The organism is Microbacterium sp. LRZ72 (assembly GCF_033792225.1).
GTDB lineage: Bacteria > Actinomycetota > Actinomycetes > Actinomycetales > Microbacteriaceae > Microbacterium.
Genome location: NZ_JANGEX010000003.1, coordinates 169,171 through 224,768, shown reverse-complemented (window position 1 = coordinate 224,768; position 55,598 = coordinate 169,171). Strand labels below are relative to the sequence as shown.

At 70.8% G+C, this 55,598-nt stretch carries 54 protein-coding genes and 1 pseudogene (2 of these 55 only partly in view); 25 read left to right on the top strand and 30 right to left on the bottom strand.

Annotated features, from left to right (window positions below):
* Positions 1-859: the 5' portion of an aminomethyl transferase family protein gene (locus M4I32_RS05885; RefSeq protein WP_319033540.1), read on the bottom strand. It extends 500 nt beyond the left edge of the window; only the first 859 of its 1,359 coding nucleotides appear in the window; it begins with the start codon at positions 857-859; its stop codon lies off the left edge, out of view.
* Positions 860-967: 108 nt separating this feature from the next.
* On the opposite strand from M4I32_RS05885, the gene M4I32_RS05880 reads away from it, so the two are divergent.
* The gene (locus M4I32_RS05880; RefSeq protein WP_319033539.1) at positions 968-1,519 is read left to right on the top strand and encodes a MarR family winged helix-turn-helix transcriptional regulator; all 552 of its coding nucleotides are present in this window, start codon (positions 968-970) and stop codon (positions 1,517-1,519) included.
* Between the two features lie 7 nt (positions 1,520-1,526).
* Complete coding sequence (locus M4I32_RS05875) at positions 1,527-2,453, top strand: phosphoribosylaminoimidazolesuccinocarboxamide synthase (RefSeq protein WP_319033538.1); 927 nt, start codon at positions 1,527-1,529, stop codon at positions 2,451-2,453.
* Between the two features lie 12 nt (positions 2,454-2,465).
* Here M4I32_RS05875 and M4I32_RS05870 read toward each other — a convergent pair whose 3' ends face one another.
* From M4I32_RS05870 to M4I32_RS05850, 5 genes are all read right to left on the bottom strand, one after another.
* Entirely contained in the window at positions 2,466-3,482 is a 1,017-nt protein-coding gene (locus M4I32_RS05870; RefSeq protein ID WP_319033537.1) for a LacI family DNA-binding transcriptional regulator, read from the bottom strand.
* 15 nt (positions 3,483-3,497) lie between these two features.
* Positions 3,498-4,961 (bottom strand): glycoside hydrolase family 1 protein, encoded by a 1,464-nt coding sequence (locus tag M4I32_RS05865; RefSeq protein WP_319033536.1) that lies wholly within the window; start codon positions 4,959-4,961, stop codon positions 3,498-3,500.
* Between the two features lie 71 nt (positions 4,962-5,032).
* Positions 5,033-5,950 carry a carbohydrate ABC transporter permease gene (locus M4I32_RS05860; RefSeq protein ID WP_319033535.1) on the bottom strand — a complete coding sequence of 306 codons (918 nt, stop codon included), beginning with the start codon at positions 5,948-5,950 and terminating at the stop codon, positions 5,033-5,035.
* Complete coding sequence (locus M4I32_RS05855) at positions 5,947-6,984, bottom strand: sugar ABC transporter permease (RefSeq protein WP_319033534.1); 1,038 nt, start codon at positions 6,982-6,984, stop codon at positions 5,947-5,949. The genes M4I32_RS05860 and M4I32_RS05855 overlap by 4 nt, the downstream gene beginning before the upstream one ends.
* Before the next feature lie 82 nt (positions 6,985-7,066).
* Entirely contained in the window at positions 7,067-8,344 is a 1,278-nt protein-coding gene (locus M4I32_RS05850; RefSeq protein WP_319033533.1) for an ABC transporter substrate-binding protein, read from the bottom strand.
* A gap of 174 nt (positions 8,345-8,518) precedes the next feature.
* Here M4I32_RS05850 and purS point away from each other — a divergent pair, with 174 nt between their 5' ends.
* Positions 8,519-8,767, top strand: a complete 249-nt coding sequence (purS, locus tag M4I32_RS05845) for a phosphoribosylformylglycinamidine synthase subunit PurS (RefSeq protein ID WP_319033532.1) — start codon at positions 8,519-8,521, stop codon at positions 8,765-8,767.
* Entirely contained in the window at positions 8,764-9,468 is a 705-nt protein-coding gene (gene purQ, locus M4I32_RS05840; RefSeq protein WP_319033531.1) for a phosphoribosylformylglycinamidine synthase subunit PurQ, read from the top strand. Before purS ends, purQ begins: the two co-directional genes overlap by 4 nt.
* 4 nt (positions 9,469-9,472) lie before the next feature.
* On the opposite strand, the pseudogene M4I32_RS05835 reads toward purQ, so the two are convergent.
* Positions 9,473-9,721, bottom strand: a pseudogene (locus M4I32_RS05835) (DUF1761 domain-containing protein); the annotation flags it as partial.
* A gap of 67 nt (positions 9,722-9,788) precedes the next feature.
* Here M4I32_RS05835 and M4I32_RS05830 point away from each other — a divergent pair.
* Positions 9,789-10,715 carry a 2-hydroxyacid dehydrogenase gene (locus tag M4I32_RS05830; RefSeq protein WP_319033530.1) on the top strand — a complete coding sequence of 309 codons (927 nt, stop codon included), beginning with the start codon at positions 9,789-9,791 and terminating at the stop codon, positions 10,713-10,715.
* 114 nt (positions 10,716-10,829) lie between these two features.
* On the opposite strand, the gene M4I32_RS05825 is transcribed toward M4I32_RS05830, so the two are convergent.
* Positions 10,830-11,423: an NTP transferase domain-containing protein gene (locus tag M4I32_RS05825; RefSeq protein WP_319033529.1), complete on the bottom strand. Its 594-nt coding sequence runs from the start codon at positions 11,421-11,423 to the stop codon at positions 10,830-10,832.
* 50 nt (positions 11,424-11,473) lie between these two features.
* Here M4I32_RS05825 and M4I32_RS05820 point away from each other — a divergent pair, with 50 nt between their 5' ends.
* The 4 genes from M4I32_RS05820 (at position 11,474) to M4I32_RS05805 (ending at position 17,198) form a co-directional block, all read left to right on the top strand.
* Positions 11,474-12,562, top strand: a complete 1,089-nt coding sequence (locus M4I32_RS05820; protein ID WP_319033528.1) for an XdhC family protein — start codon at positions 11,474-11,476, stop codon at positions 12,560-12,562.
* Between the two features lie 95 nt (positions 12,563-12,657).
* Entirely contained in the window at positions 12,658-13,452 is a 795-nt protein-coding gene (locus M4I32_RS05815; RefSeq protein WP_319033527.1) for a nucleoside phosphorylase, read from the top strand.
* Between the two features lie 117 nt (positions 13,453-13,569).
* Positions 13,570-14,433 (top strand): FAD binding domain-containing protein, encoded by an 864-nt coding sequence (locus M4I32_RS05810; protein WP_319033526.1) that lies wholly within the window; start codon positions 13,570-13,572, stop codon positions 14,431-14,433.
* Positions 14,430-17,198 carry a molybdopterin-dependent oxidoreductase gene (locus M4I32_RS05805; protein WP_319033525.1) on the top strand — a complete coding sequence of 923 codons (2,769 nt, stop codon included), beginning with the start codon at positions 14,430-14,432 and terminating at the stop codon, positions 17,196-17,198. The genes M4I32_RS05810 and M4I32_RS05805 overlap by 4 nt, the downstream gene beginning before the upstream one ends.
* Positions 17,199-17,310: 112 nt before the next feature.
* On the opposite strand, the gene M4I32_RS05800 is transcribed toward M4I32_RS05805, so the two are convergent.
* The 11 genes from M4I32_RS05800 to allB all read right to left on the bottom strand — a co-directional run bounded on the left by M4I32_RS05800 (position 17,311) and on the right by allB (position 30,273).
* Positions 17,311-17,919, bottom strand: coding sequence for an XRE family transcriptional regulator (locus M4I32_RS05800; RefSeq protein ID WP_319033524.1), 609 nt, complete (start codon positions 17,917-17,919; stop codon positions 17,311-17,313).
* Between the two features lie 45 nt (positions 17,920-17,964).
* Positions 17,965-18,849: an ABC transporter permease gene (locus tag M4I32_RS05795; RefSeq protein WP_319033523.1), complete on the bottom strand. Its 885-nt coding sequence runs from the start codon at positions 18,847-18,849 to the stop codon at positions 17,965-17,967.
* A 1-nt stretch (position 18,850) separates the two neighbouring features.
* Positions 18,851-19,681, bottom strand: a complete 831-nt coding sequence (locus M4I32_RS05790) for an ABC transporter permease (RefSeq protein WP_319033522.1) — start codon at positions 19,679-19,681, stop codon at positions 18,851-18,853.
* On the bottom strand, positions 19,671-20,495 hold the full coding sequence (locus M4I32_RS05785; RefSeq protein WP_319033521.1) for an ABC transporter ATP-binding protein: 825 nt from the start codon (positions 20,493-20,495) through the stop codon (positions 19,671-19,673). The genes M4I32_RS05790 and M4I32_RS05785 overlap by 11 nt, the downstream gene beginning before the upstream one ends.
* Positions 20,496-20,523: 28 nt before the next feature.
* The gene (locus M4I32_RS05780; protein WP_319033520.1) at positions 20,524-21,597 is read right to left on the bottom strand and encodes an ABC transporter substrate-binding protein; all 1,074 of its coding nucleotides are present in this window, start codon (positions 21,595-21,597) and stop codon (positions 20,524-20,526) included.
* Between the two features lie 223 nt (positions 21,598-21,820).
* Positions 21,821-23,194, bottom strand: a complete 1,374-nt coding sequence (locus tag M4I32_RS05775; protein WP_319033519.1) for an amidohydrolase family protein — start codon at positions 23,192-23,194, stop codon at positions 21,821-21,823.
* A 234-nt stretch (positions 23,195-23,428) separates the two neighbouring features.
* On the bottom strand, positions 23,429-24,736 hold the full coding sequence (locus M4I32_RS05770) for an allantoate amidohydrolase (RefSeq protein ID WP_319033518.1): 1,308 nt from the start codon (positions 24,734-24,736) through the stop codon (positions 23,429-23,431).
* Complete coding sequence (locus M4I32_RS05765; RefSeq protein WP_319033517.1) at positions 24,733-25,959, bottom strand: alanine--glyoxylate aminotransferase family protein; 1,227 nt, start codon at positions 25,957-25,959, stop codon at positions 24,733-24,735. The genes M4I32_RS05770 and M4I32_RS05765 overlap by 4 nt, the downstream gene beginning before the upstream one ends.
* A complete protein-coding gene (locus M4I32_RS05760; RefSeq protein WP_319033516.1) occupies positions 25,956-27,656 on the bottom strand; it encodes an AtzH-like domain-containing protein in 1,701 nt (566 codons plus the stop codon). Before M4I32_RS05760 ends, M4I32_RS05765 begins: the two co-directional genes overlap by 4 nt.
* Positions 27,653-28,843 (bottom strand): acetamidase/formamidase family protein, encoded by a 1,191-nt coding sequence (locus M4I32_RS05755; RefSeq protein WP_319033515.1) that lies wholly within the window; start codon positions 28,841-28,843, stop codon positions 27,653-27,655. Before M4I32_RS05755 ends, M4I32_RS05760 begins: the two co-directional genes overlap by 4 nt.
* Positions 28,840-30,273 (bottom strand): allantoinase AllB, encoded by a 1,434-nt coding sequence (allB, locus tag M4I32_RS05750; protein ID WP_319033514.1) that lies wholly within the window; start codon positions 30,271-30,273, stop codon positions 28,840-28,842. The genes M4I32_RS05755 and allB overlap by 4 nt, the downstream gene beginning before the upstream one ends.
* Between allB and uraD the strand changes: the two genes are divergently transcribed.
* The 3 genes from uraD to pucL are packed head-to-tail and all read left to right on the top strand — an operon-like array spanning position 30,272 to position 32,134.
* Positions 30,272-30,868, top strand: coding sequence for a 2-oxo-4-hydroxy-4-carboxy-5-ureidoimidazoline decarboxylase (gene uraD, locus M4I32_RS05745; RefSeq protein ID WP_319033513.1), 597 nt, complete (start codon positions 30,272-30,274; stop codon positions 30,866-30,868). The two genes, allB and uraD, sit on opposite strands and share 2 nt — an antisense overlap.
* Positions 30,869-30,872: 4 nt before the next feature.
* Positions 30,873-31,211: a hydroxyisourate hydrolase gene (uraH, locus tag M4I32_RS05740; RefSeq protein WP_319033512.1), complete on the top strand. Its 339-nt coding sequence runs from the start codon at positions 30,873-30,875 to the stop codon at positions 31,209-31,211.
* Positions 31,212-31,216: 5 nt separating this feature from the next.
* Entirely contained in the window at positions 31,217-32,134 is a 918-nt protein-coding gene (gene pucL / locus M4I32_RS05735; protein ID WP_319033511.1) for a factor-independent urate hydroxylase, read from the top strand.
* A gap of 117 nt (positions 32,135-32,251) precedes the next feature.
* On the opposite strand, the gene M4I32_RS05730 is transcribed toward pucL, so the two are convergent.
* Positions 32,252-32,791, bottom strand: coding sequence for an adenine phosphoribosyltransferase (locus M4I32_RS05730; protein ID WP_319033510.1), 540 nt, complete (start codon positions 32,789-32,791; stop codon positions 32,252-32,254).
* Positions 32,792-32,977: 186 nt separating this feature from the next.
* Here M4I32_RS05730 and M4I32_RS05725 point away from each other — a divergent pair, with 186 nt between their 5' ends.
* The 4 genes from M4I32_RS05725 (at position 32,978) to sufU (ending at position 37,699) form a co-directional block, all read left to right on the top strand.
* Complete coding sequence (locus tag M4I32_RS05725; RefSeq protein ID WP_319033509.1) at positions 32,978-34,666, top strand: glycoside hydrolase family 13 protein; 1,689 nt, start codon at positions 32,978-32,980, stop codon at positions 34,664-34,666.
* A 68-nt stretch (positions 34,667-34,734) separates the two neighbouring features.
* The gene (locus M4I32_RS05720) at positions 34,735-35,988 is read left to right on the top strand and encodes an amidohydrolase (RefSeq protein ID WP_319033508.1); all 1,254 of its coding nucleotides are present in this window, start codon (positions 34,735-34,737) and stop codon (positions 35,986-35,988) included.
* The gene (locus M4I32_RS05715; RefSeq protein ID WP_319033507.1) at positions 35,985-37,259 is read left to right on the top strand and encodes a SufS family cysteine desulfurase; all 1,275 of its coding nucleotides are present in this window, start codon (positions 35,985-35,987) and stop codon (positions 37,257-37,259) included. Before M4I32_RS05720 ends, M4I32_RS05715 begins: the two co-directional genes overlap by 4 nt.
* Entirely contained in the window at positions 37,259-37,699 is a 441-nt protein-coding gene (gene sufU / locus M4I32_RS05710; protein WP_319033506.1) for a Fe-S cluster assembly sulfur transfer protein SufU, read from the top strand. The genes M4I32_RS05715 and sufU overlap by 1 nt, the downstream gene beginning before the upstream one ends.
* 22 nt (positions 37,700-37,721) lie before the next feature.
* Here the strand turns inward: sufU and M4I32_RS05705 are convergent, their stop codons facing one another.
* The gene (locus tag M4I32_RS05705) at positions 37,722-38,699 is read right to left on the bottom strand and encodes an SRPBCC family protein (RefSeq protein WP_319033505.1); all 978 of its coding nucleotides are present in this window, start codon (positions 38,697-38,699) and stop codon (positions 37,722-37,724) included.
* A gap of 1 nt (position 38,700) precedes the next feature.
* Positions 38,701-39,063, bottom strand: a complete 363-nt coding sequence (locus tag M4I32_RS05700; RefSeq protein ID WP_319033504.1) for a metalloregulator ArsR/SmtB family transcription factor — start codon at positions 39,061-39,063, stop codon at positions 38,701-38,703.
* 311 nt (positions 39,064-39,374) lie between these two features.
* Here M4I32_RS05700 and purL point away from each other — a divergent pair, with 311 nt between their 5' ends.
* The 4 genes from purL (at position 39,375) to M4I32_RS05680 (ending at position 43,436) form a co-directional block, all read left to right on the top strand.
* Positions 39,375-41,786: a phosphoribosylformylglycinamidine synthase subunit PurL gene (gene purL / locus M4I32_RS05695; protein WP_319033503.1), complete on the top strand. Its 2,412-nt coding sequence runs from the start codon at positions 39,375-39,377 to the stop codon at positions 41,784-41,786.
* Complete coding sequence (locus M4I32_RS05690) at positions 41,779-41,910, top strand: hypothetical protein (RefSeq protein WP_319033502.1); 132 nt, start codon at positions 41,779-41,781, stop codon at positions 41,908-41,910. The genes purL and M4I32_RS05690 overlap by 8 nt, the downstream gene beginning before the upstream one ends.
* Before the next feature lie 42 nt (positions 41,911-41,952).
* Positions 41,953-42,927 carry a TolC family protein gene (locus M4I32_RS05685; RefSeq protein ID WP_319033501.1) on the top strand — a complete coding sequence of 325 codons (975 nt, stop codon included), beginning with the start codon at positions 41,953-41,955 and terminating at the stop codon, positions 42,925-42,927.
* A 77-nt stretch (positions 42,928-43,004) separates the two neighbouring features.
* Positions 43,005-43,436, top strand: coding sequence for a hypothetical protein (locus M4I32_RS05680; protein WP_319033500.1), 432 nt, complete (start codon positions 43,005-43,007; stop codon positions 43,434-43,436).
* Positions 43,437-43,562: 126 nt separating this feature from the next.
* On the opposite strand, the gene M4I32_RS05675 is transcribed toward M4I32_RS05680, so the two are convergent.
* The 5 genes from M4I32_RS05675 to M4I32_RS05655 form a co-directional block, all read right to left on the bottom strand.
* Positions 43,563-44,858 (bottom strand): HNH endonuclease signature motif containing protein, encoded by a 1,296-nt coding sequence (locus M4I32_RS05675; RefSeq protein WP_319033499.1) that lies wholly within the window; start codon positions 44,856-44,858, stop codon positions 43,563-43,565.
* Positions 44,859-44,922: 64 nt separating this feature from the next.
* Positions 44,923-45,087 carry a hypothetical protein gene (locus M4I32_RS05670; protein WP_319033498.1) on the bottom strand — a complete coding sequence of 55 codons (165 nt, stop codon included), beginning with the start codon at positions 45,085-45,087 and terminating at the stop codon, positions 44,923-44,925.
* Positions 45,088-45,192: 105 nt separating this feature from the next.
* A complete protein-coding gene (locus tag M4I32_RS05665; RefSeq protein ID WP_319033497.1) occupies positions 45,193-46,110 on the bottom strand; it encodes a glycine betaine ABC transporter substrate-binding protein in 918 nt (305 codons plus the stop codon).
* Positions 46,111-46,191: 81 nt separating this feature from the next.
* Positions 46,192-47,115, bottom strand: coding sequence for a proline/glycine betaine ABC transporter permease (locus tag M4I32_RS05660; RefSeq protein WP_319033496.1), 924 nt, complete (start codon positions 47,113-47,115; stop codon positions 46,192-46,194).
* On the bottom strand, positions 47,115-48,461 hold the full coding sequence (locus M4I32_RS05655; protein WP_413466789.1) for a quaternary amine ABC transporter ATP-binding protein: 1,347 nt from the start codon (positions 48,459-48,461) through the stop codon (positions 47,115-47,117). The genes M4I32_RS05660 and M4I32_RS05655 overlap by 1 nt, the downstream gene beginning before the upstream one ends.
* Before the next feature lie 320 nt (positions 48,462-48,781).
* On the opposite strand from M4I32_RS05655, the gene M4I32_RS05650 reads away from it, so the two are divergent.
* Genes M4I32_RS05650 through M4I32_RS05640 form a run of 3 tightly spaced genes read left to right on the top strand, consistent with a single transcriptional unit; the run spans position 48,782 to position 50,753 of the window.
* Positions 48,782-49,153, top strand: coding sequence for a GntR family transcriptional regulator (locus M4I32_RS05650; RefSeq protein ID WP_319033494.1), 372 nt, complete (start codon positions 48,782-48,784; stop codon positions 49,151-49,153).
* A complete protein-coding gene (locus M4I32_RS05645) occupies positions 49,153-50,070 on the top strand; it encodes an ABC transporter ATP-binding protein (protein WP_319033493.1) in 918 nt (305 codons plus the stop codon). Before M4I32_RS05650 ends, M4I32_RS05645 begins: the two co-directional genes overlap by 1 nt.
* Positions 50,067-50,753 (top strand): hypothetical protein, encoded by a 687-nt coding sequence (locus M4I32_RS05640; protein ID WP_319033492.1) that lies wholly within the window; start codon positions 50,067-50,069, stop codon positions 50,751-50,753. The genes M4I32_RS05645 and M4I32_RS05640 overlap by 4 nt, the downstream gene beginning before the upstream one ends.
* A 7-nt stretch (positions 50,754-50,760) precedes the next feature.
* Here M4I32_RS05640 and M4I32_RS05635 read toward each other — a convergent pair whose 3' ends face one another.
* Positions 50,761-51,081, bottom strand: coding sequence for a chorismate mutase (locus tag M4I32_RS05635; protein WP_319033491.1), 321 nt, complete (start codon positions 51,079-51,081; stop codon positions 50,761-50,763).
* Positions 51,082-51,176: 95 nt separating this feature from the next.
* Between M4I32_RS05635 and M4I32_RS05630 the strand changes: the two genes are divergently transcribed.
* Positions 51,177-52,319, top strand: a complete 1,143-nt coding sequence (locus M4I32_RS05630) for an AI-2E family transporter (RefSeq protein WP_319033490.1) — start codon at positions 51,177-51,179, stop codon at positions 52,317-52,319.
* A gap of 130 nt (positions 52,320-52,449) precedes the next feature.
* On the opposite strand, the gene M4I32_RS05625 is transcribed toward M4I32_RS05630, so the two are convergent.
* The gene (locus tag M4I32_RS05625) at positions 52,450-53,655 is read right to left on the bottom strand and encodes a lactonase family protein (protein WP_319033489.1); all 1,206 of its coding nucleotides are present in this window, start codon (positions 53,653-53,655) and stop codon (positions 52,450-52,452) included.
* 1 nt (position 53,656) lies between these two features.
* Positions 53,657-54,943: an adenylosuccinate synthase gene (locus M4I32_RS05620; RefSeq protein ID WP_319033488.1), complete on the bottom strand. Its 1,287-nt coding sequence runs from the start codon at positions 54,941-54,943 to the stop codon at positions 53,657-53,659.
* Between the two features lie 73 nt (positions 54,944-55,016).
* Here M4I32_RS05620 and M4I32_RS05615 point away from each other — a divergent pair, with 73 nt between their 5' ends.
* A protein-coding gene (locus M4I32_RS05615) for a Pr6Pr family membrane protein (protein ID WP_319033487.1) crosses the window boundary here: on the top strand, positions 55,017-55,598 show its 5' portion. The gene runs 213 nt beyond the window's last position; the window shows 582 of its 795 coding nt (coding positions 1-582); its start codon is at positions 55,017-55,019; its stop codon lies beyond the right edge, outside the window.

Below are 55,598 nucleotides of genomic sequence, written 5' to 3'. Positions count from 1 at the left end.
CCGAGACGAAGCTGCCGCCGAACGCGAGGTGCCCCTCGAACGCGCGGGCGTCGAGCCACTCGCGATACGGCTTCATCTCGTCCTGGCTGTAGATGGCGGGCAGCGTGTTCGCGATCCAGCCGGACTCGGCGGCGACGGAGGCGTAGGCGCGGCCCCCGACCTGCGTGATGCCGTGTTCGGCGCCAGCTTCGAGCAGGGTCGCGCGAACGCCCTCGAGGTCCTCGTAGGGACCGAAGAACTCCAGGCCCGGGAAGCCGGACATGCGGTGGTTCAGCGCCGTGACCTCGTACTCGCCGACGTTGAACGTGCCCATGTGGAAGAACGTGATCTCGGGCAGCGGGCCGCCGTTGACCTTCTCGAAGATCTCGCCGGCGGTGGGGCCCTGCAGCTGCAGGCGGTAGAACTCGCGCTGCTTGTCGCTCTGAACCGAGCGCTCGTCGCGAGAGTACTCGACGTCGTAGTAACCGGTCGCGGCGTGGTACTGCACCCAGTTCAGTGCCGGCGGGCGCCCGACGATGCGCACGTGGTTCTCGGCGAGGCAGAACAGGATCGCGTCGCCGATCATGTTGCCGTCGTGTCCGACCGCGATGAGCTGCTTCGCCTTCATCGGCCCGAAACCCTTGAAGCTGTTGGCTCCGAGGTCCTGGAGAAGCTTGTACGTGTCGGGGCCCTTCACGGTCAGGTCGACCATGTGGAGCGAGAGGTCCATGAGAGCCGCGCTCTTGCGCCACGACTCCTGCTCGTCGCGCCAGTTGGTGAACTCCGGCTTGACCGGGAACTGGTATGCACCGGAGCCGCCGCTCCGCAGCATGGCCAGAGGGCCGCCCTTGCGGGTGATCTCTTCTTCGAGAGACGCCATGTGTCGTTCCTTTCGTCGAGGCCCGCGTCGGTGCGGCGCCAATGTGACAGGCTCCGATAAGTGTTACAGGTGTCTACAACATATGTCTACTCCTGATATATTCGGCGTATGCAGCCGACGGAGCGGGACGAGAGGGGCGGACCACCCCCGGAGGAGTGGGAGCACGCACTCCCCTTCGTGCTCTGGCGCGCGCAGCACGCCGTGCACCGACGGGTCCAGGACGCCCTGGACCCCATGGACCTCACCGTCACCCAGATCGCCCTCGCCGTTCACCTCGAAGAGCTGGGCCATCTCTCGGCGTCAGACCTGGCGCGGCGGTTCCGCCTCGCACCCCAGAGCGTCACCACCGCGCTTCGCCAGCTGGAGGATCGCGGCTGGCTCGCGCGCCGGCCCCACCCCGTGCACCGCAAGGTCATCTGGTACGAGCTGACCGATGAGGGCCGGGCGCGCGTGGCCGAGGGCCGCGCCCGCATGGCCGAGGTCTCCCGCGCCCTGACGGCCCTCGTCGGGCCCGTCACCGTGAACGGCCTGATCGGCGGCCTGCAGGAACTGATCGACAACGTGGAACCCGAGGGGCCGGTCGAGCCGATGTGGTCCGTGCCCACCTCCTCCCGCACGACGACCGCACCGACCGGCACCGCGCCGGGGCCTCCGCGATAATGGTCGGGTGAGCTCCTCCCCTGATCTGGCCGGCTGGCGGCACGTCTACTCCGGCAAGGTGCGCGACCTGTACGTGCCCGACGACGCCGGTGCCGCGCCCGAGCGGATGCTGGTGGTCGCCTCCGATCGCGTGAGCGCATTCGATCACGTGCTCTCCCCCGGCATCCCGGGCAAGGGCGAGCTTCTGACCACGCTGAGCCTGTGGTGGTTCGACCAGCTCGCCGGCGGCGACGGCGGCCCCGGCATCCCGAACCACCTCGTCGCGGCTGCCCGCCCGGACACAGCTTCCGGAGAGCCCCACACGCTCGTCCCGGATGCGGTCGCCGGACGCGCCATGGTCGTCCGCTCGCTCGAGATGGCACCGGTCGAGTGCGTCGTGCGCGGGTACCTGACCGGGTCCGGCTGGGCGGAGTACCGGGCGCAGGGCACGGTCTGCGGCATCCGGCTGCCCGAGGGCCTCGCCAACGGAGACCGGCTGCCCGAGCCGATCTACACGCCCGCCCACAAAGCGCCGCTGGGCGAGCACGACGAGAACGTCACCTTCGAGCGCACGGTCGAACTGGTCGGCGCCGAGCTCGCCACGAGCCTGCGGGACGTGTCGCTGGAGATCTACCGGCGGGCTGCGGCGCTCGCCGAATCGCGGGGCCTCATCCTGGCCGACACCAAGTTCGAATTCGGCGTCGATGACGCCGGCGTGCTGCGCCTGGCCGACGAGGTGCTCACCAGCGACTCCTCGCGGTATTGGGATGCGCACGCCTGGCGAACGGGCGGCGACCCCGAGGCGCGGATGGCGAGCTTCGACAAGCAGATCGTGCGCGACTGGCTGGCGGCCAACTGGGACCGCACGGGTGATCCCCCGGCGCTGCCGCACGACGTGATCGACCGCACGACGGCCCGCTACCGCGAGCTGCTCACCCGCCTGACCGGCGGCTGACGCTCACCGCCCTCAGGTCGTCTCGCGCACCACGAGCTCGGTCGGCAGGATGTGGGCGCGCGCGGCGGGCGGGTCGCCGGCGAGCACCCGCAGCAGCAGAGACGCCATCGCCTCGCCCATCTGCTCCAGGGGCTGGCGCACCGTCGACAGCTGCGGCTCGCGATCGGTCGCGACCGGCGAGTCGTCGTAGCCGATCACCGCGACATCGTGGGGCACACGGAGGCCGGCGGCGGTGAGAACGCGCATCGCGCTGCGCGCCATCATGTCGCTCGCGACGAAGACCGCGTCGATGCCGGGGTCGCGCTCGAGCACGCGCCGCATCGCGATCTCGGCCGTCTCGGTCTTGAACCCGCCGTCCTCGCTCGGCCCCTCGGGCAGCCCCGCCGCGGCGAGCGCCTGCCGCCAGCCCTCGAGCCGGTCCACGCCCGCCGGCATCGACAACGGACCGGTGATCAGCGCGATGCGCCGCCGCCCGCGGTCGATCAGGTGCTGGGTGGCCACGCGCGCGCCCGCCACGTTGTCGACATCGACGAAATGGTGGCTGTCGCTCCACTGGGCGGGACGGCCGCCGAAGACGAGGGGCACGGCGGCGCCGATGCGATCGATGAACCGGTCCTCGGCATGGTGCGAGGCGACGAGCGCACCGTCGATCGCGCCGCCGCTGGCGAAGGCTGCGGTCTTGTCGCCCGGGTCGTCCGAGGCGAGGATGAGGTTCAGCACGTAGTCGCTCGCGGCCACGCGGCGGCTGATCCCCGTGACGATGCCCGCGAAGTAGGGATCGCCGAAGAACTGCGACGGGTCCTCGGGCACCACGAGCGCGATGGCGTGCGTCTGCCGGCTGGCGAGCGAGCGGGCGGCGCGATTGGGCACGTACGCCAACTCGTCGATCGCGCGCTGCACGGCGGCGAGCGCGTCGGCGCTGACGGCGCTCGAGCCGTTGACGACCCGCGAGACGGTCGACCGCGAGACGCCGGCGCTCGCCGCCACCTGTTCGATCGTCGCCGGGGGGCGCGGCGTCTCAAGGGTCATGGCTACTCGCTCAGGTCAGCGGGATGCTGCGGGCACATCGATCGCCCGCGCGGCGATGATGCGACCATACTCCAGCCCGCTGTCCTTCACGATCCGCTGCTGTGTCTCGTAGTCGACCCGCACGATGCCGAACCGCTTGGCGTAGCCCCACGCCCACTCGAAGTTGTCCATCAGCGACCAGTAGAAGTAGCCGCGCACGTCGACCCCCGCCTCGATCGCGTCGAGGACCGCGGCCAGATGGGCGCGGACGAACTCCCGCCGCTCGTCGTCGTGCACACGCGCCTGCGCGCCGACCCCCGTCACGACGTCGTCGTAGGCGGCACCGTTCTCGGTGACGTACAGCGTCGTGCCGGCCGGTCCCGCGTACTCGCGCCAGACCCGTTCGAGCAGGCGGGTGAGGCCGGTGGGCTGCACCTCCCAGTTCATGACGGTGCGCGCCAACCCGCGCTCGTGCCAGAAGATGCCCTCGTGCGAGGGGAAGGGCGAGCGCCCCGGCCGGTCGGTGGGCGCATCGCCGGGCTGCGGAGGGTGGGCGGGAGCGGAACCGCCCACGTACTCCCCGTGGTAGTAGTTCACGCCGAGGGAGTCGATCGGCGCCGCGATGACGTCGAGGTCGCCGGGCTCGATCGCGGCCTCGAGCGCCGCGACCGCGGAGGCGTCGATGGCCCGGATGTCGTCGACGATGTCATCGGGGTACGCGCCGCGGAAGACGGGGTCGAGGAACCAGCGGTTGAACTGGCCGTCGACGCGGCGAGCCGCGTCGACGTCGCGCGCCTCGGAGGGGTCGACGGCGTCGGCGACCGTCAGGTTGAGGGTGATGCCGAGCTCGAGGCCGGCATCCCGCGCCCGCAGCTCGCGCACGACCTGTCCGTGTGCGAGCAGCAGGTGGTGGGCGGCGAGCAGCCCGTCGGTGACGCTGTAGCGCCCGGGGGCGTGCAACCCGGCCGTGTAGCTCAGGAACGACGAGCACCACGGCTCGTTCAGGGTGGTCCACACCTGCACGCGGTCGCCGAGCGCGTCGTGCACCGACATCGCGTACTCGGTGAAGGCTTCTGCGGTGTCCCGCGCGGTCCAGCCGCCCCGGTCCTCGAGCGCCTGGGGCATGTCCCAGTGGTACAGCGTGAGCCACGGCTGGATGCCGGCATCCGTCAGTTCGTCGACGAGCCGCCGATAGAAGTCCAGGCCACGCTGGTTGACGGGCCCGCCGTCGGGCCGCACACGGGACCATGAGGTCGAGAACCGGTACGTCTGCAGTCCGAGCCTCTTCATCAGGGCCACGTCGTCGCGGTAGCGGTGGTAGTGGTCGCAGGCCACGTCGCCGTTGTCGCCGTTGATCACGGCGCCCGGCACACGGGAGAAGGTGTCCCAGATGGATGCCGTGCGCCCGTCCTCGAAGGCGGCGCCCTCGATCTGGAACGCGGCGGTGGCCGCCCCGAAGAGGAAGTCGGGCGGAAAGCTGCGGGGGGCGCTCGCGGCCATGCGAACGGTCCTTCCTTCTCGGTGATCGACGCGCTCGTCGATCGGGTGCGGAGAGCCGGCGATCGGTGCGCTCACCCCTTCACCGCACCTTGCATGATTCCACTGACCAGCTGCTTTCCGGCGAAGACGAAGAGGATCAGCAGCGGCACGGTCGACAGCAGCACGCCCGCGAGCACGATCGAGTAGTCGACGAAGTAGTTGGACTGCAGCAGCGACAGCGCCACCGGCAGTGTCGGGTCCTGCCTGTCGAGCACGATGAAGGGCCAGAAGAAGTTGTTCCAGGCCGTGACGAACGTGAACAGACCGAGCATGGCGGCCGCCGGGCGGGCGGCGACCAGCCCCACTGTCAGGAACGTCCGGAACATCGAGGCCCCGTCCACCCGCGCGGCCTCGATGAGCTCGTCCGGAACGGATTGGGTCAGGTACTGCGTCATCCAGAACACCCCGAACGCCGTTGTCAGCGAGGGCACGATGATCGCGCCGATGGTGCCCGTCCAGCCGAGATCGCTGAAGAGAATGTACAGCGGCACGACGCCCAGCTGCATCGGCACCGCCATCGTCGCGATGACGAAGATCAGCAGCGGCCGGCTGCCGCGGAAGCGCAGCTTGGCGAACGCCCAGCCGGCGATCGTCGAGAAGGTGACGACGGATGCCGCGATCAGAGCGGAACTGTAGATCGAGTTCCAGAGCGCTTTCCAGAAGTTCACCGCCGGATCGTTCACGACCTGGGCGGCGTTGTCGAAGAAGTTGCCCCCGGGGATCCACGACATGGCGGGGTCGCGGATCGTGGTCGCGTCACCGGATCCGATCAGGAACGACCAATAGAAGGGGAAGACGGAGGCGATGAGCACGACACCCAGGGCGATGTAGGTCCAGATGCCGGGCCGGCGACCGCGGATGCGGATCGTTCGGGCGCCGCGGCGCCGGGCCCGTGCGTTCGGGATGTTCTCTTCGGCCACGGCCAGTGGCGGGGTTCCGAGCGAGGTCATGCGGACTCCTTCCGGCGGCGGCGCGCGGCCCGTGCGGCGGTGCGGGAGATCGCACCGCGACGGCCGTCGTCGCGCACGAGCCGACGGGTGACGAGCAGGTTGATCAGACCGATCACGAGGATGATGAGGAAGAGGATCCACGCCAGGGCGGCGGCGCGGCCGAAGTTCCACTGCCCCCAGCCGATGTCGTAGAGGTAGAGCGTGATCGTCAGCCACTGCTGCGCCGCTCCCCCGCGGCCGAACTGGTCGTACATGCGGGGTTCGTCGAAGATCTGGAGGCCGCCGATGGTCGCGGTGATGATCACGAAGATCAGCGTCGGCTTGAGCGAGGGCAGCGTGATCGAGGTGAACTGGCGGAACGCCCCGGCGCCGTCGACGGTCGCCGCCTCGTAGTACTCGCGGTTCACGGCCTGCATCGCCGCGAGCAGGATGAGCGTGTTGTACCCGGTCCACCGGAAGTTGACCATCGTCGCGATGGCGATGTGGCTCCAGAACGGATCGGTGTGCCACGGGATGGGTCCGATTCCCACGTTCCCGAGAAGCGTGTTGACGAGACCGAAGCGGTCGGCGAAGAGGTTCGAGAAGATCAGCGCCACGGCGACCGGAGCCACGACGTAGGGCAGCAGCACGCCCATGCGCCAGAAGGTCTTGGCGCGGATGTTGCGGTCGAGCAGCGCCGCGATCGCGACGGCCGCCACGAGCTGCGGCACCGACGACAGCAGGAAGATGCTGAAGGTATTGCGCAGCGCCGTCCAGAAGTGGGGCTGCTGCAGGATCCAGATGTACTGGTCGAACCCGACGAAGGTCCCCTCGCCGCGCACCAGGTCCCACTCCTGGAACGAGATGACGGCGGTGAACGCGATCGGGAACAGTCCCGTGATCGCGAACAGCAGGAAGAACGGCGAGATGTACAGGTAGGGCGAGAGCTTGAGGTCCCACTTGCTCAGCCGCTGACTGAACGAGAGCACCCGCGGCGAACGCGGCGGGGGCGGGGCCTGCTCGGGGGCGCGCGGCGGGGCGGCGATGGCGGTCACGGCGGGGTCCTTGTCGACGAGGGCGAGTCGGGGCGGGCCCGGGGGCGGATGCTGCGGCATCCGCCCCCGGGGACCGTCGGTCTCAGAAGGCCGATACCTCGGTCACCCAGGTGTCCCAGGACTCCTCGGGCGATTCGAGACCGTCGAACGTGCGCGTGACGGCGTTCTGCAGGGCGTCGTGGAACTGGAAGTACTTCGGTCCCTTGTAAGGCGAGACGGTCACGGCCTCGGCGCGCTCGACGCCGATCTCGCCGGTCGGCGCGTCGTTGAAGTACGGGTTCGTGAAGCCGGTCAGCTCGGGGTCCTCATAGGCCTCGACCTGGCTGGGGAACGTGCCGGCGTTCGCGAACGCCTTGACCTGCTGCTCGGGCGCCGTCAGCCATGCCGCCAGCTCTTGCGCGGCCTCGACGTTGGCCCCGTTCGCGGGCACCGTGAGGTACGAACCTCCCCAGTTGCCGCCGCCACCGGGGAACACGTCCGCGATGTCCCAGCCCTCGACGTCGGGGGCCTCTCCCGAGATGATGCCGTGCATCCACCCGGGGCAGAGCATCGCCGCGAACTCGCCGTTGGCCATCGAGGCGTACCAGTCATCGCTCCACTGGCCCGGGAAGGCGGCGATCGGGATCGCCTTCTCGACGACGGTGTCGTATGCCTCGCGGATCTCGGGGTTCTCGGTGGCGATGATCGCGCCGTCGGGCTCCTCGTACGTGTACTCGATCTGGTTCACGATGCCCTGCAGCACGGAGTTGGCCGAGTCGATGAAGGGCTTGCCGGTCTCATCGACGTACTGCGCGCCCACGTCGAAGAACGTGTCCCAGTCCCCGGTGAACAGCTCGGCCACGGCCTCGCGGTCGCTCGGCAGCCCGGCGGCCTCGAACAGGTCCGAGCGGTAGCAGATGGCCTGCGGACCGATGTCGGTGCCGTACGCGACGAGATTGCCCTCGGCATCCGTCGCGGCCGCCTCCTTCCAGTCGAGCCAGCGGCCCTCGAGGTCGTCCTGCACCGGAGCGAGCAGGTCGGAGTACTGCATCATCTCGGCGAACCAGTCGATCTCGACGGCTTCGATGTCGGCGAGGCCGGTCTTGCCGAGCTTCTGGAAGTAGTTGGCGCGGGCGTCGTTCGAGGTCGCCGCGCGATTGTGGACGATCTCGACGCCGGGGTTGGCGTCCATGTACTCCTGGAGGAGCTCGTCGGTGTAGCCGAAATCGTTGAAGGTGGCGACGGTGAGGGTCGTGGTGCCGTCGTCGTCACCGGCGTCGGCACCATCCGATCCCCCGCCGGCGCATCCGGCGAGGACGAGGGCCGCGGACGTCGCGGTGGCTCCCGCGAGCATGAGGCGCCGCTGTGCGCGTGTGATCACTGTTCACTCCTTTGTGTGATGGAGGCCGCACGCTCCGGGCAACTGCGCGTGGGAGCGCTCTCACGACCTGATGCAGGACTTTATGGGAGCGCTCTCACAGTGTCAAGGCTTTTCGCTCAGTCAGTCCGGATAGACTTTGCGCGATCCCCCGCCCGCGACATCCGGAGCCTCGCCATGCCCACCATCGTCGTCGACGTCATGCCCAAGGCCGAGCTGCTCGATCCGCAGGGAAAAGCCGTGACCGGGGCACTGGCGCGACTGGGTGTCGAGCAGTTCAGCGCGGTGCGGATCGGCAAGCGGTTCGAGCTCACGGTCGAGGGCCAGGTCACCGACGAGGTGCTGGCGTCGGCGCGCCAGGTGGCCGCCGACATCCTGTCGAACGGGGTCATCGAAGACGTCGTCGACATCGAGGTGGTCGAATGAGCGTCCGCGTCGGCGTCATCACGTTCCCCGGGTCGCTCGACGACGTCGACGCGCGCCGGGCCGTGCGGTTGGCGGGGGCCGAGCCCGTCGCCCTCTGGCACGGCGATCACGATCTGCAGGGGGTCGACGCGATCGTTCTGCCGGGGGGCTTCAGTTACGGCGACTACCTGCGCGCCGGCGCGATCGCCGCGCACGCGCCCATCATGTCCGAGGTCGCCGACGCCGCCGGCAAGGGGATGCCGGTGCTCGGCATCTGCAACGGATTCCAGATGCTCGTCGAAGCCCACCTGCTGCCGGGGGGCCTGATTCGCAACGAGCACCAGCACTTCATCCGCCGCGATCAGCGGCTGCGTGTCGAGAACGCCGACACCGCGTGGACGAACGGCTTCGACAGCGGCGCGGAGATCCTGATCCCGCTCAAGAACGGCGACGGCGGCTACATCGCCGACGATGCCACCCTCGACCGCATCGAGGGCGAGGGACTCGTGGCGTTCCGCTACCTGGACGTCAATCCGAACGGCTCGCTGCGCGACATCGCGGGACTGACCAACGAGCGCGGCAACGTCGTCGGCCTCATGCCGCATCCCGAGCACGCCGTCGAACCCGGCTTCGGTCCCGACACCCGCGCGGCGATGCGCTCGGGTGAGGATGGCCGCGTCTTCTTCGAGAGCGTCGTGTCGGCACTCGTCGCCGCGGCCTGACCCCTCAGACCGTTCCCGCGGGCGGCCACACCCCGATGATGACCCCCATCACCACGAGGGTGATGAGCTCGTGGGCGATGTTCAGAACGGTCAACGACGTCGGCCTGCCCTCGAACGCGTCGTGCGTGATGAAGCGCGCCGCCGTGAAGCCGGCCCACAGCAGCACCGCGGTCACGAGGGCGGCGACGAGGTAGGACCCGCCGTAGAAGTGCCACGCGATGGTGGCGGCGCCGGCCAGTACCCATGCGGTGACGGATCGTAGCGCGGCCCCAGCTGCCGGCAGGGGACGTCGGAGTCCGGGCGGCGGTAACGTCGAAGGCGTGTCCCCCGGATCCCTCGTCGTCTCCGTGCCCTCCGCCGATCTCGCCGACGACCTCGCGCCGCTGCGCGAGGGAGTGGATGTCGTCGTCTGGGACATGACGGGGCCCGCTCCTCGCCCCCGTCTGGACCTCGTGGTGCCGCCCTACATGAGTCAGGGCCAGACCCTGCCGCGTCTCGCCGACGTGCAGACGCGGCTGGTGCAAGGCCAGTCCATCGGGTACGAGGGCATCGCCGAGCTGCTCCCGCCCGGGCACGTCTTCGCGAACGCGACGAGCGTGCATGAGACGTCGACCGCCGAGCTGGCACTGGCGCTCGTGCTCGCCAGTCAGCGCCGCATCCCCGACCTCGTGCGTGCGCAGCAGGGCGAGCACTGGACGAGCGCTTTCACCGAGAGCCTCGCCGACCGCCGCGTGCTGCTGCTCGGCTACGGCGGCGTGGGCAAGGCCGTCGCCGCGCGCCTCGCGCCCTTCGAGGTCGTTCTGGTCCCGGTCGCCCGCAGCGCTCGAGACGAGGACGGCGTACAGGTGCACGCGATCGACGAGCTGCCGGAGCTGCTGCGGGACGCCGACATCCTGATCCTGACGCTGCCCGGGGGTGACGAGACCCGCCGCATCATCGACGACGCCGCGCTGTCTGCCCTGCCCGACGGCGCCCTCGTCGTCAACGTCGGGCGAGGGGCGCTGATCGACACCGACGCGCTCGTGGACCACGCCGGGCGCGGCCGCATCCGCGCCGCTCTGGATGTGACCGACCCCGAACCGCTGCCCCCCGGGCACCCGCTCTGGACGATGCCGCAGGTGCTGATCTCGCCGCACATCGGCGGTGCGTCGACCGCCATGCGACCACGACTGGCGCGTCTGATCCGGTCGCAGATCTCGCGGCTGCAGCGAGGCGAAGCGCCTGTCAACGTCGTGGTCCGCACCTGACACACCCGGGCGTTGCGCGCCTCGCACGTTGAGCGAGCGCAGCCCGGGCGTTGAGCGAGCGCAGCGAGCCGAAACGCCGGCCCTGCCCCAGCGCCGCCCTCACCGTCCCGTCGCTCAGCGACCCGGGCGACGGACGTCGATATCGTCCCCCGCCCACAGGTCGCCGCACTCGATCTGCCGCGCGCCGTGCGCCGAGAGGTAGTCACGCGCCCCGCGATCGCCCTCGAGCACGCGCACCAGCGCATCGACGTGGCTGCGCCCGACGATCACAGGGTGACCCGGGCGCCCGCGGTACACCGCCTGGGCCAGGGCCGTCTCACCCGCGTCACGCACCGCCTCCCGCACCCGCGTCACCGCGGCCGCGGGAGCGTCAGGTGTGTCGACGGGGGTGATGACCAGCAGATCGGCCCCGGTGCGCGCGAAGGCAGACAGGCCGGCCCGCAGCGACGCGGCGAGCCCGGACCGCCAGCGCGGCACGCGCACGACGCGAACGCCGTCGGAGACCGGCAGCAGCCGGGCCGCGGCATCCGCCTCGGCGCCCAGCGCCACGAGCACCGGATCGGCGCCCGCCGCGCCGAGCATCTCGACCGCGTGCGAGAGCCAGGGCCTGCCGGCGTCGTCGCGCGCGAGGGCCTTCGGGCCACCGAAGCGGGTGCCGGCGCCCGCCGCGAGCACCAGCCCGCAGCACGAGGGTGCGGACTCGGACATGATGCGCTCAGCGTAGCGCGGGCGAAACACGGCGCGGCTACCGTGTTGTCATGCTCGAGCTGGCCCACGATCTGCTGCCGCGACTGGCGCGTGGAGAGCGCGCCGTGGTGGTGACCGTGACCGGCGTGCATCGGAGCGCCCCGCGCGGGCCGGGGGCGTCGATGGTGCTGTGGGCGGGCGGAGACATCGTCGGGTCCATCTCGGGGGGCTGCGTCGAATCGGACGCGATCGCGCTCGCCGGCGCGGTGCTGGCCGAGGGCCGCGCACGCGTGGCCTCGTTCGGCTTCGGCGACGACGTGGGACGGGCCGCGGGACTCGCCTGCGGAGGCACTGTCGACGTGATCGCGTACGAGGTGCGCGGCGATGATCCGGCGACCGTCGACGCCCTCACCGAGGCAGCCGCAGACCGGCGCGTGGCGGTGGCGCTCGAGCTGTCCGCGCCCGCGCCCGGACGCGTCCACTCTCTCGACGGCGCACGCGCCGGCGTCGGCGCTGCCGCCGCATCAGCGATCGACGCCCTCGCCGTGCTCGGCGAGACGCGCCGGGTGGATGCCGATGGTCGATCGCTCCTCGTGCTCACCCATGCTCCCCGCGCCCGCCTGATCCTGCTCGGCGCCAGCGAGCACGCGGCCGTGCTGTGCCGAGTGGGTGCGGCGGCGGGGTTCGCGGTGACCGTGTGCGATCCGTGGCCTCTGCTGCTGACCCCCGAGCGCTTCCCCGCCGCCGCGTCGCTCGTCGTCGCCGAGCCCGCCGCGTACCTCGCCGCGCAGGCCGGCGATCCCGACGCGACCGACGCGCGGACAGCCGTATGCGTCCTGACGCACGATGAGCGGCTCGACATTCCCGCCATCCATGCCGCTCTCGGCATGAACGTCGGATTCGTCGGTGCTCTCGGGGCGCGCCGCACGGTGGAGCACCGGGCACGGCTGCTCCTCGAGCGGGGCGTGCAGCCGCAGGACCTCGCCAGACTGCATTCCCCCCTGGGCCTGGATCTGGGCGGAGCCTCGCCCGAGCACACGGCCGTCTCGGCACTCGCCGAGATCATCGCGGCGCGCCACGGCGCGAGCGCGCGGCCTCTGCGCGAGACCCGCGGACCCCTGCATCCGAGCGTGTTACGCTCACCGCACTGCGTGTCCTAACACCATGACCTCCCGGCGATCCGCCGAGAGCGAGCCGGGCGGCTCAGGGCGGGGACGACGAGACCCGACGTCACCGAACCGCCCAGGAGAAGGCCATGTCCGCACACGCGTCCGAGAATTCCACCCCCGCCGTGGTCGACAAGTCCCAGACCGGACTGACCGACCGCCAGTACCACATCGGCATCGCCCCGGGTGAGGTCTCGTCCGTGGCCCTGCTGCCCGGCGACCCGTTCCGCGTGCCGTACGTCGCCGAGTTCCTCACCGACGTGCGAGACGTCGCCCACAACCGCGAGCACCGCACGATGACCGGCTGGTACAAGGGGCGCCAGATCACGGCCACCTCGACGGGCATGGGGTGCCCCTCCACGGCCATCGCCGTCGAGGAACTCGCCCGCGTGGGCGTCACATCGTTCATCCGCGTGGGCAGTTCCGCCGGCTTGCAGCCCGGCATCGCCCCCGGTGATCTGCTCGTGAGCGAGGGCAGCTTCCGCAACGACGGCACGACCGACGCCTACCTGCCCAAGGGCTTTCCCGCGGTGCCCGATCTCGAACTGACGACCGCCCTGGCCCGCAACTCGTCGCGCATCGCCGCGGCCGCCGGCATCCGCTCGCACGCGGGCATCAGCGTCAGCGACGACGCGTTCTACGCCGAGACCCCGGAATGGATCGCCCAGCTGAACCGCATGGGGATCCTCAACGTCGAGATGGAGGCCTCGGCGCTCTACATCGTCGCGCGGCTGCGGGGCCTGCGGGCGGGCATGATCTGCGCCTGCTCGAGCAACCTCGTCGACGGGGCATCGCTCTACGACGAGAAGAACTCCGCGCTGAAGGACGGGTGGATGCGCAGCATCGAAGCGGCCCTCGACACCGCGGTCGAACTCGAGCTCTGACCGCAGGGCGCCGACAATGGCGGCCCCTGAAACACTCGCGAAACGGGTGCCTGCTTGGATGTCGAGAGGCACCCTGACCGGCGCCCACGGGCGCAGGATGAGACCGGGAGGAGGCGCATGGATCTGAACACCGTCACCAGCTATCGGCGCGCCCGCACCCGCGCCGACCTGGCGCTCGCGCCGGGCGAGATCATCCTGGGCGGCGGCACGTGGATCTATGGCGAGCCGCAGCCCGAGACAACCGGCCTCGTCGACGTCACGACGATGGGCTGGCCCGACCTCGAGATCACCCACGCGGGCCTGCGCGTCTCGGCCACCTGCACGATCGCGACCCTCGTGGCCTTCTCCGAGGGGCGGCACGACGTCGTCGCCCCGCCGGTCTGGCGCGCGCTGGAGGTGATCCCGGATGCCGCGAACGCGCTGCTCGCATCGTTCAAGATCTGGAACGCCGCGACCGTCGGGGGCAACATCTGCCGCTCGTACGCCGCAGGATCGATGGTCGCGCTCGCCGCCGGACTCGACGGCATCGCCGTGATCTGGACCCCCGACGGCGGCGAGCGCCGCACCGCCGTCGCCGAGCTGGTCACGGGCAACGGCACGAACGACCTCGCACCCGGCGAGGTGCTCCGCGCGGTCGAGCTGCCCGCCCGCGCCCTGCGTGCCCGGATGGTGCTGCGCAAGATCGCGCTGGCCGAGCTCGGCCGCTCGGGCGCGGTCGTGACCGCGAGGCGGGACGAGGACGGCGCCGTGGTCGTCGGCATCACCGCGGCGACGAGCCGACCCGTGCTGCTGCGCTACCCGGCGCTTCCCTCCTCCGCGTCGCTGGCCGACGACGTCGCGAGCACACCGGGCTATTACACAGACCCGCTCGGTCCCGCCGACTGGCGGCGCGCGGTGACCGGCGTACTCGCGGAACGGGTGCGTGCGGACCTCGCGGCGGACGAGGTCGCGGCGGATGAGGGGGCAGAGGGACCCGCATGAGATTCGACGTCAACGACACACCGCTCGAGGCCGACCCGCGACCAGGGCAGTGCCTGCGCACGCTGCTGCACGAGAACGGCCACACCGAGGTCAAGAAGGGCTGCGACTCCGGCGACTGCGGCGCATGCGCCGTGCTCGTGGACGGGGTACCGGTGCACTCCTGCATCACGCCCGCACCACGTGCCGAAGGCCGCGCGGTGACCACCGCCGCCGGACTGGCACCGGGCGAGCGGCTGCACCCGGTGCAGGAGGCCCTGGCCGCGGGCTTCGGCTTCCAGTGCGGGTTCTGCACGCCGGGCATGGGCGTCACGGCATCGACCCTCACCGAGGCAGACCTGCCCGACCTCGACCGCCGCATGAAGGGCAGCCTCTGCCGGTGCACGGGGTATCGGCCCATCCGCGAGGCGATCCTCGGCTCGGTGCGCACCACCGGCGCCGCATCCGCCCCCGCCGACGTCTCGATGCCTGCCGCTGAGGCGTCCGCACCCGCCTGCGGCGTCGGCGCGTCGGTCGTGCCCGAACCCGCCCGGCGCATCGTGCAGGGACTCGAGCCGTACACGTTCGACACCCCGCAGACCGGCACGCTCGTACTGCGGGTCGTCACCTCGCCCCATGCGCACGCCCGCATCCGGGCGATCGAGACGTCCGCGGCCCGGGACGTTCCCGGGGTGGTCGCGGTACTGACCCACGAGGACGCCCCCGCCACGCGTTACTCGTCGGCGCGCCACGAGCACCGCGCCGATGATCCGGACGACCTGCGCATGCTCGACGACGTCGTGCGCCACATCGGTCAGCGCGTCGTCGCGGTCGTCGCCGAGACGGCCGCCGCCGCGGAGGAGGCGTGCCGACGGGTGGCCATCGATTACGAGGTGCTGCCGGCGGTCTTCGACGCCGAGAGCGCGCGCACGGCCGGAGCTCCCCTGCTGCACGCGGATCGCACGCCGGAGGAGGGCGTCGCCGACGCCGCGCGCAACGTCGTGGCCGAGCTGCACGCCGGCCACGGCGGCGACATCGACGCCGCACTCGCGGGCAGCGCGGCGACGGTGTCGGGTCAGTGGCAGACCTCGCGGGTGTCGCACGCCCAGCTCGAGACCCACGGATCCCTCGGCTGGCTCGACGACGAGGGGCGCCTGGTCATCCGCACGAGCACCCAGGTGCCGTTCCTCGCCCGCAACGAGCTCTGCCACATCTTCGGTCTGCCCCGCGATCGCGTGCGCGTGTTCACGGCGCGCGTCGGCGGCGGCTTCGGCGGCAAGCAGGAGATCTTCACCGAGGATCTCGTCGCCCTCGCGGTGCTGAAGACCGGACGCCCCGTCTCCTACGAATTCTCGCGCGCCGACCAGTTCTGGCGGGCGTCGCTGCGCCACCCCATGCGGGTGCGGGTCACCCTGGGCGCCGACGCCGGGGGGCGCCTGACCGCCCTGTCGCTCGATGTGCTCACCGACACGGGCGCGTACGGCAACCATGCGCCCGGCGTGATGTTCCACTCCTGCTCGGAATCGGTGGCCATCTACCGGTGCCCCACCGTGCGGGTCGACGCCGAGGCGGTCTACACCAACAACGTGCCCTCCGGCGCCTTCCGCGGCTATGGCCTGGGCCAGGTCATGTTCGGCATCGAGTCGGCGATGGACATGCTCGCCGAGAAGCTGGGCATCGACCCCTTCGAGCTGCGCCGCATCAACGCCGTGCAGGAGGGCGACCCGCTGCGCGCCGCCGACGGTCACGTCGAGGACGACGTGGTCTGGGGCAGCTACGGGCTCGATCAGTGCCTGGACCTGGCTCAGGGCGCGCTGCGCCGCGGCAACGGCCGCGCGGCGCCAGCGGGATGGCTCGTCGGCGAAGGCATGGCGGCATCCATGATCTCGACGATGGCTCCGCGTGGGCACGTCTCGCACACGAGCGCCTCGGTCGACGCCCAAGGCCGGTACACGCTGCGCACGGGCACGGCCGAGTTCGGCAACGGCACGACCACGGTGCAGCGCCAGATCGCGGCATCCGTCTTCGCCGTCGCCCCCGACCGGCTGGCACTGCGTCATGCCGATACGGATGCCGTCGCGCACGACACCGGCGCGTTCGCCTCGGCCGGCACGACCGTGGCCGGCAAGGCGCTGTACGCGGCGTGCTTGGCACTGCGCGAGCGGATGATCGTCATCGCCGCGCGTCTCGGGAACGTGGATGCCGCGGCGTGCCGCCTCACCGCGGACGGCGTTCACGCCGGCGTGCGCGTGGTGGGCTTCGCCGAGATCCTCGCCGCCGCCCCGCCCGAGCAGCGCGACGGCGACGCGCTGACTGCCGCGGGCAGCGAACTCGGCGAGCACCGCTCGCTGGCCTTCAACGTGCATGCGGTACGCGTGGCGGTGGAGCCGGCGACGGGCACGGTGCGCATCCTGCAGCAGGCGCAGGCCGCGGATGCCGGATTCGTGATGAATCCCGCGCAGTGCCGAGGACAGATCGAGGGCGGCGTCGCCCAGGGGGTGGGCAGTGCGCTCTACGAGGAGGTGCTGCTCGACGGCGCCGGCTCCGTGCTGAACCCGCAGTTCCGGCAGTACCGCGTGCCGCAGTTCGCCGACATCCCCGACACCGAGGTCTACTTCGCCCAGACGAACGATGACCTGGGACCGTTCGGGGCCAAGTCGATGAGTGAATCGCCGTACAACGCGGTGGCCCCGGCGATCGGCAATGCGATCGCGCGGGCGCTCGGGCGGCGTGGGTTCGAGCAGCCGTTCTCGCGCGACCGCGTGTGGCGGCTGGCCCGGGGGCTCTGACGCGCACGACCGCACCGAGCGTCGGAGATGCGCCCGGCGTCGGACGCATGCACCGCGGCCGGTCCGACCCTCGACGCATCCCCGACCCCGGGTGCACGAGAACACGTGCCCCTCAGCGGGCGGTGCCTGCCCCGCGCAGCCCCTGCTTGACGACCAGGAGGCGATAGGTGCCCGACCACGACGACCACCACCGGTGGCGCACGCCTCCGGCGTAGTAGGCCGAGTCGCCGGCGGTCAGCGCACGCTCCTCGCCGTCCAGCTCCACCGTGATCGCGCCCTCGACGACGTAGAGGAACTCGTCCTCCGCGTGCACGAAGCACTCGCCCGGCTCCCCCGCACCCCCGGTGACCTCGAGGGGATGCAACGGCCTGGCACCCGACGCGAGCATGCGGGCCGAGCCCGCCGCGAACCCCTCGTCGATCGATCCCTCACCGCGCCGGTGCACCTCGACGACCGGATCGGCGGAACCGGCGGCGTCGGCATCCGCGATCAACTCGATCGGGCTCGTCTCGAGTGCGATCGCGATCCTCCGCAGCGACGACAGGCTCGGCTGGGCCAGCCCCCGCTCGAGCTGACTGAGAAAGGGGTGCGAGAGCTCGGTCGCCTCCGCCAGCGTCACCAGCGTGAGGCCGCGCGTGTGGCGCAGGCGGCGGATGCTGGCGCCCAGCCGGGCATCGGCGGCATCCCCGTTCCTGCTGTCGTGTTCGACGGTGGTCGTCACACTTCTCGCCCCCGCCTCACGGATCGCACCTCTCGACCGCCGCGCTCACGCGCGGTCGGCCATGCCCATGCGGGCGAGCGCGACCGCCTCGACGATCTGCACGAGATTGTAGATCACGAGCGCCGTGCCGGTCACGAGCACGACGGCCGTCCAGACGGCCGAGAACTGGGCGCTGGCGATGTAGCCGCCGACCGCCCCGCCGATCCCGCCGCCGACCGCGAGCCACTCGGCCAGCAGCGCACCGGTGATCGAGCCGGGCACCGAGATGCGCACGGCGGCGAAGAACTCCGGCAGCGAGCTGGGCAACGCGACCTTGCGCAGGCGCGTCCAGGCGTTTCCTCCGTAGACCGTCACGAGGTCGTTCATCTGCGGCGACGCCGATCGCAGGCCGAACGCGATGTTCACCAGGGCCGGGAACAGCACCACGATGCCCCCGATGACGGCGACGGTGATGAAGTCGCGGCCGAAGATGAGGATGATCACGGGGGCCATCGCCACGAGCGGCACCGATCGCAGCAGCATCGCCAACGGCATCAGCGCGTGCTCGATGCCCTTGCTGAGCTGAAAGCTGATCGCCACGATCAGGGCGACGGCGAGTCCGGCGGCGAAGCCGACGGCGGCGTGACCGAGGGTCTCCCAGAGCTGCCCGAAGAGCTGCGCGCTGTTGGCTTCGGCGGCCGGGACCGTGACCAGGAAGTTCCAGACATCGATCGGTCCCTTGCCCACGTAGGGCGAGATCTGGAACGCCCACAGCGATCCGACCCACAGGACCAGCACGGCCACGATCGTCAACACGAACGTCAGCAGTGTGCGCCCGAGCGCACGGCTGGTGGCGCGGCGCGTCTCGCGGCGCATCTCGCGGAGCATGTCGTCGTTCGGCGCGCGGGTGGATGCCGTCGACGCCGGCGGGCTCGTCATCGTCGCGGTCATGTCACACTCCCTTCGACCAGGGGGCGATGCCGCGGGCCAGAAGCCCGAGCAGCCCGTAACCGAGCAGGGCGACCGCGCCGGACACGAGGGCGATGTCCCACACCCGCGCGGCGTTCAGCGCCTGCTGGGCGGCGATCATGGCGGGTCCGACTCCGACGGTCACCTTGCCGAAGAACTCCCCGAGGACGGCGCCCAGGAACGCGGCGGGGACCGCGATCTGCAGCGCGTTGAGGATGGCGGGCAGTGAGGCGATCAGGCGCACCTTGCGCAGCTGCATGAACGCACTCCCGCCGTAGACCTTCACGAGGTCCAGGCTGGACTTGTCGGCAGCCTTGAGTCCGAGCAGAGCGCCCACCACGGTGGTGAAGAAGCAGCTCAGAGCCGCGAGGAACACGGCAGTCGTCGACGGCTGTCCCGCCTCGGGAATCGGCACGATGACGGAGAGCAGCAGACCGAGGGCGACGATGGGGATGCAGTACGAGATGATGGCGATCTGCATCACCGTTCCCTCGAGCTTGGGCACGACCAGGACCAGCGCCGAGAGCAGCAGCGCGAGTCCGTTGCCCCAGAGATACCCCAAGCCCGCCTCGGCCAGCGTGACGCTGAAGTTGCGCACGTAGAAGTCGAATCCGGTCTCGAAGAGCTCGATGATCACCTGGGGGGGCGTCGGGATCGCCTGCACGCCGCCGGGGCCGACGTTCGAGAAGACGGTGGCCGCCAGGATCCACCAGAGGGCGATGATGCCGACGCCGCCGATGACACCGGTCATCCAGGGCGGCAGGTGCACATCCTCCCATTGGATGGGCCGCGCGTTGGTGTTGTCAATCGTCATCAGCGGCGGCGCCTCCGACGCCGAAGAGCAGCTCCGAGGCCTGGTCCACGTACGCGTGGAACTCGGGCGTCCGCATCATCTCCGGTGTGCGCGGGCGCGGCAGGTCGATCGTCATGACCTCCTTGATGCGCCCGGGGCGCGGACTCATCACCGCGACCTGATCCGAGAGGAAGATGGCCTCGGACACCCCGTGCGTGACCAGCAGGGTCGTGGCCGGCTTCTCGGTCCAGATGCGCAGCAGCTCGAGGTTGAGCTTCTGGCGGGTCATGTCGTCGAGGGCGCCGAAGGGCTCGTCGAACAGCAGCACCGACGGCTTCATGATCAGCGACCGGGCGATCGACACGCGCTGGCGCATGCCGCCCGACAGCTGCGCCGGCTTGGCCTTCTCGAAACCCGTCAGCCCGACGAGGGCGATCATCTCCTTGACGTACTCGCGGTCGACGGGCTTGCCCGCCACCTCGAACGGCAGCTGGATGTTCGACTGCACGCTGCGCCAGGGCAGCAGTGCCGCGTCCTGGAAGGCGATGCCCAGTTCGTTGTCCTTGCGCAGCTCCTTCGGGCTCTTGCCGTCGACGCGCGTCCAGCCACTGGTCGGCTCCTCGAGTCCCGCGGCGATGCGCAGGATCGTGGACTTGCCGCATCCGGATGGCCCGAGCAGCGCGAGGAACGTGCCCTGCTCGGTGTGCAGGTCGGCGTCCTGCAGCGCGACGACGCTCTTGCGCCCCACGCTGAAGACCTTGTTCAGTTGGGAAATCTGCAGGCCGGTGCCCAGGGTCGTCCCCTGGGCACCGGTCTGGGTGGCCGCATCGGTCACAGTAGGTGTCTCCGTCGCAGCGGGTTTGTCAGCCCGCGTAGTCGATCAGGTCGGGGTTCTCCTCATAGACCTCGGCGAGGAGGCTGAGGTCGAACAGCTGGGACGCCTCGATCTCGATGCCCGCACCGGCGAGGCTCTCGATCGTGGCAGCCTGCAGCTCATCCGAGATGGTGAACAGGCCGTTCTCGGCGGTCTCGTCCGAGACGATGAGTTCGTTCTGCGCCTCAGAACCCGCGATGGAGTTCTCCATGACGAGGTCGAGGTCGGCGCCGTACTCCTCGACGGCGAGACGCGCCCCTTCTTCCGGATCGTTCACGGCATCGGTCCAGCCGCGGATCTCGGCGACCAGCAGGGCCTTGAGCATCTCGCGGTTCTCGGCGATCTGCTCTTCGGTGACCGTGAAGGTCTCGGCCACGAACGGCAGGCCGTTCTCGGCGAACGCCAGGTTCGTCACGTCGAGACCCTGGGCCGCGACGGTGACCGACTCGTTCGTGATGTAGGCCATGAAGCCGTCGACCTCGCCGTTGACCAGCGGAGCCGGGTCGTACTGCACCGGGACGATGGTCAGTTCGGACGGGTCGATGTCGTTCGCCGCGAGGAACGCATTGAACAGCGCCGTGTTGGAGTCCTGCACGCCGATCCGCTTACCGATCATGTCCTCGGGCGTGGCGATGTCGCCGCCGTCCGTGAGGGAGAGGATCGTGAACGGGTTGGACTGGAACGTCGCGCCGATGATCTTCAGCGGAGCGCCCTCGTTGGCCACGGCGGAGCCGATCGAGACGGCGTCGCTCAGGCCCACGTCGGCGGTGCCGCTGACGAGCTCTGCGACAGACGTCGAGGGTCCGGGGACGAGGTTGACCGACGAGAAGCCGGCCTCCTCGTAGTAGCCGTTGGTGTCGGCGAAGTACTCGCCCGCGAACTCCTCGTTGAGGATCCAGCTGAGCTGCATGGTGATGTCGCCGTAGTCGCCGCCGTCGGCCGGGGACTCGGACGTCTCGGAGCCGCTGTCGCCGGCGCAGCCGGCGAGGGCGAGGGCGGCGACGGCGAGGCCGGCACCGGCGGCCGCGAGGCGGTGACGCGAAGAAGTGAAGCGGAATGTCATGTGCTGTGTCTCCTGACAGGCGGTGTATTCGCTCGGGTAGGTCTGCGCGGCCCAAAGCCTCGGCCGTGCGCGACAAGCTCGACGCTACGAGATGTAGATTTCACGAACACTGGCGGCGTGTTTCGGCGCCGTTACACCTTCGGCGATTTGCGCATCCGCTCGTTGAGCGAGCGCACCCCCGGTCGTTGAGCGAGCGCAGCGAGACGAACGCCGCCGCCTCGGCTCAGTGCGGGTGGCGCCCGAGACGCGCCGCCACCGCCGGCAGATCGGCATGGACCCGCTCGGTCGCCTCCGCCGCGAGCGGGTTCAGCGGCTCGCCGCCGACCGACACGGCTTCGCCGCCGACGTACACGCGCGCGAGGTTGCGCAGGCTCATCGAGAGCACGTAGCTGCGCACCGGGTGCCAGAGCGGTCCGACGTCGGGGCGGCGCGGATCGACCACGACGAAGTCGGCGAACTTGCCCACCTCGAGGCTGCCGACACGGTCGGCGACGCCCATGATCTCGGCCGAACCCAGCGTGTGCAGCCGCAGCACGCTCTCGGGCATCATCGAGAGCGGGTCCTTGGTGCGCGCACGCTGCATCGCGATGCCCATCCGCATGTTCTGCCACGGGTCCGACACGTCGGTGCAGGCCTGGTCGTCGAGGCCCATGCCCACCTTCATGCCCATCGCGATCATCTCCGGCACGAGCGCGACGCCCGACGCGAGGCGGCCGTTGGATGCCGGCTGCCACGACATGGCGGCGCCACCGGCCGCGGCCTGCTCGATGATCTGTGGAGTCGTCTGGATGAAGTGGCCGAACATCATGCCCTCGCCGAGGGCGCCGGCATCCCGGTACAGGGCGAACTTCGACTGCTGCAGCGGGATGGCCTCGGGCGACTCGAGGAAGTGGGCCTGGTTCGTCACGCCGAACCGCCGCATCGCCTCGACCTCGAGCTCGGCCGCCTCGGGCCGGGGCGACCACTGCACCTGTCCCATGATCGACGCGCCGAGCGCGAAGTCGGGATCCATCGCCCGGGTGTGGGCGACGGCGGCCGCGAACCGGTCAAAGATCTCGTCGTCGGTGCCCGCCGTGACATCCATGCCGATGGAGTCGACGAAGCGGATGCCGGAATCGAGGCATCCGTCGGCCTGGCGCGTGTGGTAGCCCGTCTCACGCAGGGGCGCGTTGCCGACACGCTTGCCGTCGACCATCGACTCCCACGCCTGCTGCGGGTCGGTGAAGTTGTACGCCGTCGTCACACCGTTGCCGAGAAAGTCGAGGCCGCCGTGCAGGGTCGACCAGTAGACGTCTTCGGGGGTGGCGTGCGCGGTCAGCCCCAGCATCGAGTCGCACCAGCCGTAGAGGGTGTCAGCGACGCCGAGGCCCCGCAGGCCGCTGGTGAACAGGTGGCTGTGGCTCGACACGAAGCCCGGAGCGACGAACGCGCCGTCAACGTCGAGCACCTCGTCGGCGGTGGCGGCGGTGGGATCGCCGGCACCGATCCCCGCGATGCGGCCGTCCTCGACCCGCATCCAGCCCCGCTCGATGTAGCCGGGATCGTCCGTCCCGGCGGGAACGGTGATGAGGCGGGCGTTGATGACGAGCAGAGACATGGGGGTCCTTCGGTCAGGCGGCGGGGCGGACGCAGGTGAGTGCGCCCGCCCGACCGTACGAGATGTTGATTACACGAAGATTGCGCCCGGGTCACGTGCTCGCGGCCTCGCCCGGGGCGAGGAGCACTGCCGAAGCGAGGGGGAATGGCAGCATCCCGGTCCTCGTTCCGGCAATCTCCCTCGCCTGGGGCGAGGGCACGCCCCGACGCGCGCGTGGGCGAGCCCGGGGCCGGACTACGCAGGTTCGGCGGCCAGGTGCAGCACGGAATCTGCGAGCGCCCGGATGCCGAGCGCGACGTCGCCGGATGAGACGGCCTCGTCGGGGTGGTGACTGATCCCGTCGGGGTTGCGCAGAAAGAGCATCCCCACGTCGGTCACAGCACCGAGCGCCATGCCGTCGTGCCCGGCCGGGCTGAACAGCGTGGTCGGCTCGGGTGCGCCCGGGGCCAGCGTGCCGGCGATCCCCTCGCGCACGACCTCACGCAGCAGCGGTGCGCACATCACGGCGGGGGCGTTGTGCACCTCGTGCGCGCGCCAGCGCAGGCCGCGCCGGCCCATGATCCCGTCGAGATCGCGCGAGATCGCCTGCCACGTGCGGTCGCGGTGGGCGTCGAACTCGCCGCGCAGGTCGAGACTGAAGTGCGCCTCGCCGGGCACGACGTTCATGGCGCCCGGGAAGGCCTCGAGTTGGCCGACCGTGCCGATGATGTGGTGTTCGGCCCGGCAGATGCGCTCGACGGCGAGCGCCGCCTCGCTCGCCCCGAGCAGGGCGTCGTGCCGCATGTCGTAGGGCGTGCCGCCGGCATGACGGGCCTCCCCCTCGACCGTCAGCTGAAAGCGTCGGGCGCTCGCGATCGACGACACCACCGCCAGCGACTCGCCCCGGCGATCGAGCTCGGGTCCCTGTTCGATGTGCGCCTCGAGATAGCCGACGAGCTCGTCGGAGCGCCGCGCCGCCTCTCCCACGCGACCGGGGTCGAGCCCGAACTCGAGGAACGCCTGGCGCAGGGTGATGCCGTCGGCATCCGTCAGCCTCCACCAGTCCTCGTCCCAGGTGCCGGCGACGGCGGAGGATCCGAGCAGCGCCTTGCCGAACCGCGTGCCCTCCTCATCCGAGAAGGCCACCACTTCGATCGAGAACGGCAGCGGTGACACGCTCGGCCGGCCCTCCGGTCCGGGGGCGCGCAGCAGCCGCACCACCTCGAGGGCCATCAGCACGCCGAGCATGCCGTCGTACCGGCCGGCATCGAGTACCGTGTCGAGGTGCGAGCCCAGCATGAGCGCGGGCGCGTCCGGATCGGATGCCGACAGTCGGCCGATCTGGTTGCCGGCGGCATCCTGCCGGGTGACCATGCCGACCTCGCGCATCCACTCCGCGGCGAGCCGATTCACCCGCGCGTGCTCGGGCGAGAGGTAGACGCGCTCGATGCGCCCCTGCGCCGCGCTGACGCGCGCCAGCTCGTCGCACCGCGTCATCACCCGGCGCGCCGATGCGGCCACGCGGTCGGGCGTGATCTCGGGCAGCCGCGTGCGGGCGCTCACACGACCTCCCGCGAGTAGACCTCGAGGGCCGCGTCGACGCCGCCACCGGCGGGAACCCGGGCGCCGAACCGGCGCAGCACCTGCTCGAGCGCGGCGAGGGTCGTGAGCACGGCGTCCTTGCGCGCGTTGTACCCCATCGTGCCCAGCCGCCAGACCCGGCCGTGCAGCGGACCGAACGAGGTGCCGATCTCGATGCCGAAATCCTCGAGCATCGCCTGACGGGCGGCATCACCCGCCACCCCGTCCGGGATCTCGACGGCGACGACGTTCGACATCTTGTGCGCCACGTCGCCGAAGACCACCAGGTCGAGTCCCCGCACCCCGGCGAGCATGGCCTCGCCGTGCAGCGCGTGACGGGCGATGACCGCGTCGCGCCCCTCGCCCAGCAGCACGCGTGCGCACTCGCGCGCGCCGTAGAGCATCGATGTGGCCTCGGTGTGGTGGTTCAGCCGGCGCGGCCCCCAGTAGTCGAGGATCATGCCGAGGTCGAAGTAGTTGGAACGGATGAAGTCGGCGGCGTCGGCATCGCCTTCTTCGCGGATGCCGGCCTCGACCTTGGTGCGCGCGCGGATCACCTCGACGGCGCGCTCAGAGAGCGTGATGGGCGCAGAGCCGGACGGCCCGCCCAGGCATTTCTGCAGTCCGGCGGTCGCGGCATCCAGCCCCCACGCGTCGGCCTCGAACGGATTGCCGCCGAGCGACGCGGTGGCGTCGGTGTAGAACAGCGCGCCGTGCTTTGCGCACAGCACGCCGACCTCGTCGAGGGGCTGCAGCATCGTGGTCGAGGTGTCACCCTGCACGAGGGCGACCAGATGCGGCCGCACCCGCACGATCGCCTCTTCGATCGCCGAGGTCGGGAACACCTGGCCCCACGGCACTTCGATCGTGTGCACCTCGGCCATGGCGCGCTCGGCGATCTCGGCCAGCAGGTGCCCGAACCGGCCGAAGACCGGCACGAGCACCCGGTCGCCAGGACTCACCAGCGAGACGATCGCGGCCTCGATGCCGGCGCGCGAGGTTCCATCGACCAGCAGCGTCGCGTCGTTCCGGGTGGCCCAGACCCGACGGTAGAGGGCCTGCGTCTCGGCCATCGTGGCGGTCATGAAGGGGTCGTACTGCCCCACCAGCTGCGCCGACATGGCGGTGAGCACGCTCGGGTAGGCCGAGATCGGTCCCGGCCCCATCAGCAGCCGCGCGGGCGGGTCGATCGGCGAAGAGGTCATTGCGTGTCCGTTCGGGCGGGGGTGTGCGTGCGGGCGGGCGTGCCGCCCAGCGGCGTGTCTCCCAGCGGCGTCGCGACGCGAGCGAGCCGACGCGCGAGGCGCACGAGGGCGATGTCGGTGCCGGCGCGCGAGATCAGGCAGACGCCCACCGGGGCGGGGCCGAGACGCGCGGGCACCGTGAGCAGGGGCACCGACACCGCGGGCAGGCCGCCGATCGCGGCGGGGGTGGTCATGCGCAGCGTCTCGCGGCGCACGGCGTCGATGGTGGCGCCGTCCGACGTGCGCATCGGCGCGGGGCACGGCACGGTCGGCAGGATCAGCACGGCGTCGCGGACGAGGGCCGTCATGTGCTCGCGCAGCGGTTCGAGCGCGGCGCGGGCGGCGCTCTCGGCGGCCTCGTCCACGGTCGCCGCGACGCGCAGGCGCTCGGCCACCGCGGCACCGACGGCACCGGGGTGCTCCCGCATCCACTCGCCGTTGTTGCGCCACGCCTCGGCGCCCTGCACGGTGCGGAAGGATTCGACGTAGGGATCGAGGTCGCCGAGCGACGCGCGCTCGAGCTCGGGCGCATCGCCCGAGGCGGCGAGCGCCGCGAGCAGGCTGTCGAAGGCCGCCCGCGTCTGCGGTTCGACGCACGCGAGCGCCTCGTCGGCCACCTGCAGGCGCCACGGCAGATCGTCACCGGACTCGCCGTAGACGCTCTCGGTCGAGTCCGAGCCGTCGAAGCTCAGGCACCAGTCGGCCACGCGCTGCAGCGTGTCGCCGTCCCGCGTGAGCCATCCCACCGTGTCGAAGGACTGCGCGAGCGGCAGCAGGCCCTGCCGTGGCACCAGCCCGTGGGTCGTGCGCAGCCCCCACAGCCCCTGGTACGAGGCGGGCACGCGGATGGATCCGGCCGTGTCGGTGGCCAGGCCGACCTCGGCCTGGCCCGTCGAGACGGCCGTGGCGGGCCCGCTCGACGAACCCCCCGGCAGCGCCCCCGGCAGGGCGGGATTGGGGGGCGTGCCGTAGTGCGGGTTGTCGCCGGCGATCGAGTAGGCGAACTCGTCGGTGCGCGCGATGCCGCGCAGCGAGGCGCCCCCGCGCAGCAGGTCGCCCACCGCCGGCGCCATGCGCGGCTCGGGCCGCGCGCTGTCGAGGTAGGTCGGGTTGCCGGCACCGATGCGGTACCCCTTGATGGCGAACAGGTCCTTCACCGCGACGGTCAGGCCCGACAGCGGCCCCTCCCACGCCCCCTGGAACAGCGGGTCGCCGACGGTGCGCCACACCGACCGGTCGACGGCCTGCGCGCGGGGCGTGACGTGCGCGGCGGTGATCAGCCACCGCCCGTCGATCCGCTTCCACACCTGGGTCTGCAGCCCGGTTCCACCGACGGCGAACCGCGACACCGACACGAGCAGGGCCACGTCGGGCGCCAGCTCCCGATGCTCGATCCGCTCGATCACCCGGGGCGGAACCCCGCCGCGGACGCCCCGGAAGGCACTGATCGCGTCGTGCCCGACGAGCAGGCCCGCGGCGTCCCCCCGCATCGTGTCCGCACCGGGAGCGAAGGCGGCGTCGAGCGCATCGAGGTCGTTCGCCATGATGGCGGCCTCGTAGGCGGTGAAGGCCTCGAGCAGGTCGGCCGGGATGCCGTCGGCGCCGGGGATCCCGGCATCCGTTGCGCCCGCGCTCACCTCGGCAGGGGAATCGGTCATGCTGTCGGCTCCGTTCCGGGGGTCGGGGATGCGTCCGGGGTCGGACGATGCGCGCCGGATCCTCCGACGCTCGGCGCATCTCCGACGCCCGATGCGGCCGCGCGCGGCACGCCGGCGAAGTCCGCCTCGCGGATGCGGGCGTGCACGCCGCACACGATGTCGACGACCTGGGAGATGTCGAAGTCGGTCGCCGCGCTGAGGTACGCGTAGGCCAGGTGCTCGTCGAGGCCCCAGCGCGCGCGGATGAGCGAGATCGCGGCGCGCACGCAGCGGCGCATCGCCTCGTTCAGGTCGGGGTCCAGGCCGGTGGGCACGAGATACTCCTCGGTGCGCACGAGGGGTCCCGTGACCTCGCCGAACTCGGCGAGCGCCTCCTCGCGCGGCACGACGTCGAAGCGCAGCGTCGCGCGCAGCGACGCCTCGAGCGCCGTGAGCGCGACCTCGCCGTCGCCCTGGGCGAAGTGCGGGTCGCCGACGTACGCGAGCGCCCCGGCGACCTGCACCGGCAGGTAGAGCACGGCACCCTCGACGAGCAGGTTGATGTCGATGTTGCCCCCGTGCTCGCCGGGCGGCACCGAATGCGGGCGCACGTCGCCGGCGACGGCGACGCCCATGGTGCCGAGGAACGGCGCGAGCACGAACTCGACCAGCCCCGGTCCCCCCTCGGTCACCGGCAGCACGCCGACGAGGCCCTCGTCGCGCTGCTCGACCGCCGCGAAGACGCTGACGTTGTGCTCGCCGCGCGGCAGTTCGCCGGCCAGCGCCCCCTTGCCGTGGCGGTTCGAGATGACGCCGTAGGGCACGCGCGGCGCGAGCTTCTCGACGGTGATCCTGAGCAGATCCCCCGGCTGCGCCCCCTCGACCAGGATCGGCCCGGTCACGACGTGGGGACCGTCCGCCATCGTGTCCCGGCTGAGGGTCGCCGCGATCTCGACGGCGTCGTCGAGCACGGATGCCGCGGGCACGCCCTTGCCGGTGAAGTAGGCCAGCGGATCCTTGCCCTGGTCCTCGAGGATGCCCTCGTGGCTGACGGTGTCGATCGTGACGCTCTCCCCGGGGCTGATGGACAGGACGGCGGCATCCCGTTCGCAGGGCAGCCGCCCCCACATGACGGTGTCGGGGGTGGCGCGCAGGTAGTGGTCGCCGGGGACCGCCCCCACGCCCGGCTGCAGGATCTCGACGCTCACGCGGCCTCCTCGTCATGCCCGCCGCGAGGGACGGGGGACGCCAGGATCTCACGACCGGCCCTCGCGAGCACGCCCGATCCCGGCGAGAACACGCGTCGCCCCGCCAGGTACGTCGCGCGCACCACTCCGGCGAGGGTTCGCCCGTGCCACGGCGACATCTTGTTGCGGTACTGCAGGGCGGCGGCATCCACCGTCCAGGTGTCGTCGGGGGCGAAGACCGCGAAGTGGGCCGGCGCACCGGGGGCGATCACGCCCGCTGTGTGGATGCCGGCGATGCGGGCGGGTCCGGTGGTGAACAGCGGCAGCATCCGCTCGAGCGGGATGCCACGGCCGCGCGCCTCGGTCCACACCGACGAAAAGCCGGTCTGCAGGCCGGCGATGCCGCCCCACGCCAGGCCGAAGTCCCCATCGCCCTGGTTCTTCAGCGCGAGGGTCGAGGGCGAGTGATCGCTCACGATCGCGTCGATCGTGCCGTCCGTCACCCCATCCCACAGCGCGTCGCGATTGGCGGCATCGCGGATCGGCGGGCAGCACTTGAACTCGGCGGCGGCGTCGGGCACGTCCTCGGCCGTGAGGGTGAGATAGTGCGGACAGGTCTCGACGGTCAGTCGCACCCCGGCGGCCTTGGCCGCGCGGATGTCGTCGAGGGCTCCGGCATCCGAGACGTGCACGACGTGGGCGCGCGCGCCCGTGCGCCCGGCGGCGGCGATGACGCGGCGGATGGCGGCCCGCTCGCTCGCCGGGGGGCGGGAGGCGAGGAAGTCCTCGTAGCGCGGGCCGACGCGTTCCCCGGGCGGCGCGTCGTGAAAGTGCGCGGCATCCTCCGCGTGCACGATGAGCAGCCCGTCGAACGCGGCGATCTCGGCGAGCGCGGCCTCGAGCTGATCGGCGTCGAGGTGACCGAACTCGTCGATGCCGGACGGCGAGAGGAAGCACTTGAAGCCGACGACCCCCGCCTGGGCGAGCTCGGCCAGCGAGCCGAGGTTCTCGGGCACGGCTCCGCCCCAGTAGGCCACGTCGACGGCGAGCTTGCCCCGCGCGGCCCGGCGCTTGTCGGCGAGCGCCGTGACCGAGGTCGTCACGGGAACGCTGTTGAGGGGCATGTCGACGATCGTGGTGACCCCGGCTGCGGCCGCCGCGGCCGTGCCGGTGGCGAACCCCTCCCACTCGGTGCGCCCTGGCTCATCGAGGTGCACGTGCGAGTCGACGAGACCCGGGAGCAGCACGACGTCGTCGGGCAGCACGGTGACGCCTGCGTCAGGAGCGACGCCTGCGTCAGGAACGACGCCTGCGTCAGGAGCGTCGGGGGCGTAGGGGGCGATGGAGGCCACGACGCCGTCGGCGATGTGCACGACGGCGGGGCGCAACTCTCCGTCGACCCAGACACGTCGGGCGGCGAGGGCCTGCGGCGCGTCGGGAAGGGCGGTCATGATCCCCACGTTAGAACGCGTGCGTTTCTCGGATGTTACCCACAGCAACATCCGCGAAACGCATTCCCGCTACGGTGACGGGGTGCTCCTCACCGACTTCAATGACGCGGATGCCGCCACGGCGGCATCCCTCGTGCGGGTCTGGGCCGATGTGCCCCGCTGGGTCGACGCCGTCGTCGCGGGCCGCCGCTATGCCGACGTCGACGCGCTGGCCGCACACGCTGCGCACCTCGCCGCCGGCTGGACCGAAAGCGACCTCGACACCGCCCTCGCCCACCACCCCCGCATCGGCGAGAAGGCGAGCGGGACCGGCGCCGAGGCGCGGGCCTCGCGCGGCGAGCAGGCGGCGATGACCTCTGCCGACCGCGCGGTGGCCGATCGCATCGCCGCCGGGAACGCCGCCTACGAGCAGCGGTTCGGGCGGGTGTTCCTCATCCGTGCGGCGGGGCGCAGTCCCGAGCAGATGCTCGCCGCCCTCGAGCGCCGCCTCGGCGCCGCGCCCGACGACGAGTGGCGCGAGGCGGCCGGCCAGCTCGCCGAGATCGCCGTGCTGCGACTGCGGGATGCCGTCACCGATGACTCCGCGCGAGGATGACCCCATGAGCTCGCACCTGACCACCCACATCCTCGATTCCTCCACGGGCGCCCCGGCCCCGGATGTCGCCGTTCGCCTGAGCACGGCATCCGGCAGCGAGATCGCCGCCGCATCCACGAATGACGACGGCCGCGCCGCCCTCGGCCCCGAGCGGCTGGACGCCGGCGACTACACGCTCACGTTCGCCACGGGGCCCTACTTCGCCGCGCGCGGCGTGGATGCGTTCTACCCCCACGTCACCGTGACATTCACCGTCGAGGTCGGGGACGACGGCACCTCCCGGCATTACCACGTGCCGCTGCTGCTGAGCCCGTTCGCCTATTCCACCTATCGAGGGAGCTGACCTGAATGTCCGACGTATCGGTGCGCCTCGGCGCCAACAAGTACGGCAAGGCCGAGAACCGTCTCGTCCGCATCACGCGCGACACGGCGCGCCACGAGATCGAGGACCTCAGTGTGTCGTCGCAGCTGTACGGCGCGGCGCTGGCCGACGCATATCTCACGGGCGACAACTCGCCGGTCGTCGCGACCGACACGCAGAAGAACTCGATCTTCGCCTTCGCGAAGGAGCACGGCGTCGGCTCGCCCGAGCGGTTCCTGATGACGCTGGCCGAGCACTTCACCGGCGAGTTCGACTGGATCGAGGGCGGCCTGTGGCAGGCCGAGCAGTACGCGTGGGAGCGGATCGTCGTCGACGGGGCCGAGCATGATCACTCGTTCGTGCGCAAAGGCCAGGGCACCCGGCTGGCGACCGTGCAGAAGCGTGACGGCGAGACCCACGTCACCGGGGGCGTGAAGGACCTGACGGTGCTGAAGTCCAGCGGCAGCGAGTTCCACGGGTTCCCCCGCGACCGATACACGACGCTCGTCGAGACCGACGATCGCATCATGGCGACCTCGGTGACCGGGCGGTGGCGGTTCCTGCCCGAGGCGGTCGAGGCGGGCATCGACTACAACGGCCTCTACGACGAGGTCATGGGCGTGCTGCTGTCGACGTTCGCGTCGGTGCATTCGCTCGCGCTGCAGCAGACGCTGTACGAGATGGGCAAGGCGGCGATCGTCGCGCGCCCCGAGATCGCCGAGGTGCGCTTCGCGATGCCGAACAAGCACCACTTCGTCTACGACCTCGCGCGTTTCGGGCTCGACAACCCCAACGAGGTGTTCATCGCCGACGACCGGCCGTACGGCCTGATCGAGGGCACCGTCATCCGCGAGGGCGTCGCCGATGCCCCGAACGCGTGGCGCGACGTGCCGTCCTTCGTGTAGGTGCGCCTCGCCGGCCGTGCACGACTGCGGGCGGGTGGCACGACACGCCGCCCTCCGCCCGCCGGCCCCGGCGTGGCGGTCGACCCCGCCGCGGTTGTGCCCGAGCGGGCACGGCGCTCAGGCGTGGAAGACGGCGTGCACGTCCTCCCCGGCGAGCGCGCGGCCACCGAGGTCGTCGAGCTCGAGCAGCACGGCCGTCCCGGCCACGGCGCAGCCGAGTTCGCGCACCAGGCGCCGGCCGGCCGCCAGCGTCCCGCCGGTCGCGAGCACATCGTCGAGCAGCAGCACGCGGCATCCGGCGGGCAGGTCGTCGTGGGCCTCGATCGTGGCCGTGCCGTACTCCAGGGCGTAGTCGACGGATGCCGCCGGACGCGGCAGCTTGCCGGCCTTGCGGATCGGGACGAGCCCGACCCCTGCGATCGTCGCGGCCGCGCCCGCGAGCAGAAAGCCGCGCGCCTCGAGACCCGCCACCACGTCGAACGTGCCGTCGAACGGCCCCAGCAGCGCTTCGACACTCGCCCGCAGGGCCCGGGCGTCGGCGAGCATCGGCGTGATGTCGCGGAAGAGGATGCCGGGCTCGGGGTAGTCGGGGATCACCCCGATCAGCGACTCGGCGCGGGCGAGGGCGGTGGTGTCGGGCGCAAGCGCGCGATTCACCCTATCCGCGGGGGACGCGGGTGCCCGCTCGCGCACAACTCCGGCGCGACGGTCGCGGCCGGCGGCGGCGCCCGCGTAATCACGGGGGTGGTACGACCCGCCGCAGGAGATCCGCCGGAGTTGCGAACGCCGCCGCCCGCCGCCCGGCCCTGAACGCCCCCTCGCTCTGCCAGTAACCTGGGGCTCATGACTTCGACGCAGGAGGACACGGCTGCGCTGCACGTCGACGCCGAGCCGGGTGCCGAGTGGTGGCGCACCGCCGTCATCTACCAGATCTACCCCCGGTCGTTCGCCGACGCATCGGGCGACGGCATCGGCGACCTGCCGGGCATCACGGGGCGCCTCGACGAGCTGGCCTCGCTGGGGGTCGACGCGATCTGGCTGAGTCCGTTCATGACGTCGCCGCAGCGTGATGCGGGGTACGACGTCGCCGACTACTGCGATGTCGACCCGCTGTTCGGCACCGTCGCCGACTTCGACGACATGATCGAGGGCGCGCACGCGCGCGGCATCCGCGTCATCGTCGACCTCGTGCCGAACCACTCCTCCGACCAGCACGCCTGGTTCCAGCGGGCGCTGACGGCGTCGCCGGGCAGCCGTGAGCGCGCGCGCTACATGTTCCGCGACGGGCGTGGCGACCAGGGCGAGCTGCCGCCCAACAACTGGGAGTCGGTCTTCGGCGGGCCCGCCTGGACCCGTGTGACCGAGCCGGACGGCAGCCCCGGGCAGTGGTATCTGCACCTGTTCGACATGTCGCAGCCCGACTTCGACTGGTCGAACGACGAAGTGCGGGAGGAGTTCCGCCGCATCCTTCGGTTCTGGCTCGACCGGGGGGTCGACGGCTTCCGCGTCGACGTGGCCCACGGGCTGATCAAGAAGCCCGGCCTGCCGGACTACACCCCGCCGGCCGAGGCCGACTCGATGGGCGGGAACGAGGCGGACGTGCCGTATTGGGGCCAGGAGGGCGTGCACGAGATCTATCGCGACTGGCACGACCTGGTGGGCGAGTACGCGGGCGATCGCGCCCTCTGCGCCGAAGCCTGGCTGCCGACCCCCGAGAAGACGGCGCTCTGGGTGCGTCCCGACGAGATGCACCAGGCCTTCAACTTCGCCTACCTGCAGACGGCGTGGGATGCCGCGGCCCTGCGCGAGGTCATCACCGAGTCGCTGCGGGCCTTTCCCGCCGTCGGCGCCCCGGGCACGTGGGTGCTGTCGAACCACGACGTCGTGCGCCACGCCTCGCGCCTGGCGCTGGCCGCGGACCACCCACAGGGACACGGGATCGGGCCCGCGACCCCCGACAAGCCGGACCTCGAGCTGGGCTTGGCCCGCGCGCGCGCCGCGACGACGCTCATGCTCGCGCTGCCCGGCTCGGCCTACCTCTACCAGGGCGAGGAGCTGGGCCTGCCCGAAGTGGTCGACCTGCCCGACGACGCGCGCCAGGACCCCACCTGGTTCCGCACGCACGGCGAGCGGTACGGCCGCGACGGATGCCGGGTGCCGATCCCGTGGGCCGCCGACGAGCTCGCCTATGGGTTCAACGACACGGGTGAGTCCTGGCTGCCCCTGCCGGCGGAGTGGGCGCGGCTCGCCCGCGACGTGCAGGCGGCCGACCCCGATTCGACGCTCTCGCTCTACACGCGGCTGCTGGCCGAGCGCCGGGAACGCGGCCTCGGGGCCGGGTCGCTCGAGTGGGTCGAGGGCTTCGGCGACGACGTCGTGGCCTTCGCCAACGGCGCGACCACGGTCGTCGCGAATCTCGGCACGGCGCCGGTCGCGCTGCCGGACGACGCCGAGGTCGTCCTCGCCAGCGGCCCGCTGCCGGACGGCCTCGTCCCTCCCGACACGGCGGTGTGGCTGGCCCCGAACCGGTAGGCGCACGGGCGGATGCCCCCGGATGACGCCGGGTGCCGCATCCGCGCCGCCGCCGTAGGCTCGGTGCCATGAGCATCGACCTCGAGGCCCTCTACACGGATCTGCACAAGCATCCGGAGCTGTCGTTCCACGAGACGCGCACCGCCGGGATCGCCGCCGGCCACCTGCGGGCGCTCGGGCTCGAGGTGGAGGAGGGCATCGGTGTCACCGGGGTGGTCGGCGTGCTGCGCAACGGCGAGGGCCCCGTCGTGTGGCTGCGCGCCGACATGGACGCGCTGCCCGTGGAGGAGCAGACGGGCCTCGCCTACGCGAGCACCGCGCACGGCATCGCCCCATCGGGGGCCGAGGTGCCGGTCATGCACGCGTGCGGCCACGACATGCACGTCACGGCGCTCATCGGCGCGCTGGAGCGGCTCGTCGAGCAGCGCGCGGACTGGTCGGGCACGGTCGTGGCGATCGTGCAGCCGGCCGAGGAGTTCGGGGCCGGGGCGAAGGCCATGATCGCCGACGGCGTGCTGGAGCGATTCCCCCGGCCCGAGGTCGTGCTCGGGCAGCACGTGACGCCGCTGCCGGTCGGCACGATCGGCGTGCGCGCGGGAACCCAGATGTCGGCATCCGACGGCCTGACGGTCACGATGCACGGCCGCGGCGGCCACGGCTCGCGCCCGCATGCCACGATCGACCCGGTCGTGATGGCGGCGGCGGCGGTGATGCGCCTGCAGACGGTCGTCTCGCGCGAGACCGACCCGCGGGATGTCGCCGTCGTGACCGTCGGGTCGATCCACGCCGGCCTGAAGCACAACATCATCCCCGCCGAGGCGCGGCTCGAGTTGAGCTTGAGGTACCCCGACGACGCGGCGCGAGAGCGCGTGCTCGCCCGCGTCGAGCGCATCCTGCACGCCGAGGCGCAGGCGTCCGGCGCGGAGGTGCCCCCGACCATCGTCACCGACCACACGCTGCCCCCGACGATCAACGACGCCGAGGCCACCGCTCGCGTCTCGGCGGCGGTCGAGCGCGCTCTCGGTGCGGGCACGGTGATCGATCCCGGCATGTTCACGGGCAGCGAGGACGTCTCCTGGTTCGCCCGTGAGGCCGGCGTTCCGCTGGTGTTCTGGTTCTTCGGCGGCATCGACCCGCACGCGTACGCGGCGGCGGTGGCCGGCGGCACGCTCGAGCGCGACATCCCGACCAACCACTCGCCGTACTTCGCCCCGGTCCCCCGCCCGACGATCGAGGTCGGCGTCAGCGCCCTCGCCGCGGCCGCGCGCGAATTCTTGGACCCGGTCCAGGGCACAGGCGTGCGGCGTAGCCTGGAGAGGTGAACCCCCCAGCCCTGGACGTCGATGCCGTGCGGGCGGACTTCCCGTTCTTCTCCCCCGGCGATGGCGGCATCCCGCCCGCCTACCTCGATTCGGCGGCCACGAGCCAGAAGCCGCGCGTCGTGCTCGAGGCCGAGCGCGGCTTTCTCGAGGGCGCGAATGCGGCCGTGCACCGCGGCGCCCACACGCTGGCCGCCGAGGCGACCGAGCTGTTCGAAGACGCCCGCGAGAGCGTCGCCCGCTTCGTCGGAGCCGAGCCCGACACGTTCGTCTGGACCGGCGGCGCAACGGCGGGTCTGAATCTGCTGGCCTACGCGATCGGCAACGCCTCGGCGGGGCGCGGCGGCGCCGCGGCCCAGCGCTTCAACCTGTACGCCGGCGACGACATCGTCGTGACCGAGGCCGAGCACCACGCCAACCTCGTGCCCTGGCAGGAGCTCGCGGCGCGCACCGGCGCGACGCTGCGGCACATCCCGGTGCTCGACGACGGCACCCTCGACATGGACGCCGCAGCCCGCATCATCGGCCACCGCACCCGCATCCTGGCGTTCCCGCACGTGTCGAACGTGCTGGGCATCGTCAATCCGGTCGCCGAGCTCGTCGAGCTGGCTCACGCGGTGGATGCCGTCACCGTGCTCGACGCGTGCCAGTCGGTGCCGCATCTGCCGCTGGACCTGCCGGCACTCGGCGTGGACTTCGCGGTCTTCTCGGGCCACAAGCTCTTCGGCCCCTACGCCGTCGGCGGCCTCTACGGGCGCGGCGACGTGCTCGAGGCGCTGCCGGTGTTCTTGACCGGCGGATCGATGATCACCGAGGTGACCCTGGATTCCGCGGGCTACCTGCCGCCGCCGCAGCGCTTCGAGGCGGGCACGCAGCCCGTGTCGCAGGCCGTGGCGCTCGCCGCCGCCGTGTCGTACCTGGACGACATCGGCCACGACGCCATCGCCGCGCACGAGGCGATGCTGGCCGAGCGCATGCGCGACGGTTTGCGCAGCATCGACGGGGTGCGACTGTTCGGCGACACCGACCACGCGGCGAGGGTCGCGCTGTGGACGTTCGACGTCGAGGGCGTGCACGCCCACGACGTCGGGCAGCTGCTGGATTCGCGCGGGGTCGCCGTGCGAGTCGGGCACCACTGCGCCCAGCCGCTGCACCGCCGGTTCGGGCTGACCGCGAGCGTGCGGGCGAGCGCGGCGTTCTACAACACGATCGACGACGTCGACCGCATGCTCGACGGGGTCTCGGGCGTGCGCGCGTTCTTCGGGGCGGCCTGATGAGCGGCCTCGAATCGCTGTACCAGCAGCTGATCCTCGATCACTCCAAGCATCCGCACGGCACGCCCCTGGCCGACGAGGAGGGCCGCCACGCGGCCTCGCACCAGCGCAACCCGGTATGCGGCGACGAGATCACGCTGCGCGTGCGCCTGGCCGACGACGGCACGATCCGTGATGTGACATGGGACGGCAGCGGATGCTCGATCTCGCAGGCGAGCGCCTCGATGCTCGCCGACCTCGCGGCCGGGATGCCGGTGGCCCCGGCATCCGCCCTCATCGACCGCTTTCGCGAGGTGCTGCGCTCGCGCGGCAAAGCCGAACTCGACGTCGAGGAGTTCGGCGACGCGGCCGCCCTCTCGGGGGTGTCGAAGTACACGGCGCGGGTGAAGTGCGCGATGCTCGCGTGGGTTGCGCTCGAGGACGCGCTGGCCCGCGCCTGACACCACCGGCGGGCGTCCCCGCTCAGCCCATGACCTCCCTCTCGAGCCGCGCGAAGCTGGCCTCCATGCCCTCGGTCATGCCCGTGGCGAGCACCGCGTCGCGGGTGTCTCTGTCGGGGTACTCGATCAGCACGGTGACGAGGGTGACGCCGTGCTCCTCGACGAGCGACAGGTCGTTCATCGTCGAGGGGTAGTCCGTCCCCGTCATGTGCTCGGTCGTCACCATCCGTCGCGGCGGATCGACCAGCACGGTCTCGCCGTCGAAGCCGAATGCCTCGCCCTCCGTGTCCCCGACCGGTTCCCATTCGAACCGGTACTGGCCCCCCGCGGTCGGGTCGACCTCGCAGATGCTCATGCGCCAGCCGTCCGGCCCCAGCATCCACTTCTTCATCAGCTCGGGGTCGGTGTGGGCGCGCCAGACAAGCTCGCGCGGACCCTCGATCAGCCGGGTGATGCGCACGTGTGTGTCGCTGAGCAGCTCGGTCTGGGTGCCCTTGCCCTGTGCGTACTCGCGCAGTCCCTCGAGCACGAGGTCGAGCTGGTTCATCGCCATCGTCGAGCCCTCGACCGCGCCCATCGCCACGATCTGCTCGAGCGCCTCGTTCGAGGCGAAGTAGGTGACGTTCGTCATGCGGGTGCCGCCGTCCACGGCCGTGAACTCGTACGTCGTGCGCATCGACGGCAGCCCCTCGACCGGGTCGCCGCGTTCGTCGGTGAAGCTGTCGAGCACCTCGAACCGGTGCGGCTGCTCGATCGCCAGGAACTCCCACGCCCCCGGCGCCCGCTCCCCCTTGGGGCTCGTCATGTAGTACGCCACGCGACCGCCGACGCTCAGGTCGAACTCGGTGAAGGTCGCCGGCCATCCGGGCGGGCCCCAGAACCGCGCGAGCTCGCGGGGGTGGGTGAACGCCTGCCACACGCGCTCGGGCGGGGCGGCGAACTCGGCGACGAGCGTCATGGTCAGGGCTTCGGGGTCGGTGGTCACGTCGGTGACGGGCATGTCAATCTCCTTCGATGGATGCCGGGGGCGGCGGAGGCGTGGTGAGGATCTCGTCGAGGCGGTCGATGCGCGCCCGCCACATCTCCTGGTAGCTCTCGAGCAGCAGTCGCGCGCGCGCGATGCGGGCGGGGTCGGCCCGCACGAGGCGCTCCCGACCCTCGGCCCGCTTGACGATCAGCCCCGCCGCGGCCAGGACGGAGACGTGCTTCTGCACGGCCGGGAACGACATCGAGTACTCGCGGGCGAGCGACGAGATCGAGTGCTCGCGGGCGAGGGATCGACGCAGGATGTCGCGGCGCGTCGCATCCGCGAGCGCGTGGAAGACCGCGTCGATCTCGGTGTCGGACAGAGGATATGTAACCATTTGGTTGTAGATTAGGCCCGCCCGCGGCCTCGGTCAAGGGTTTCGTTCCGTCCCCTCGCCCCCACCCCGCTCGCCCCCACCCCGCTCGCCTGTCACAAAACGCTCTCCTGCGCCGCTGCGCGCGTCGTTCTCCGACAGGCGAGCGGCCAGCGGAGGCGTGGGCGCCGAAGGGAACGAGGCGAGGGGCGCCGACGGGACGGGGAGCGTGGGCGGACGGGGCAGCGCGGGGCCTGACCGCCTCGGCGGCTCGCCCACGGCACCCCGGCTAGACTGAACCGGTCCGGCATCCCGTGATCTTGGAGCCCAGCCACGTGACCAGCCCCACTCCCGATGGCCCCACTCCCGGTGGCCCCGTCGCCGTCTCTCCCCGACCCGCCACCGACACGGTCGAGAACGCGGCCGCGACGCCCGAACGGGAGCAGCCCTACGGCACCCTGGGCCTCAAGCCCGACGAGTACGACCGCATCCGCGAGCTGCTGGGCCGACGCCCCACCAGCTCCGAACTGGCCATGTACTCCGTGATGTGGAGCGAGCACTGCTCCTACAAGTCCAGCAAGGTCTATCTGCGCGAGTTCGGCCGGCGCATGACCGAGAAGATGCGCGAGAAGCTCATGGTCGGCATGGGCCAGAACGCCGGCGTCGTAGACGTGGGCGAGGGCTGGGCCGTGACCTTCAAGGTCGAGAGCCACAACCACCCGAGCTACATCGAGCCGTTCCAGGGCGCCGCCACCGGCGTCGGCGGCATCGTGCGCGACATCATCTCGATGGGCGCCCGTCCCGTCGCGATCATGGACCAGCTTCGTTTCGGTGCGATCGATCACCCCGACACCGCCCGCGTCGTGCACGGGGTCGTGAGCGGGATCTCGTTCTACGGCAACTGCCTGGGCCTGCCGAACATCGGCGGCGAGACCTTCTTCGACCCCGTGTACCAGGGCAACCCGCTGGTCAACGCGCTCGCGGTCGGCGTGCTCCGTCACGAGGACCTCAAGCTCGCCAACGCGAGCGGCACCGGCAACAAGGTCGTGCTCTTCGGGGCCCGCACCGGCGGCGACGGCATCGGCGGCGCGTCGATCCTCGCCTCCGACTCCTTCGACAGCACGGGTCCAACCAAGCGCCCCGCCGTGCAGGTCGGCGACCCGTTCGCCGAGAAGGTGCTCATCGAGTGCTGCCTCGAGCTGTACCGGGGTGAGCTGGTCGAGGCTATCCAGGACCTGGGGGCGGCCGGCATCTCGTGCGCGACCAGCGAGCTCGCCGCCAACGGTGGTTCGGGCATGAAGGTCGACCTCGAGAACGTGCTGCTGCGCGATCCCACGCTCACGCCCGAGGAGATCCTCATGAGCGAGAGCCAGGAGCGCATGATGGCCATCGTCGCGCCCGACAAGCTCGACGCCTTCCTCGCCGTCACCGGCAAGTGGGATGTCGAGACCAGCGTCCTCGGCGAGGTGACCGGCGACGGCCGCCTGCTCATCGACTGGCACGGCGAGCGCATCGTCGACGTCGACCCGTCGACCGTGGCGATCGACGGACCGGTGTACGAACGGCCCGTCGCGTTCCCGGACTGGATCGAGGCTCTGCAGGAGGACTCGGCCGGCGTCCTGCCGCGCCCCGGCGACGCCGAGACGCTCCGCGAGCAGTTCGTCCGTGTGCTCGGCAGCCCGAACGTGGCCGACCCCTCGTGGATCACCGACCAGTACGACTACTACGTGATGGGCAACACCGCGCTGTCGTTCCCCGACGACGGGGGCATGATCCGCGTCGATGAGACGTCGGGTCTCGGCGTCACGATCGCGACGGACTGCGACGGCAGGTTCTGCCAGCTCGACCCGTACGCGGGCGCTCAGCTCGCGGTGGCCGAGGCCTACCGCAACGTCGCCGTCACCGGTGCCGTACCGGCCGCGGTGACCGACTGCCTCAACTTCGGCAGCCCCGAGAACCCAGAGGTGATGTGGCAGTTCAGCCGCACCGTCGAGGGTCTGGCGGACGCGTGCCGCGAGCTCGGCATCCCCGTGACGGGCGGCAACGTCAGCTTCTACAACCAGACCGGCGACCAGCCGATCTACCCCACCCCCGTCGTCGGCGTGATGGGCGTCATCGACGACGTCGCGCGCCGCATCCCGAGCGGGTGGCAGGATGCGGGCGAGAACATCTACCTGCTGGGCGTCACGGCCACCGAGCTGAGCGGCTCGGAGTGGGCGAGCCGCATCCACGGCCACCTCGGCGGGCGTCCTCCCCGGGTCGACCTCGACGCGGAGCGCCGGCTGGCCGCGCTGCTGCACGCCGCCGGCCAGCAGTCGCTCATCTCGAGCGCCCACGACCTCTCGCGCGGCGGGCTGGGCCAGGCGCTGGCCGAGGGCATCATGCGCTTCGGCGTGGGTGCGCGGGTGTGGCTGCGCGAGATCATGGAGCGTGACGGGGTGGATGCCGCCGCGGCGCTGTTCTCCGAGTCCACCGGCCGCGTGCTCGTCACCGTGCCGCGCGAGGACGACGTGAAGTTCCGCGGGCTGTGCGATGGCCGCGGCTATCCCGCGCTGCGCATCGGCGTCACCGACGTCCCCCCGGCGGGCGAGCCGGCGCTCGAGGTGCAGGACCTGTTCACGGTGCCACTCTCGGAGCTCGAGCGCACCTGGCGCACGACCCTGCCCGACGCGTTCGGGCCGACGGTGGGCTCGACGGCCGCCGCGGCCGCCGCGATCGCCGCAACCGCCGGAGGCGCCGATGTCTGACGAGGACTACGGCGACCTCGGCGAGCGCCGTCAGAAGCGGATGCGCTTCGTGGCGTGGACCGTCATCATCGCGCTCATCCTGGGCGGCGGCGGCGCCACGGTCATCTCGCTGCTCTTCGGCTGAATCCGGGGCCGGTCATCCGGCGGACGTGGTTAGCATGGCGGCATGGACCCTTTCTTCGCGTTCGCCGCGGAGTTCTGGTGGCTGGGCCCCGCCGTGATCGCCGGCGGAGCCGCATCCTTCGCCGGCATCCGCTACGCACGCCACCAGCGCGCACGCACGCTCGAGTACGCCGCCGCCCGGCACGAGCTCACGGTCGCCCGCACCCGGCTTCTGTCGGCGCGTGCGCAGGCGAAGAACGCCCAGGCGACGATGCTGGCTGCCAAGAGCGCCCGCCAGAGCGGGCACGGTTCGAGCGGCGAGCTCGATGAGGCGCGGCGCGCGATCGACGAGGCGCAGCGGGAGCTGCGGTCGGCCCAGACGGCGTTGCGCGGTCGCCGGCTGTCCGTCAAGGCGGCGCGTGCCACGCTGCGGGGAATGCCGCACGACGACGAGCATCTGCCCCTGCCCCGGCTCATCGCCGAGCATGACGCGGTACTCGCAAGCTGGGTGGCGTACGAGACGGACCCGGAGAAGGCGATCGCCTTTCCGACGATGAGCGACGCGCGGGTGCCCGCGACCGCCGCGCTTCTGACGTCGATCGACAAGGCCCGGTGGCTGCGACCGCCTCCGGGCAGGCCCACGCTGACACCGGAGGAGTTCGCGCGCTACCGCGCCGCCGTGACCGAGCTCGGCGCCACGTTCCATGCGGCGGAGGCGGCAGCATGGCGCGCGGCGGGAGCATCCGGGCGGCCCCCGGGCGGCACCCCCGGCCCGGGTCTTCCCCCGCACCTGCGCGGGGCGTGGGAAGACCTGCTCGAGAATGCCCGCGCCGCGGCGGTGTCGGCTGCGGCGGCGGCGACGGAATCCGCTCGCGACGCCCTGTGGCATGCGGCGAAGCGTTCACCCCGGACGGACGCGCATCGGCCCGAAGCTCCGCCGGCCGAACCGCAGAATCCGTCCGGCGCCACGAAGCCGGATGCGGCATCCGGTGAGGGCGGGTCCTCCTCGGCAGCCGACAAGACGCCGGGATCGATCTGAGCGCTCTCCCTCCGCTGCACGCCCGATCCGCGGACCTCTCGGCCCCGGCCCGCACCCGCGCGGGTACGCTGTGCCGCATGGACCTGCCTCGCTCGGGCCGGGATTCCGCCGCCCCCCTCACCCCCGCCGAGTACATCGCGCAGGTCACGGCCGTCCACGACGCGGTCACCGCGCGCTGGCTGGCGTACGAGCTCGACGTCGGCAAGCGCATCGAGCGTCCCGAACTCAGCGATGGCCGGCATCCGCTCACCGCTGCGTTTCTGCGCGCCAAGCGCGAGGCCGATCTGCTGCGACCGGGTCCCCGCGTGAGGTGGATGCCGTGGGCCGAGCTCGTCGCCTATCGCGAGGCGGTCGACGCCTACGCGCGCGCCTTCGCGGCGGCTGAGCGCCCCGGCGCCGACTCGCACGAGGCCGGCGACGGCCCCGACTCTCCCACACCCTCGCCCGACCTCCCGACAGCTCCCGGCACTCGCGCGGGTCGCGTGATACGAGCCCGACGTCGAGCCTAGGCGAGTGATTTCTTTGGGCTACGTGGTCGTATCTGCAACGGACCACGGGCCGAGGACACGAGGTCGCTGAGCGGTGGAGCACATGCGAGAGGCGCTCAGAACGGCGCCGGCTCAGAACGACGCCACTCAGAACGGCGCGGGTTCCTCCGGGTCGGTGAAGCGCACCATCGATGGCGGTGTGTCGATATAGACCAGCCCGCCCGGCGACGTCCATTCCAGGACGCCGTGGTCGAGTTGTTTCACTTTCCAGGGTGTTTCGCCTTTGACTGTGTGATGTCGTCGGCAGAGCGCCGCCAGATTCCGCACTTCGGTTCTGCCGCCTGACGCGTAGTCGAGGGTGTGGTCGAAGTCGCACCGGTGGACGGGTTGCCGGCAGCCGGGGAACCGGCAGTGCTGGTCCCGCACCCGCAGGTGCCGTTTCATGTCTGCGGAGGGGGTGTATCGGTCGACGGCGAGGATCCCGCCGGTGATCGGGTCGGTCAACACCCGCTCCCACCCGGGAGCCCGGCCGGCGAGCTCGCGGGCGGTGTCGATGTCGACCGGCGCCCGCCCCACCAGCTCGGCGGGTTCGGCGGTGATCCCGGCCAGCGCGGTCGCCGAGACCGTGACGTTGACCACGGCCGTGATGGATCCGAGCCCGCCGTACCCGTCGGCCAGCCCTTCCCCCGTGTCGATGTTCGGGGTGGAGGTCAGGAGCGTGTCGGCGGCGATGTCCGCGCGGATCTGATCCAGGGTCCGCGGTTCGTCTGGGTCGGTGTTCTTGATCTCTTTCGCCTGTTCGGTGAGGCGGTCCTGGATGCCGCGGATAAGGGTGATCGGTTGGACGATCAGGATCCCACCCATCCCGTCCTCCAGGTCCTGCACCGATGTGCCCCGCTTCGCCCGCGCCTGCTGGTGCCGCTCGGTCAACGACCGGGGCTGCAGGTCCTCCGACAACCGCCCGAGCGCCGCCCGCAACCGCCCGGGTGTCGTCTCCGCCGCGCGCTCCAAAGCCTCCCGCTCGAACATTGCCCGCGCGGCGCTGTCCTGGATCGGCATGCCGTGGTCGACGATCGCCGTCACGTGCCCTCGCGCGATCGCGCCCTGTTCCCATGCGTCCAGGGTCGCCGCAAAATGCCGGGCGATCATCGCCGCTTCGTCCATCCGCCGCTGCACGGTCCGGTCGGGCTGCCTGGCCGCCGCCCCGAGCTCCGCCGCGAGCGCCCGGACCGGCAACTCCGCCTCCCGCGCCGCCGCAGCGGGCAGCGCCGCCACCCGTACCTCGGCGAGGGTCTCGGCCTCGGCCAGCACCCGCGCCACCGCGGCCTGCGCCGCCGCTTCGGCCCGACACGCGGCCGCATACCGCTCCGCAAGATCCCGCGCGGCAGCATCCACGCCGTCCACATTCCTCGCCTCGCGGCCCACCACGACTTTCGTATTCATGTTCGAACTCTACGGCTGGCCACCGACATCCATCCCCGGAAAGACGGCACTTTCTGGCGACCCGTCAAAACTTCTTCATGAAACCTTTCTCATCTGTCATCGCGAGCCGGGCGCCCATCTGTCCCCGCCCTTGATGCCCGCCGACCCTCTCCGCTGGCGGCAGGGGATCGCCAACGTCGGCGGCGTTGTCGGCGATGCTCTCGCGCACCGAGAGCCTCTTGATCAGCACGCCCCTAGCCGGGCCCGCCGTCGCGCCTCGCCGACACCGCCCACGACGAAGAGCGGGCCCCGGCCGAAGCCGGGACCCGCTCTCAGGATCCGATCGAACGGAAGATTACTCCGTGACGATCGTGTCGAAGGCGTCGGGGTGCTCGTCGAGCCACGCCTGGACGGCCTCGGCTTCCTGGCCCTCTTCGTACTCGTTCACGACCATGTCCTCGAGCGCGGCGTACTGCGCGTCATCGAGCTGAATGCCCTCGATGAGCTCGGCGGCCTCGGCGCAGCGCTCCGAGAATCCGCTCGTCGCGAGGAAGTGCAGAGCCTCAGCCTCGCCCATGGCACCCATCGGGTCCTCAAGGTCGCGCAGGTTGTACGCGTCGTTGGCCCAGAACGGACGCCACGAGGTCACGACGATGTCTTCTTCGTCGGCGATGGCGTTCTCGAGCTCGGTGAGCATCGCCGCGGTCGACGACGTGATCAGCTCGTACTCGTCCCCGAGCTCGTACTCCGGGATGGCCGAGTCCTGCACCTGGGCCGTCAGGCCGGCGCCGGGCTCGATGCCGATGATCTCGCCGCCGAACATGTCGGCGTTGCCGGCCAGGTCCTCGATCGACTGGATGTCGACGTAGTCCGGCACCGCGAGCGTGAGCTTGGCGTTGTCGTAGTACGCACCGAGGTCCTCGATGTCGTCGCCGTACTCCTCCATGTAGGAGGCGTGCGTGAGCTCCGGCCATGCGGACGGGTAGATGTCGACGTCGCCCTGGGCGAGGCCCGCGTAGAGCGGTCCGGCCTCGGTGAGCTCTTCCATCTCGACGTCGAAGCCGAGCTGTCCCAGCTGGTTCTCCAGCAGGTACGCCGTGCTGAGGCCGTCCGTCCACGAGGGCAGGAACCCGAGCGTGATCGTGCCGCAGTCGGCCGCCGACGCGTCGCCTCCGGCATCCCCGTTGTCTCCGCCGTCGCTGCTGCAGCCGGCGAGCACCAGGGTGGATGCGGCGCCGAGCGCCAGGATGCCTGTCAGGTTTCGATTTCTCATGTTGCTTCCCTTCTCTGTGTGCAAGTCTTCGTTCGTGCCGGCGGGTGCTGCTGTGGCCCCCGGCCGTATTTACGCGACCGCCTACGCCGGTGTGGGGGTCTTCTCGACCGCCGAGGTCTCCTCGCTGAGGCGCGAGGCCCGCCGACGGGAGAGGACTCCCAGCAGCGACGACCGGTAGTCGCCGGGGTTGCCGAGCGCCGCGGTGACGCGGTCGAGATAGACGGCGAGGATGACCACGCCGAGTCCCGCCTCGACACCCAGTGCGACGTTCACGGTCGAGATCGCCTGGACGACTTCCTTACCGAGTCCATCCGCACCGGCGATACCGGCGATGACCGACATCGACAGCGCGAGCATGATGACCTGGTTGATCCCGGCCATGATCGTCGGTGTCGCCAACGGCAGCTGGATGCCGCGCAGGATCTGCCCCGGCTTGGCACCGAACGCCTGCCCGGCCTCGACGGTCTCGGAATCGACGCCGCGGATGCCCAGCTCGGTCAGTCGCACTCCGGGCGGCAGCGAGAAGATCACCGTCGCCACGACGCCGGGGACGACGCCGATGCTGAAGAACGTGATCGCGGGGATCAGATAGACGAACGCCGGCATCGTCTGCATGAAGTCCAGAACCGGCTTGAGGATCGCCCGCACGGTCGCGTTGCGCGCCGACCAGATGCCGAGTGGCACCGAGATCGCCACCGCGATGATCGTCGCGATCAGAACCAGCGCGAGGGTCTGCATCGCCGTGACCCACTGATCCATGGCGACGATCAGCAGGAAAGTGAGTGCCGTGAAGACAGCCAGCTGCCACGACCGCACGAGCCACCCGATGAGGGCGAAGATCACGATCGCGACCGGGATCGGCGTGACGACCAGGACCTCGGTCAGCGACTCGACGAGCCAGCCCGCGATGAAGGTGATGATGTCGAGCAGCCACTCGAGGTTGTCTCTGACCCAGTCGACCGCCGTGTCGGCCCACTCGCCGACGGGAATGCGAAAACCGTCCATCAGCGCACCGCCTCACTGTCGGGGCCCCCCGAGGAGGGCTGTTGCGGCTCCTCGGCAAGCATCTCGTCGATCACGTCGTGCGGGACCGGCTGCTGTTGCACGGCGATCTCGCCGGTCGCGCCCGGCCCGGGGGCCAGGGCCGCGAGCAGCGTCACCCGAGGAATGACCCCGACGAGCCGGTCGTTCTCATCGACGACGGCCAGGGGCAGGCGGGACTCGGCGGCCGGGATGAAGAGATTCATCAGGATCTCGTCCTGGCGCACGCTCTGGGGCACCGGTCGCAACACGGACGACAGCGAGGTCTCGCCCTTCCGGATGAGCTTGACCGCGTCATGGTCGCTGACCGTGCCCAGCAGGCGGTGGTCCCGGCCGACCACGTAAGCGGCCGACGTGTAGGTCTCGCGCATCTGCTTGAGCGCGGTCCGAGGTCCCGCCGACTCGTTCACGGTGGGGCGGGGACGCTCCATCACGTTCGCGGCGGTCAGCACGCGGGTGCGGTCCACGTCCTGCACGAACTGCTCGACGTAGTCGTTGGCGGGATCGGTGAGGATGTCCTCGGGCGTGCCGATCTGCACGATGCGGCCATCGCGCATCACGGCGATGCGGTCGCCGAGCAGCATGGCCTCGTTCAGGTCGTGGGTGATGAAGACGATGGTCTTCTGCAGCCGCTCCTGCAGCTCCAGCAGCTGCTCCTGCATCTCGCGGCGGATGAGCGGGTCGAGGGCGCTGAACGCCTCGTCCATGAGCAGGATGTCGGTCTCGGCGGCCAGGGCGCGGGCGATTCCGACCCGCTGCTGCATGCCTCCCGACAGGGCGGACGGGAGCTTGTCGCCCCAGCCCTCGAGCCCGACCATGCCGAGGATCTCCTCGGCCTTGGCCAGGCGCTCTTCCCGAGGCTCGCCCCTCAGCTCACGGGAGTAGGCGACGTTGTCGGCGACCGTGCGGTGAGGCAGCAGCGCGAAGTGCTGGAAGACCATCGACACGCGATCGCGGCGGATCTCACGCAGCCTGTTCGCGGGAATGTCGGTGATGGGCTCGCCCTGCACCTCGATCGACCCGGAGGTCGTGGTGAACAGGCCGTTCAGCATCCGGATGATGGTGGACTTACCCGACCCGGAGAGCCCCATGATGACGAAGATCTCGCCGGGCTCGACCGAGAAACTGGCATCGATCACCGCGGCGGTGCCGGCATCGGCCACATCTGTGCGGGACTCGCCCGCCTGCAGGCGCTTCACCGCTTCTTGGGGGTTTCGTCCGAAGACCTTGTAGAGGTTCTTCGCCTCAATCGCATGCGCAACTGTCACAACATGTACCTCGGCGACCCGCTGCGCTTCATGGGGCCGCATCGGTCACGTCCGGGTGGCGATCACTGTCGGCCGCCACCATCGCACGCGAGGGGGGCCGTCCCAACGAATGACATCGGGCCATCCGTTCAGATCACCGACCATACGTCCCGTCGCCACACCCGTTCGGGTCGGGCACTCGGAGGACGCGGACTGGTCGTCAGGGCTGCATAGCCCAAAGACCACCAAAGCAGAGGCGACACCGGAAGGTCAAGCCGATGGACGCCGCGCGGCGACACCGAAACCGAAATGAAACCTTGACAGACGACTTCCCTGTTGGTTAATTAGTCAAGTAGATAACCAATGAGCACCGGGGAGGCGATGTGATCGAGGAGGGCAGGCCGCTCTTCCTGCAGATCGCTGAGAACGTCGAGGAGCAGATCGTCGCGGGCACGCTTCCCGAAGAGACCCGCGCACCCTCGACGAACGAACTCGCGGCGTTCTATCGCATCAACCCGGCGACCGCCGCCAAGGGCGTCTCGATGCTGGTCGACCGCGGCGTGCTCTACAAGCGTCGCGGCATCGGCATGTTCGTCGCCGCCGGAGCGCGCGAGCAGATCCTCACCGAACGTCGTGAGGATTTCGACGCCCGCTACCTCCACCCCCTCCTCACCGAGGCGAAGCGCATCGGCCTGGACCTCGACGAGGTGCTGGCCCTGCTCCGCCGTCACGACGACAACGAAAGGAGCCCCTGATGACCGCGGTCGTCGAGGTGGAACACCTCACCAAGAGATATCGCGACACCGTCGCCGTCGACGATGTCAGCTTCTCGCTGCAGAAGGACACCATCCACGGGCTGCTCGGCCGCAACGGCGCGGGCAAGACCACGGTGATGTCGATCCTCACCGCGCAGAACTTCGCCAGCGGCGGTGACGTGCGCATCTTCGGTGAGCATCCCTATGAGAACGCGCGCGTACTGCGCCGGATGTGCTTCGTGCGCGAGAGCCAGAAGTACCCGGACGACGCGCTGCCGACCCACGCGTTCCGCACCGCACGGCTGTTCTTTCCCAACTGGGATCAGCAGCTTGCGGAGCGACTCATCGATGAGTTCCAGCTGCCTTTGACGCGCCGCATCAAGAAGCTCTCGCGAGGGCAGCTCTCGGCCGTCGGCGTCGTGATCGGACTCGCCTCGCGCGCCGAGATCACCTTCTTCGACGAGCCGTACCTGGGCTTGGATGCCGTCGCCCGGCAGATCTTCTACGACCGTCTGCTCGAGGACTACACCGAGCATCCGCGCACAGTCATCCTCTCGAGTCACCTGATCGACGAGGTGGCGAACCTGATCGAGCGGGTACTCGTGATCGATCGGGGCCGGATCCTGATCGACGACGACACCGACACGATCCGGGGCCGAGCGACGAACATCGTCGGCGACGCCGCCGCGGTCGACGCCTTCGCCGCGGGACGCGAGGTGATCCATCGCGAGGCCCTCGGGCGGGTCGCGTCGGTCACGGTGCTCGGCGCGTTGACGGCGTCCGAGCGGAACGCACTCACGCGCTCCGGCCTCGAGATCGGACCCGTCTCACTTCAGCAGCTGGTCGTGCGGATGACCCAGCACGCTACGGGAGACACCATCCCGGCGACGGGAACCGATGAAGGAGCCCTCCGATGAACCGCACCGTCGGTGTCGTGCGCATGCAGCTCGTGAACCGCCAGACCTACATCTGGATCCCGCTCATCGTCCTGGCCGGTGCGTTCGTGCTGACGCTGCTGATCTGGTCGCTGGTGCCGCACGAGGCCGTTAAGTACGGGGGCGGGGCGCAGGCGCCCCTGTGGTACTTCGGCGTCGTCGGCGTGCAGGCACTCACGTTGACCTTCCCTTTCTCCCAGGCGATGAGCGTGACCCGTCGCGAGTTCTTCCTGGGCACGCTGCTCACCGCGGCCCTCACCGCGGCGATCCTGGCCGCGATCTTCGTCTGCGGCGGTCTCATCGAGCAGCTCACGAACGGATGGGGGATGAACGGCTACTTCTTCTACCTGGACTGGATCTGGCAGAGCGGCCCCCTCGTGGCCGGCTTGTTCTTCTTCGTCATCGCGATGCTCTTCTTCGTCGTCGGATTCTGGTCCGCGACGGTCTACAAGCGCTTCGGCGGCGTGTGGCTGACGAGCATCCTCGTCGGGATCGGGCTCGTGCTGGTCGGGCTTCTGTGGCTGATCGGTCGCCTGCAGGCATGGCCGAGCGTCATCGGATGGATCGGCGCCCAGGGGGCGCTCGGCCTCGGCGTGTGGGGGCTGGCGCTGGTCGCGGTGCTCGCGGCATCCGCCTTCGTCACGCTCCGACGGGCGGTTCCGTGATGAACCGTCAGCCCCGCTCGGCGTCGGCAGTGCCGTTGCCGGCCGCGCGCTCGTGGTGGTGGATGACCTCCGCGACCACGAAGTTGAACCACTTCTCGGCGAAGGCCGGGTCGAGATCGGCATCACGCGCCAGGCGCTGCAGGCGCGCGACCTGGTCGAGCTCGCGCGCCGGATCGGAGGGCGGCATCCGATGCTCGGCCTTGAGCGTGCCCACCTGCTTCGTGCAGCGGAAGCGCTCCGCGAGCATGTAGATCAGCGCCGCGTCGATGTTGTCGATGCTCGCGCGCAGCCGATTCAGCTCGGCCCGCGCCTCGTCGTTCTCGCTCACCGTTCCTCCCTCAGACGAGGGTACCGGCAGGTGCGCGCGGCATGCCGGATGGCGCGACCGGCGAGCCATAGAGTGTGAGCTGACAGAGGAGAGACATGAGCGACGCCCCCCAGGACGCCCCCTCGCCCGCGCAGGACGATGAGGCGCCGGACCACGCGTTCCGCGAGCCCGCGGAACGGCCGCGCCCCGTCTGGGCGCGTCTCGACAACCCGTTCGTCCTCGGACTGACGCTGACGCTCGGGGGGCTCGCGGCGCTCGTCATCGGGCTTGCGGTCAGCAACCTCGCCACGGTCATCGTCTACATCGTGATGGCCCTGTTCGCCGCACTCGGGCTGGAGCCCATCGTCGAGTGGCTGATGCGCCACCACGTGAAGCGGGGGTGGGCGATCGTGATCGTGTTCTTCGCGTTCGCCGTGGTGCTGCTCGCCGTCCTCTGGACCATCATCCCCGTCGTCGTCACACAGATCGCCCAGTTCGTGCGCGACATCCCGGGCCTGATCAGCAGCGTCGAACAGGCTGACTGGTTCCTTTACCTGCAGGGGCTGTTCGGCGACACGCTGACCGATCTGCTGAACCATCTCGAGACCTTCCTCAGCGATCCCGGGAACATCGCCGCCATCGGCGGGGGAGCGCTGCAATTCGGCATCGGCATCGTGACCGTGATCTCAGGGGCCGTGATCACCCTTGTGCTCACGCTCTACTTCTTGGCGTCGCTGCCGTCGATGAAGCGCAGCTTCTACCGCATGGTGCCGGCACGCAACCGCGACGGCCTGCAGTCGATGACCGAGCAGATCACGAGCTCGATCGGCGGCTACCTGATCGGCATGGTCGTGCTCGCGTTCAGCAACGCCGTGATCGCGACGGTGCTCCACATCGTGCTCGGTCTGCCGTTCCCGGCCCTCATGGGCGTCATCGCGTTCCTCATCACGCTGATCCCCCTCATCGGCTCGGTGCTGTTCTGGGTGACGGCCAGCGTGCTCGCCCTGTTCACCGACCCCATCACGGCGCTCATCTTCGCCGCCGCGTACCTGGTCTACATGCAGATCGAGGCGTACGTGCTGACCCCCAAGGTGATGAACCGCACCATCGAGATCCCCGGGGCCCTCGTCGTGATCGGTGCGCTCGTCGGGGGAACGCTGCTGGGGCTTGTCGGCGCGCTCGTCGCGATCCCCGTCTCGGCGTCGATCCTGCTGATCATCAAGCAGGTCTGGGTGCCCCGCCAGGACGCCAAGGTCTGAGCCCACCCGCCGGCGCGAGCTCGACACACCAACGATCGCGCGAAATCGATCGCATTGCGGGTCGTTTCACGCGAAGTCTGATTTCTCGGCGGCACGTGAGCCGTGCCTCGCACCCGTGCCCGGCGCGCGTTCAGCCGGCGGCGAGCAGCGCCGTCGGAGAGGGCGCCTCCACGCGATGCCGCACACGGCCCGGAACGCCGGTGCGGAGGTCCAGCGACGACGACGCGACCTCGTGCGAATGCTGCCCCGCGACCAGGAGCGTGTCGTGCACGACGATGTGATCGCGGGGCCACGCGACGCCCGCATCGACGAGCGCCACATGCTCGAGCCGCTCCCCCGCGCCCGTGACCCGCAGGACCGCGATGGTGTCGCTGCCCCGCAGCCCGGCGTAGAGCACGTGCCCGTCACGGGAAGGCACCAGACCGGCGCCCGCATCCGTGGCCAGCGCTCCCGGCGGTGACGGCGCGGCCGAGACCAGGCGCCACCTGCCGGTGCGGTCGGCGCCGAGCACGTAGACCTCGCTCGAGAGCTCCGTCACGACGTAGAGGTATCCGCTCGGGTGCACGACCATGTGTCGCGGCCCGCTTCCGCGCGGCAGCACCACCTCGTGGTCGAGGCCGAGCCGGGTGCCCTCGTCGCGCCAGATGCGCACGAGGTCGAGCCCGAGATCGGTGGTGGCGATGCGCCCGTCGCGCAAGAACGCCGCGGCATGCGCCCGGGAGACGCTCGCGTCGGCGTCGGCCGGCCGGGCCGCCGCCTCGGCTCCGTCGGCCCCGTTCCCATCGGCGCCGGTCGCCTCGTCCTCGCCACCGGCATCCGGGATCAGGTGCGCGTACTCGCCGGCCGCCTCGCGCAGCGCGCGTGTCGCCACGACCAGATCGATGCCGCCTGCCATCGGGGCCGCCGCCGCGCCCCCCGCGTGCGGATCGCGAGCGGCCTGCGCCACGCTCGTACCCGACGGGGCTCCCGTCGCATCCAGCGCGACGCGCACGACGCGCCCGTCGCCCCAGCAGCTCGCGACGAGAAAAGTGCCGTCGGGCGCGACCGCGGCGTGGCAGACCGCCTCACCGATCTCGACCGGACGGCCGAGCGGCACGAGCGTGCGCTCTCCTGTGCGGGCGAAAGCCGCGAGACGGCCCTGCTTCTCGAGCGTCGCGTAGACGACGTCCTTCGTCGGGTGGGCGGCGAGCCACGACGGCGAGGGCGCCGAGCGGACCGTGCCGAGAAACGCCAGCGGACCGCCCGCGAGCCCCTCGTGCTCGCCGGCCGACAGGGCGCCGATGCCCTGGGCCTCGGCATCCATGTCGGCACCCCACCCGCCGAGCCAGAACAGCATGTCAGTCGAGGAGGTCGTGGCGGACGACGACCGCGTCGCGGGCCGGGCCGACGCCGATCACCGAGATGCGGGTGCCGCTCATCCGCTCGAGCGCGAGCACGTACTCCTGCGCCCGCGTCGGGAGGTCGTCGAAGTGCCGGGCGCCCGAGATGTCCTGCTTCCACCCCGGGAAGTACTCGTAGACGGGGGTCGCATGATGGAAGTCCGTCTGGTTCACGGGCACTTCGTCGAAGCGACGGCCGCCTACGTCGTAGGCGACGCACACCGGGATGCGGTCGAATCCGCTCAGGATGTCGAGCTTGGTCAGCACGAGGTCGGTGATGCCGTTGATCCGGGTCGCGTAGCGGGTGATCGGGGCGTCGTACCAGCCCACCCGGCGCGGGCGGCCCGTCGTCGTGCCGAACTCGAATCCGCGCGAGCGGAGCGTGTCTCCGTCGTCGTCGAACAGCTCCGTCGGGAACGGCCCGGCTCCCACGCGCGTCGTGTACGCCTTGACGATGCCGACGATGCGATCGAGCCGGTTGGGGCCGATCCCGGAACCCGTGGAGGCGCCACCGGCGGTCGCCGACGACGATGTCACGAACGGATAGGTGCCGTGATCGACGTCGAGCATCGTCGCCTGCCCGCCCTCGAACACGACGACGTCGCCGGCATCCAGCGCGTCGCTGAGCAGCAGACCCGTGTCGTCGACGAGGGGCGCGAGCCGTGCGGCATACGAGAGCAGCTCGTCGACGATCTCGTCGACGGTGATCGCCCGGCGGTTGAACACCTTGACCAGCAGATGGTTCTTCTGATCGAGCGCCCCCTCGACCTTCTGGCGCAGGATGTTCTCGTCGAAGAGGTCCTGCACGCGGATGCCGACCCGGTTGATCTTGTCGGCGTAGGCCGGGCCGATGCCGCGCCCCGTCGTGCCGATCTGCCGCTTGCCGAGGAACCTCTCGGTGACCTTGTCGAGCGTGCGGTGGTACTGCGTGATGAGGTGGGCGTTCGCGCTCACCCGCAGCTTGGAGGTGTCGACCCCTCGGGCACGCAGCGCCTCGAGCTCGGCGAACAGCACCTCGGGGTCGACGACGACCCCGTTGCCGATCACGGGGGTCACCCCGGGCGAGAGGATGCCGGAGGGCAGCAGGTGCAGCGCGTATTTCTCGTCGCCGATGACGACCGTGTGGCCGGCGTTGTTGCCGCCGTTGAACTTCACGACCCAGTCGGTACGGTCTCCGAGCAGGTCGGTGGCCTTGCCCTTGCCCTCGTCACCCCACTGCACGCCGATGATCACGATTCCTGGCATGAAAGCCTCTCGGTGTCGTCAGGACGGGTACACCCCATCCTATCGGCGTGCGCCGCGGGGCTATGGTGATCGCATGCTCCCCTCCTCCGGCTGGGCCTGGACCTGGTCCTTCGTGCGCATCGCCACCGCGATCCTCGGCGTCGCCGCGATCATCGCCCAGCTCGTGCGGAGCGTGTCGAACGCGAACGCGGCCGGGTCGGGACCCGCCTCAGACGTGGCGACCGTGGTCACCAACTTCCTCAGCTTCTTCACGATCCAGTCCAACCTCGCCGCGGCCCTCACGCTCGCGTTCGGCGCGATCTGGTTCTGGACCCGGGGCCGGCGCACGCAGGATGCCGAACCCCGTGCGTTCGCGATCGTGCTGGTGTGCGTCACGACCTACATGCTCATCACGGGCATCGTCTACAACCTGCTGCTGCGCACGATCGCACTCGCGCCGGGCGAGACCGTGCCGTGGTCGAACGAGTGCCTGCACGTCGTCATCCCGACGATCATGCTGCTCGACCTGCTGTTCGCTCCCCGCCGCCGCCGACTGCCGTGGCGAATCGTGCCGGTCGTGCTCGCCTTTCCTGCGGCGTGGATCGTCTACACCATGGTGCGCGCCCCCTTCATCACCAATCCGGGTTCGGGTGCGTCCTACTGGTATCCCTACCCC

What these genes read in the sequence shown, in the direction of transcription:
- M4I32_RS05880 (WP_319033539.1), top strand. Translation starts at nt 968, where the DNA reads ATGCAGCCGACGGAGCGGGACGAGAGGGGCGGACCACCCCCGGAGGAG.
- M4I32_RS05870 (WP_319033537.1), bottom strand. Translation starts at nt 3,482, where the DNA reads ATGACCCTTGAGACGCCGCGCCCCCCGGCGACGATCGAACAGGTGGCG.
- M4I32_RS05865 (WP_319033536.1), bottom strand. Translation starts at nt 4,961, where the DNA reads ATGGCCGCGAGCGCCCCCCGCAGCTTTCCGCCCGACTTCCTCTTCGGG.
- M4I32_RS05860 (WP_319033535.1), bottom strand. Translation starts at nt 5,950, where the DNA reads ATGACCTCGCTCGGAACCCCGCCACTGGCCGTGGCCGAAGAGAACATC.
- purS (WP_319033532.1), top strand. Translation starts at nt 8,519, where the DNA reads ATGCCCACCATCGTCGTCGACGTCATGCCCAAGGCCGAGCTGCTCGAT.
- purQ (WP_319033531.1), top strand. Translation starts at nt 8,764, where the DNA reads ATGAGCGTCCGCGTCGGCGTCATCACGTTCCCCGGGTCGCTCGACGAC.
- M4I32_RS05825 (WP_319033529.1), bottom strand. Translation starts at nt 11,423, where the DNA reads ATGTCCGAGTCCGCACCCTCGTGCTGCGGGCTGGTGCTCGCGGCGGGC.
- M4I32_RS05820 (WP_319033528.1), top strand. Translation starts at nt 11,474, where the DNA reads ATGCTCGAGCTGGCCCACGATCTGCTGCCGCGACTGGCGCGTGGAGAG.
- M4I32_RS05815 (WP_319033527.1), top strand. Translation starts at nt 12,658, where the DNA reads ATGTCCGCACACGCGTCCGAGAATTCCACCCCCGCCGTGGTCGACAAG.
- M4I32_RS05810 (WP_319033526.1), top strand. Translation starts at nt 13,570, where the DNA reads ATGGATCTGAACACCGTCACCAGCTATCGGCGCGCCCGCACCCGCGCC.
- M4I32_RS05805 (WP_319033525.1), top strand. Translation starts at nt 14,430, where the DNA reads ATGAGATTCGACGTCAACGACACACCGCTCGAGGCCGACCCGCGACCA.
- M4I32_RS05795 (WP_319033523.1), bottom strand. Translation starts at nt 18,849, where the DNA reads ATGACCGCGACGATGACGAGCCCGCCGGCGTCGACGGCATCCACCCGC.
- M4I32_RS05790 (WP_319033522.1), bottom strand. Translation starts at nt 19,681, where the DNA reads ATGACGATTGACAACACCAACGCGCGGCCCATCCAATGGGAGGATGTG.
- M4I32_RS05780 (WP_319033520.1), bottom strand. Translation starts at nt 21,597, where the DNA reads ATGACATTCCGCTTCACTTCTTCGCGTCACCGCCTCGCGGCCGCCGGT.
- M4I32_RS05775 (WP_319033519.1), bottom strand. Translation starts at nt 23,194, where the DNA reads ATGTCTCTGCTCGTCATCAACGCCCGCCTCATCACCGTTCCCGCCGGG.
- M4I32_RS05765 (WP_319033517.1), bottom strand. Translation starts at nt 25,959, where the DNA reads ATGACCTCTTCGCCGATCGACCCGCCCGCGCGGCTGCTGATGGGGCCG.
- M4I32_RS05760 (WP_319033516.1), bottom strand. Translation starts at nt 27,656, where the DNA reads ATGACCGATTCCCCTGCCGAGGTGAGCGCGGGCGCAACGGATGCCGGG.
- uraD (WP_319033513.1), top strand. Translation starts at nt 30,272, where the DNA reads ATGATCCCCACGTTAGAACGCGTGCGTTTCTCGGATGTTACCCACAGC.
- allB (WP_319033514.1), bottom strand. Translation starts at nt 30,273, where the DNA reads ATGACCGCCCTTCCCGACGCGCCGCAGGCCCTCGCCGCCCGACGTGTC.
- uraH (WP_319033512.1), top strand. Translation starts at nt 30,873, where the DNA reads ATGAGCTCGCACCTGACCACCCACATCCTCGATTCCTCCACGGGCGCC.
- pucL (WP_319033511.1), top strand. Translation starts at nt 31,217, where the DNA reads ATGTCCGACGTATCGGTGCGCCTCGGCGCCAACAAGTACGGCAAGGCC.
- M4I32_RS05725 (WP_319033509.1), top strand. Translation starts at nt 32,978, where the DNA reads ATGACTTCGACGCAGGAGGACACGGCTGCGCTGCACGTCGACGCCGAG.
- M4I32_RS05720 (WP_319033508.1), top strand. Translation starts at nt 34,735, where the DNA reads ATGAGCATCGACCTCGAGGCCCTCTACACGGATCTGCACAAGCATCCG.
- sufU (WP_319033506.1), top strand. Translation starts at nt 37,259, where the DNA reads ATGAGCGGCCTCGAATCGCTGTACCAGCAGCTGATCCTCGATCACTCC.
- M4I32_RS05705 (WP_319033505.1), bottom strand. Translation starts at nt 38,699, where the DNA reads ATGCCCGTCACCGACGTGACCACCGACCCCGAAGCCCTGACCATGACG.
- M4I32_RS05700 (WP_319033504.1), bottom strand. Translation starts at nt 39,063, where the DNA reads ATGGTTACATATCCTCTGTCCGACACCGAGATCGACGCGGTCTTCCAC.
- M4I32_RS05690 (WP_319033502.1), top strand. Translation starts at nt 41,779, where the DNA reads ATGTCTGACGAGGACTACGGCGACCTCGGCGAGCGCCGTCAGAAGCGG.
- M4I32_RS05685 (WP_319033501.1), top strand. Translation starts at nt 41,953, where the DNA reads ATGGACCCTTTCTTCGCGTTCGCCGCGGAGTTCTGGTGGCTGGGCCCC.
- M4I32_RS05680 (WP_319033500.1), top strand. Translation starts at nt 43,005, where the DNA reads ATGGACCTGCCTCGCTCGGGCCGGGATTCCGCCGCCCCCCTCACCCCC.
- M4I32_RS05675 (WP_319033499.1), bottom strand. Translation starts at nt 44,858, where the DNA reads ATGAATACGAAAGTCGTGGTGGGCCGCGAGGCGAGGAATGTGGACGGC.
- M4I32_RS05665 (WP_319033497.1), bottom strand. Translation starts at nt 46,110, where the DNA reads ATGAGAAATCGAAACCTGACAGGCATCCTGGCGCTCGGCGCCGCATCC.
- M4I32_RS05660 (WP_319033496.1), bottom strand. Translation starts at nt 47,115, where the DNA reads ATGGACGGTTTTCGCATTCCCGTCGGCGAGTGGGCCGACACGGCGGTC.
- M4I32_RS05655 (WP_413466789.1), bottom strand. Translation starts at nt 48,461, where the DNA reads ATGCGGCCCCATGAAGCGCAGCGGGTCGCCGAGGTACATGTTGTGACA.
- M4I32_RS05645 (WP_319033493.1), top strand. Translation starts at nt 49,153, where the DNA reads ATGACCGCGGTCGTCGAGGTGGAACACCTCACCAAGAGATATCGCGAC.
- M4I32_RS05640 (WP_319033492.1), top strand. Translation starts at nt 50,067, where the DNA reads ATGAACCGCACCGTCGGTGTCGTGCGCATGCAGCTCGTGAACCGCCAG.
- M4I32_RS05630 (WP_319033490.1), top strand. Translation starts at nt 51,177, where the DNA reads ATGAGCGACGCCCCCCAGGACGCCCCCTCGCCCGCGCAGGACGATGAG.
- M4I32_RS05625 (WP_319033489.1), bottom strand. Translation starts at nt 53,655, where the DNA reads ATGCTGTTCTGGCTCGGCGGGTGGGGTGCCGACATGGATGCCGAGGCC.
- M4I32_RS05620 (WP_319033488.1), bottom strand. Translation starts at nt 54,943, where the DNA reads ATGCCAGGAATCGTGATCATCGGCGTGCAGTGGGGTGACGAGGGCAAG.